40 protein-coding genes and 2 pseudogenes are annotated in these 42,281 nt (G+C 36.7%); 24 read left to right on the top strand and 18 right to left on the bottom strand.

Annotated features, from left to right (window positions below; all coding sequences use genetic code 11):
* The 4 genes from H1P_RS06600 to H1P_RS06585 all read right to left on the bottom strand — a co-directional run.
* On the bottom strand, positions 1-2,186 hold a 2,186-nt coding region (locus H1P_RS06600; protein WP_144865331.1), incomplete at its 3' end, for a methyl-accepting chemotaxis protein.
* An 81-nt stretch (positions 2,187-2,267) separates the two neighbouring features.
* A complete protein-coding gene (locus H1P_RS06595; protein WP_144865329.1) occupies positions 2,268-2,801 on the bottom strand; it encodes a chemotaxis protein CheW in 534 nt (177 codons plus the stop codon).
* Between the two features lie 142 nt (positions 2,802-2,943).
* Positions 2,944-3,306, bottom strand: a complete 363-nt coding sequence (locus H1P_RS06590; protein ID WP_144865327.1) for a response regulator — start codon at positions 3,304-3,306, stop codon at positions 2,944-2,946.
* Positions 3,307-3,406: 100 nt separating this feature from the next.
* On the bottom strand, positions 3,407-4,618 hold the full coding sequence (locus H1P_RS06585) for a response regulator (protein ID WP_144865325.1): 1,212 nt from the start codon (positions 4,616-4,618) through the stop codon (positions 3,407-3,409).
* A 971-nt stretch (positions 4,619-5,589) separates the two neighbouring features.
* Between H1P_RS06585 and H1P_RS06580 the strand changes: the two genes are divergently transcribed.
* From H1P_RS06580 to H1P_RS06560, 5 genes are all read left to right on the top strand, one after another.
* On the top strand, positions 5,590-5,754 hold the full coding sequence (locus H1P_RS06580) for a hypothetical protein (protein WP_186375865.1): 165 nt from the start codon (positions 5,590-5,592) through the stop codon (positions 5,752-5,754).
* A 267-nt stretch (positions 5,755-6,021) separates the two neighbouring features.
* A complete protein-coding gene (locus tag H1P_RS06575) occupies positions 6,022-6,669 on the top strand; it encodes an HNH endonuclease (protein WP_222426959.1) in 648 nt (215 codons plus the stop codon).
* Between the two features lie 331 nt (positions 6,670-7,000).
* On the top strand, positions 7,001-8,284 hold the full coding sequence (locus H1P_RS06570; protein WP_186375864.1) for an arylsulfotransferase family protein: 1,284 nt from the start codon (positions 7,001-7,003) through the stop codon (positions 8,282-8,284).
* 53 nt (positions 8,285-8,337) lie between these two features.
* The gene (locus tag H1P_RS06565) at positions 8,338-8,574 is read left to right on the top strand and encodes a hypothetical protein (protein ID WP_222426958.1); all 237 of its coding nucleotides are present in this window, start codon (positions 8,338-8,340) and stop codon (positions 8,572-8,574) included.
* Positions 8,571-10,040: a sulfotransferase gene (locus H1P_RS06560; RefSeq protein ID WP_144865321.1), complete on the top strand. Its 1,470-nt coding sequence runs from the start codon at positions 8,571-8,573 to the stop codon at positions 10,038-10,040. Before H1P_RS06565 ends, H1P_RS06560 begins: the two co-directional genes overlap by 4 nt.
* Positions 10,041-10,128: 88 nt before the next feature.
* Here the strand turns inward: H1P_RS06560 and H1P_RS06555 are convergent, their stop codons facing one another.
* A complete protein-coding gene (locus H1P_RS06555) occupies positions 10,129-11,013 on the bottom strand; it encodes a TetR/AcrR family transcriptional regulator (RefSeq protein ID WP_144865319.1) in 885 nt (294 codons plus the stop codon).
* Positions 11,014-11,216: 203 nt separating this feature from the next.
* Here H1P_RS06555 and H1P_RS06550 point away from each other — a divergent pair, with 203 nt between their 5' ends.
* Positions 11,217-12,203, top strand: a complete 987-nt coding sequence (locus H1P_RS06550; protein WP_144865317.1) for a Rieske 2Fe-2S domain-containing protein — start codon at positions 11,217-11,219, stop codon at positions 12,201-12,203.
* Positions 12,204-12,499: 296 nt separating this feature from the next.
* Here the strand turns inward: H1P_RS06550 and H1P_RS06545 are convergent, their stop codons facing one another.
* Positions 12,500-13,267 (bottom strand): SDR family NAD(P)-dependent oxidoreductase, encoded by a 768-nt coding sequence (locus tag H1P_RS06545; protein WP_144865315.1) that lies wholly within the window; start codon positions 13,265-13,267, stop codon positions 12,500-12,502.
* Between the two features lie 840 nt (positions 13,268-14,107).
* On the opposite strand from H1P_RS06545, the pseudogene H1P_RS06540 reads away from it, so the two are divergent.
* Positions 14,108-14,428: pseudogene (locus H1P_RS06540) on the top strand (transposase); the annotation flags it as partial.
* A 33-nt stretch (positions 14,429-14,461) separates the two neighbouring features.
* The gene (locus H1P_RS06535; protein ID WP_144865313.1) at positions 14,462-15,838 is read left to right on the top strand and encodes a cytochrome P450; all 1,377 of its coding nucleotides are present in this window, start codon (positions 14,462-14,464) and stop codon (positions 15,836-15,838) included.
* 233 nt (positions 15,839-16,071) lie between these two features.
* Here H1P_RS06535 and H1P_RS06530 read toward each other — a convergent pair whose 3' ends face one another.
* Positions 16,072-16,350 carry an HNH endonuclease gene (locus H1P_RS06530; RefSeq protein ID WP_144865311.1) on the bottom strand — a complete coding sequence of 93 codons (279 nt, stop codon included), beginning with the start codon at positions 16,348-16,350 and terminating at the stop codon, positions 16,072-16,074.
* Positions 16,351-16,438: 88 nt separating this feature from the next.
* On the opposite strand from H1P_RS06530, the gene H1P_RS06525 reads away from it, so the two are divergent.
* From H1P_RS06525 to H1P_RS06515, 3 genes are read left to right on the top strand one after another with little or no spacing between them, the layout of a single operon-like run.
* Positions 16,439-17,044, top strand: coding sequence for a sigma-70 family RNA polymerase sigma factor (locus H1P_RS06525; RefSeq protein WP_144865310.1), 606 nt, complete (start codon positions 16,439-16,441; stop codon positions 17,042-17,044).
* A gap of 43 nt (positions 17,045-17,087) precedes the next feature.
* Entirely contained in the window at positions 17,088-17,483 is a 396-nt protein-coding gene (locus H1P_RS06520; protein WP_144865308.1) for a hypothetical protein, read from the top strand.
* A gap of 32 nt (positions 17,484-17,515) precedes the next feature.
* Positions 17,516-17,986: a Spy/CpxP family protein refolding chaperone gene (locus tag H1P_RS06515; protein WP_144865306.1), complete on the top strand. Its 471-nt coding sequence runs from the start codon at positions 17,516-17,518 to the stop codon at positions 17,984-17,986.
* A 215-nt stretch (positions 17,987-18,201) separates the two neighbouring features.
* Here the strand turns inward: H1P_RS06515 and H1P_RS06510 are convergent, their stop codons facing one another.
* The 3 genes and pseudogenes from H1P_RS06510 to H1P_RS40105 form a co-directional block, all read right to left on the bottom strand.
* Positions 18,202-19,239: a glycosyltransferase family 2 protein gene (locus tag H1P_RS06510; RefSeq protein ID WP_281291102.1), complete on the bottom strand. Its 1,038-nt coding sequence runs from the start codon at positions 19,237-19,239 to the stop codon at positions 18,202-18,204.
* Positions 19,240-19,437: 198 nt separating this feature from the next.
* Complete coding sequence (locus tag H1P_RS06505; RefSeq protein WP_144865304.1) at positions 19,438-20,151, bottom strand: DUF6311 domain-containing protein; 714 nt, start codon at positions 20,149-20,151, stop codon at positions 19,438-19,440.
* Positions 20,142-21,054 (bottom strand): annotated as a pseudogene (locus tag H1P_RS40105) (DUF6311 domain-containing protein). Before H1P_RS40105 ends, H1P_RS06505 begins: the two are co-directional and overlap by 10 nt.
* 185 nt (positions 21,055-21,239) lie before the next feature.
* On the opposite strand from H1P_RS40105, the gene H1P_RS06490 reads away from it, so the two are divergent.
* Both H1P_RS06490 and H1P_RS06485 read left to right on the top strand, forming a co-directional pair.
* The gene (locus H1P_RS06490; RefSeq protein WP_144865298.1) at positions 21,240-21,590 is read left to right on the top strand and encodes a formylglycine-generating enzyme family protein; all 351 of its coding nucleotides are present in this window, start codon (positions 21,240-21,242) and stop codon (positions 21,588-21,590) included.
* Between the two features lie 109 nt (positions 21,591-21,699).
* Positions 21,700-23,199: a glucosyltransferase domain-containing protein gene (locus H1P_RS06485; protein ID WP_186375863.1), complete on the top strand. Its 1,500-nt coding sequence runs from the start codon at positions 21,700-21,702 to the stop codon at positions 23,197-23,199.
* 69 nt (positions 23,200-23,268) lie between these two features.
* Here the strand turns inward: H1P_RS06485 and H1P_RS06480 are convergent, their stop codons facing one another.
* Complete coding sequence (locus tag H1P_RS06480; protein WP_144865294.1) at positions 23,269-23,721, bottom strand: hypothetical protein; 453 nt, start codon at positions 23,719-23,721, stop codon at positions 23,269-23,271.
* 126 nt (positions 23,722-23,847) lie between these two features.
* Positions 23,848-24,435, bottom strand: coding sequence for a hypothetical protein (locus tag H1P_RS06475; protein ID WP_144865292.1), 588 nt, complete (start codon positions 24,433-24,435; stop codon positions 23,848-23,850).
* Positions 24,436-24,616: 181 nt separating this feature from the next.
* Between H1P_RS06475 and H1P_RS06470 the strand changes: the two genes are divergently transcribed.
* The 6 genes from H1P_RS06470 (at position 24,617) to H1P_RS06445 (ending at position 32,162) form a co-directional block, all read left to right on the top strand.
* Positions 24,617-25,738 (top strand): ferrochelatase, encoded by a 1,122-nt coding sequence (locus tag H1P_RS06470; RefSeq protein WP_246141494.1) that lies wholly within the window; start codon positions 24,617-24,619, stop codon positions 25,736-25,738.
* Positions 25,739-26,217: 479 nt separating this feature from the next.
* Positions 26,218-28,089 carry an N-acetylmuramoyl-L-alanine amidase gene (locus H1P_RS06465; RefSeq protein WP_144865290.1) on the top strand — a complete coding sequence of 624 codons (1,872 nt, stop codon included), beginning with the start codon at positions 26,218-26,220 and terminating at the stop codon, positions 28,087-28,089.
* Positions 28,090-28,181: 92 nt separating this feature from the next.
* On the top strand, positions 28,182-29,006 hold the full coding sequence (gene murI / locus H1P_RS06460; protein WP_144865288.1) for a glutamate racemase: 825 nt from the start codon (positions 28,182-28,184) through the stop codon (positions 29,004-29,006).
* A gap of 748 nt (positions 29,007-29,754) precedes the next feature.
* Positions 29,755-30,750: a solanesyl diphosphate synthase gene (gene sds, locus H1P_RS06455; protein ID WP_144865286.1), complete on the top strand. Its 996-nt coding sequence runs from the start codon at positions 29,755-29,757 to the stop codon at positions 30,748-30,750.
* A 55-nt stretch (positions 30,751-30,805) separates the two neighbouring features.
* Entirely contained in the window at positions 30,806-31,813 is a 1,008-nt protein-coding gene (galE, locus tag H1P_RS06450) for a UDP-glucose 4-epimerase GalE (RefSeq protein ID WP_144865284.1), read from the top strand.
* Between the two features lie 49 nt (positions 31,814-31,862).
* A complete protein-coding gene (locus H1P_RS06445; RefSeq protein WP_144865282.1) occupies positions 31,863-32,162 on the top strand; it encodes a hypothetical protein in 300 nt (99 codons plus the stop codon).
* 36 nt (positions 32,163-32,198) lie between these two features.
* Here H1P_RS06445 and H1P_RS06440 read toward each other — a convergent pair whose 3' ends face one another.
* Positions 32,199-32,618: a hypothetical protein gene (locus H1P_RS06440; protein WP_144865280.1), complete on the bottom strand. Its 420-nt coding sequence runs from the start codon at positions 32,616-32,618 to the stop codon at positions 32,199-32,201.
* 394 nt (positions 32,619-33,012) lie between these two features.
* Here H1P_RS06440 and H1P_RS06435 point away from each other — a divergent pair, with 394 nt between their 5' ends.
* A complete protein-coding gene (locus H1P_RS06435; protein WP_144865278.1) occupies positions 33,013-33,918 on the top strand; it encodes an N-acetylmuramoyl-L-alanine amidase-like domain-containing protein in 906 nt (301 codons plus the stop codon).
* A 112-nt stretch (positions 33,919-34,030) separates the two neighbouring features.
* Here H1P_RS06435 and H1P_RS06430 read toward each other — a convergent pair whose 3' ends face one another.
* Positions 34,031-34,549 (bottom strand): adenine phosphoribosyltransferase, encoded by a 519-nt coding sequence (locus tag H1P_RS06430; RefSeq protein ID WP_144865276.1) that lies wholly within the window; start codon positions 34,547-34,549, stop codon positions 34,031-34,033.
* A gap of 134 nt (positions 34,550-34,683) precedes the next feature.
* Between H1P_RS06430 and H1P_RS06425 the strand changes: the two genes are divergently transcribed.
* The 3 genes from H1P_RS06425 (at position 34,684) to H1P_RS06415 (ending at position 37,731) form a co-directional block, all read left to right on the top strand.
* A complete protein-coding gene (locus H1P_RS06425; protein ID WP_144865274.1) occupies positions 34,684-35,310 on the top strand; it encodes a DUF3038 domain-containing protein in 627 nt (208 codons plus the stop codon).
* A 190-nt stretch (positions 35,311-35,500) separates the two neighbouring features.
* Complete coding sequence (locus H1P_RS06420) at positions 35,501-36,208, top strand: DUF4335 domain-containing protein (RefSeq protein ID WP_144865272.1); 708 nt, start codon at positions 35,501-35,503, stop codon at positions 36,206-36,208.
* Between the two features lie 365 nt (positions 36,209-36,573).
* The gene (locus H1P_RS06415; RefSeq protein WP_186375862.1) at positions 36,574-37,731 is read left to right on the top strand and encodes a citrate synthase; all 1,158 of its coding nucleotides are present in this window, start codon (positions 36,574-36,576) and stop codon (positions 37,729-37,731) included.
* Between the two features lie 9 nt (positions 37,732-37,740).
* On the opposite strand, the gene H1P_RS06410 is transcribed toward H1P_RS06415, so the two are convergent.
* From H1P_RS06410 to H1P_RS06395, 4 genes are all read right to left on the bottom strand, one after another.
* The gene (locus H1P_RS06410) at positions 37,741-39,234 is read right to left on the bottom strand and encodes a hypothetical protein (protein WP_144865270.1); all 1,494 of its coding nucleotides are present in this window, start codon (positions 39,232-39,234) and stop codon (positions 37,741-37,743) included.
* Between the two features lie 128 nt (positions 39,235-39,362).
* On the bottom strand, positions 39,363-40,166 hold the full coding sequence (locus tag H1P_RS06405) for a TIGR03943 family putative permease subunit (RefSeq protein ID WP_144865268.1): 804 nt from the start codon (positions 40,164-40,166) through the stop codon (positions 39,363-39,365).
* An 8-nt stretch (positions 40,167-40,174) separates the two neighbouring features.
* Positions 40,175-41,206 carry a permease gene (locus H1P_RS06400; protein WP_144865266.1) on the bottom strand — a complete coding sequence of 344 codons (1,032 nt, stop codon included), beginning with the start codon at positions 41,204-41,206 and terminating at the stop codon, positions 40,175-40,177.
* 240 nt (positions 41,207-41,446) lie between these two features.
* A complete protein-coding gene (locus tag H1P_RS06395) occupies positions 41,447-41,737 on the bottom strand; it encodes a DUF2288 domain-containing protein (protein ID WP_144865264.1) in 291 nt (96 codons plus the stop codon).
* Positions 41,738-41,877: 140 nt separating this feature from the next.
* On the opposite strand from H1P_RS06395, the gene H1P_RS06390 reads away from it, so the two are divergent.
* Positions 41,878-42,281, top strand: a 404-nt coding sequence (locus H1P_RS06390; protein ID WP_144865263.1) for a methyltransferase domain-containing protein, incomplete at its 3' end; no start/stop codon positions are given.

The raw sequence follows: 42,281 nt of genomic DNA, 5'->3' as shown, positions 1-42,281 counted from the left end.
ACTTGGGCTGTACCTGATTCCATTGCTTGAGAGACTTCTAGGGTTGCTGATTGGATTGTGGAGACAATGTTGGCAATTTCTTTAGTTGCTGCTGCCGATTGTTCTGCCAATGCACCGACTTGTTCTGCAACAATGGTGAAACCTTCCCCGTATTCTCCTGCTCGCCCCGCTTCAACGGTAGCGTTAATGGCTAAGATATTAGTTTTTAGGGCTATTTCTTCAATAAAAGAAACTGCTTGGGAGATTTTCTGCGAAGATTCTGCTAAACGCTTCATTTTTTTAGCCGTTTCACCTACTGTAGCCCGCAGAGTTAAAATACTGTCTACAGTTAAATCCATATCACTGGTACTATACAAAACAGTATCATAAGTATCATCCGCAATCTTTTCTGCTTGACTGGCATTTTCTGCTACTACCTGAATTGATTGAGACATCTTTTCTACGCAAACGAGGGTTTTATGAGTTTCTCTGGACTCACCAGCAGCTTGGTCTGCCAAAAGACGAATAGCTGCTTCATTTTTCCTTAAAGAAGAACCTACTTGTCTAGCCGACTGTTTGGTTTCAACGGCAATGTCCCGTAAGCTACTGACAATCGCATTAAATAAGTCAGCAACCGTACTTAGTTCCAACGATTCCAAGCTAGCTCTCACTGTTAAATCCCCTTCTGTGGCATCGGAGATTTCATCAATGAGTATGTAAATTGCTGTTTCTAGCTCTTCTTTTTCTTTTCGTTTTTCATCAGCCAAAGCTTGTTGTTCATTGGCTAAGACTGTTTGCGTTTGCAAAGATTCTTTAACTTGTTTCACCAGATCGTTAAAGTTATCCGCCAAAATTCGAGTTTCTAACGTACCCTCTAGATCGACTTGAATGTCTAAATCACCTGATGTTACTTTTTGGGTTGTAACAGATAAATTGGTCAAAGGCTTAGTGATTTGACGTGCTAGAAGAATGATAATCAACAAGGAAAAAATACCTAAGACAATAGCTGTTGAGAGAAAAATTGCAGATACCTCGTTTCCCGCACTTTCGATTATCCCGTAATCTATTGAACCAATAGATACCAAATTAGTCTTGGGAACAGTGGATAAACTGTAAAGTCTGTCTTGATATCCGAATAGGGCAGTAATAACTGTTTCCGAAAAAATTTGATCTTGAATCACATTAAGACTTATTTCAGAAAAGCCTGATTGCTGAGCGAGCGACTGCTGTGCTTCTTCTAAGCTTAAAGAATTATCAACAACTTGTGTTAGGATATTGGCTGCCTGCTTTATGGGTTCACCACCAACAATTTCAATACCTTCTATAGTCATCAATTGACTTCCTGGACTGCCGTCCTCAGCATTTGCTGTGGGGTCAACGTTAGTGAGGAGAAAACCATCGCTGGAGTTAATAATTTGAAATTGAAAATTTTGTGCTATTTCTCCGTACAAGTTATTAAATTCAGCGTTAAAACTATTTACAGAAACACTAGATTTAATTACTCCTAGAAATTCCCCAGTACGAGGGTCTTTGACTGCTACAGATAACTCAATTACATTAGCTTGCACTAAATCATCATAAACCAATCCTGAGATCTCTCGTCGCCCTTCCAAACTGTTTTGCCACCAATCGTCGTCTCTCTGAACAAAATCAGCATTAGTACCACCACTATGGGCAATATTCAAGCCATTACGCTCGGTGAAGAAGATTTCTGCCACTGAAGTATATTGAACTATTTTTTTGAGATAATTATTGAGCTTTTCATCTGTGGTTAATAGTTTAGTCTCACTAAACTGTTTCTCTAATTCTTCAATCGGTTTTTGAGTAAGCTGTTGCTCCTCTGCTAATTCACTAGCTGCTTTCATGGCTGCCATTACTTCAGAATTAGCAGCTACTATATCAATAGTTTGAAAAGAATCTTGCAGAAAATTGGCAACGAATTTACTGGCTAAAAAGTTATCAATCTCAAGTGTCTCAATTATTTGAGCTTTAGCTTTGCGTTCGATAATGACATTCCCAATAAAACTAGCTATTGCCAAAGGAACCAATACGGTTGGTAGCAGACTAACCAGTAAGCGACGACGCAGAGTACTGACTCGTTTAAATTTCTTCGCTACAGGTTTGATGGGAGGATTGACTGGGATTTGATGAGGACTGGTGAGTGTTTGTGGCGTATTCGTAGGCTTTGATTTTTGTTGAGTAACCATAGTTGAGGAAAATTATACTTTTGATTTGTTTGATAGCGATTCAACAGGGCTAAATCTGGCGAAATTATCGGTAAGCAGCACTCAAACCGCATAATCGGCGATTGTGGTTAGTTTATCTAAGATGCGGTTAAAATCTAAGACAGGAATTATGCTTCCATCGTCTTGCACTGCACCACAGAGATAAGGAACAATGTCCGAAGGTAGAGCTGCTGATGACAAAATGTTTTCTGCGGTTAAACGCATAATGCCCTGGAGGCGACTAACAACAAACCCAATATAAAATGATTTTTCGTCAGTGGTTTGCAACACGATAATTTGATATTGCCGAGGGGAAACCAACTTAGAAGGTAAATTTAACAACTGAGTTAGATCGAACACACAAAACACGCGATCGCGCGAACTCATAATACCAATGAGGGATTCTGGCATACCAGGCAAAGGAGTTATTTTCTCGGCTTCAACTATCAATGACTCTTGCACCTGTTCCATTGACAGTAAAGCTGTCATCTTTGATGTCAGTTGAAATCGGATATAAGCATCACCAGGAGATAAATTTGCCTTAAATAACTCCTGTAAATTGGCTTGAATTTTGGAAGCTGCGCTAGATGTTGTCATTATTACTGATTACTGGTTGTTGTGGTTCGTCATTCAATAGTTCGTCGTTAGTCCCATCAAGCGGGATAATATGGCTAGTTGCCTCTCCAACCTTCTCATTTCCCATGTCTCAAAACATCACGACAGGCATGACTTTCTACGATTAAGCCATCGCCTCTCGTAGCGCACTAACCAAGTCTTTTTGGGTACAGGGCTTAGTGACGTACGCCTTGATTCCTTGTTTTTTTGCCCACATCCGATCGACATCTCTGTTTTTAACGGTACAAGCAACGACAGGAATTTCTGCTGTTTGAGGGTTTTTTTTCAGTTTACGACAAATGTCCAATCCCCCCATTTTGGGCATCATCCAATCAGTCACAATGGCATCAGGATGAACTTCTTGAATTTTAGCGATCGCTTCTTCGCCATTCGTTGCCATAATAATTTTATAACCAGCATTGGTCAAATATTTAGCCATTAAATCTAATTCAGATTGCAAATCATCAACAATTAAGATAGTTTTCATGTTTTTTCATTTATTGGTTGTTTTGAGGAATCTCTAACAATGTTATTGAACCAGATAAAGTTAATCAGTTGAGCTTAATAAAGATACTTTTAATCCTGTCTTACTTTAAATATTTTTCAACAATTTGCATCAAACCTTTTTTAGAAAAAGGTTTAGTTAAATAATCTGTTGCGCCAGCTATTTTGGCTCTAGCTTTGTCAATTAAACCAGTATTCCCTGTCACCATAATTATAGTGGTTTCATTACAATGCTCACTCCCTCTCAATAATGAACATAGCTTATAACCATTGATTCTAGGCATACTAATATCCATTAAGATCAAATCTGGTTTGACATGAAAAATAATAGGAACTGCCTTTACAGGATCGTTTATAGTTGTAACTTGAAATTTTTCTTGACCTAAAAAACGTTGAATTTCTTTTAAGATCGTCGGACTATCATCGATGCATACTATATTTCTTTTTCTCTTAGTCAATGATGTAACTTGAGAAGGTTTTTGAATTGTTTTTTCAGGTCGAGGAATGCTAGGCAACAAATCTAAAGGTGATTGAGCATCACGTAAATAAATTATTTTATTGTCAATATACGGAGATAAAATTTGTGCTACATGAAGCTCGTTTTTTTGTAACAATAGCGATAGTTGACGAATGCTAATTCTTCCCTGTACTATCTGTGCCAGCCTGTTGAGTGTTTTATTACTCAGTGAACCAGGGCTTGGAAGTGATTTTTGACTCCAACCAGAAGCAAAATAAGGGCGTTGATGAACAGAAAGCAGTTCAGTAGAGCATTTTTGCCATTGTTGAAGCCTTTTTTGCTCCAGATCCAAATGTTCCGATATGTTTAAGGATAAAGGATTTCCAAAGTGTTCTTGAATCCAAGGAGGAATTGGTTCTTGATTGTGCCAAGAAAAAGTACCTCTATTGAGCCAAAGGCAAGACTGTAAAGCATCTTTAGTCATCTGCTCAATCAGTTTAGAACCTTGGAATGAAGTGAGATATTGTTCTGCTAGTAGCCAAGAAATAACGCTACTGTAGAGACTTTGGTGAGAAGGCTGGTCTTGTATAAAGGATTGTATCTTCGTAAAATATGGTGATTTTAAGGCTTCTAGGGCTTGTTTCCACCCAAGATAATGTAAGTAGTACTTAAACTGGTCTAACAATTGTGCAGAACAGTAAACATACTTTAATTTGCCATGCTGTAAATAAATTTTCCAAGAAACCAATCCCTCATCTAATTCAAGACAACCATAACTTTTGGAACTGGCTATTCGTGATAATAACCCCGTGGGATTAATCTTTACGGTTGGTGTCATGATTATAAAAATCAAATTACAAAAAGAACGAGAAGATGAAAGCCAGTACAGTTCATCTGCGAGATAAATTTACTCGGTAGTTTTAGCTCTAATAAGCCTTACTCCTTGAACTTTATAGGCTTGATGCAAATTAGCTTTGTCGATCGATCTCAACTTGGGGATTTTCTACTCTTTGAGGTGCTCTCTCGGCTCTTCTGGTTCGCATTCTCTGGGATCAAAAAATCTTACCTCGTCACACTGCTTCATTATGGTGATTGTTGATTGGATTAGTTAATTGAATAAAACAGTTTTCTCAATAAAAATAATTTAAAATAGTATTTAGTGAATAACAGATAACGGCTTTTTAAGCTAGTATTTGAATCTCTATGTATGATTCACATTAGACGCTTTATAAACTAAGTTACTGTATATTACGAGACTTAAGTAATACACTTTACCACTAAGCAATTATTCTAGTCAAAAGAGAAGCTTCTTCTAAAAAAAGTAAAAACTTAGGCTACTGCCTCTATAATCTGACTAGCCAAATTGATTTTTGTTTAAATTGAGACTTAATTAAGTCGTTTAAACTTAGAATTTATCTATGTTTGGTAATTATTTTCTCATAACTGCCAACTCTGAAATACCAATTTTATATAAAGATTTTTTATCTAAAATGTATAGAGATAAATTTTTCTTTATGTATTTATCCTGAGTCGTAATTGAGAGTTGGTACTGGTTGTGTTGCTATTCTAATTGATTAATCTCAATTAAAAACATAGACTATGTTGGGGAGCTAATTTTTCCCAAAACTAGTAAGAGTATTAATTTACAAGTTAAAGTGATTCTTGTAAACATATTTTAATCTATATATTGGTCAGTAATCAGTCGTTCAGTTGTTAATAACCGCTTAATTAAGCTTAATTAAATCGATCGTTAATAATTATAAAATAAACTTTGTTTCCGATCCTAAAATTGCGGTCAAGATAGACAAAATGAAGCCTAGAGTACGCTGGAAAGAGCCAATACTCAAAAAAAAGAGCGCACAAACTAAACTTGTAATTGATGATGGTAATAACGATAATCCTGAATTCTCTTTTTTGGTAATTGGTGATAATGGTTGTGGTTCATATCTGAAACACCATCCTTTACAATTATAAGTTAGTGAGTTGGCTTATTGCGATCGCTTAACTCCTCGCGCCCCAATGATTCAATACCCTACGTCTATTTTTATCTCTTGGGAGCGGGAAGATAATCGATTAATTTCTGTAACCATCCGTTAATTATTCAGAATAGAGATTGGGCGTAGCCTGGCACTGCGAGAACAGCAGAGAGGGCTAAGAACACGATCTCACGAAGTGAGGCGTTGCACGATCGCTTTTATTGACAGCGATCTGCCTTCAAGCATTAACTTTTTTCTTGGCATTATGAATAAAATAACCAAACAAGAACAGATTCTCAGCCCACTGCGAGAATTATATCGAAAAGATATTAATCAGAGAAAAGCCATTGCCGAATATGCTAATAGTTTCAAACTCAATGGTGTTTTTCTTCGCCAACAAGCAGATTTTTTAGTGGGAAGATTATCTGTTTATAAAATTGAATGTCATTCGCTTCCCGTTAAACAACTCACCGTTGAATTAGTTCCCTCTAGCTGTTGGTTTTCTAATGTTCGCGACCATGTTTCTAAAAGTATCTGGGACAAGTTGAGGAGAGCAACCTACAAGCAGAGTAATTATAAATGTGAAATTTGTGGTGGTCGTGGTAGTAAGCATCCTGTAGAATGTCATGAAATCTGGCACTACGACGATCTTAAATATATTCAGACCTTGAAAGGGTTAACTGCTTTATGTCCCAGTTGCCATCAAGTCAAGCATATTGGGCTGGCTGGTTTACAAGGCTATGGTGAAAAAGCTTCCGCTCATCTGGCACTGATCAATGGCTGGTCACAATCACAAACCGATGCCTACCTCAAAAATGTTTGGGATATCTGGCATGAGAGAAGTTGTCATGATTGGAGTCTGAATTTTTCCTGGCTGAAATCTCATAACGTAACAGTTCATCCTAAAAGATAAAAAAATAGTAGCTGAACAAAAACAAAAAGCTATTCTGTAATCCTCTCGCTTTACAGAATCAGACTATAAGCCTGAAAAGTAAATCTTTCTGCTTTTCTTTGTCTGGTTAATTTTAATCAATGATTAGGACTTTACTGAAGTGCCGAATCAATATATACTCACCAAAACGCTGTATATATAATGTCTACAACTTGAAATATCATACTATAAAAAAACTACACTGCGAAACATCGACAAAGTAAAAGTCTAAGCAATAAACACCAAAAAACCTCACGGTTTAATTAAAATGACTTCGCAACGATTCAGTTTAATCTTTTTCCTTATTTCAAGCGTGTTTATCAGTTTTAATGTTGGTTATCTCGTCAGAGAATTTCAGTTTTTCCCCCATCAGTTTTACAATGAAGCAGCAAAAGGGTGGGAAAAAATTCGCGAGCGTAATTCTGAAAAACTTCCTTGGTATTATATCCGTTTGAATAAACTGCCTTTTGAGGTGGACAGTAATAGTGCTAAAACATCCGAAGGTTTGACCTTAGTGACAAAAATGGCAGCAGATCGCCAAATAGTTGTTGAAATCATTGATATAGAAGGTAATATAGTTCACAAATGGGATATCGACTGGTTCGAGATCTGGCCTGATGCGCAACATTTGCCTGAAAATGATATTCCGAAGGAAAAACCAGGTACTAATATTCACGGAGCGGTCGTTATGGAAAACGGCGACTTAGTGTTTAATTTTGAATATCTAGGCTTGGTTCGTATAGACCGCAAAGGAGAAGTTGTCTGGCGTTTACCTTATCAAACACACCATTCAATTCACAAGCATGATGATGGTAACTTGTGGGTATCTGGTAGTAGATATCACACCAGAAGAAATTCTCGTTTTCCTCATCTGATACCGCCATTCTACGAAGAAACAATTTTGGAAGTGTCACCAGAAGGTGAAATTTTAAGAGAGTGGTCTGTTGCGGATATCCTGCAAAAAAATGGCTATACGGGTCTTCTCTATCAAGGTACTCTTAACAATGAGTCTACACAAATAAAAGGTGATGGTCTAATACTTGGTAATAGTGACATACTGCACTTAAATGATGTCGAACCTTTCTCCAGCAAATTAGAGGAAGGATTCTTTAAGCAAGGCGATGTTCTAGTTTCACTTCGTAATATTAATACAGTTTTTGTCTTTAATATAGAGAGCGAGAAAATTAAGTTTATTTCCATAGGTCAAGTTGTACGGCAGCATGACCCTGACTTTATAGATGGAAATAGTTTTTCTGTTTTTGACAACAATAATATTAGTGCTGTTGAAGCAAATCTTCGCCAAAGTCGTATTTTAATCATGTCAGCAAAAGAAAATACAACCGATGTGTTTTTTGAAGGAACTGTAGAAAAACCTTTTTTCACTAACGTCATGGGGAAACACCAGTGGCAACCAAATGGTAATTTGCTGATTACAGAATCTAAGGCTGGGAGAGGTTTTGAAATCGATCGCCAGGGTGAAGTTGTCTGGCAATACATCAATTATGTTGACGAAGGAGTTGTCGGCATTGTGGGAGAGGTGCAACGTTTACCCTCTGAGTACACTTATCTATTTAATAATTTTAATAGTGAAAAATAGAACCATAACATAAGCAAAAATTTATCAATAATTAGTTTTGTGAGGCTCAAAAAATGAAGAAATCATCATTTGTCGGCATTTTTATGTTTGCTCTCTTTTTGGTCATCTTGGTACCCCAACCTGCTATGGCATATGTAGGGCCGGGTGCGGGAATAGCTGCTCTGGGGGCGTTGCTTGCTATTATCGCTGGTGTAATTGCTGCTATTTTTGGCTTTCTGTGGTATCCCATCAAAAGGCTTTTGCAGAAGCGTAAGCAGTCGAAAAAGGATCAACAAGGAGAAGAAGAATGAGCCAGTGGATCGGCGCAATAATTCTGGTTGCGGGCTTTGTTTTTCTCTTTCAGCTTTTGGGACTGGTTAACAAAAGCAGGGGCGTTGTACGTGTAGCTAATCAATCTTTAAATATTATTCGTTCTCCCCAACTGAGTGATGAAGAGAAAGAGGTGAAGCTTCAAAAGAATTCCCAGAAATTGTTTGGATCTTTCTTTACTCTAGCTTTGGGAGGAGCGTTCGCTGTTTTGATTCCCTTGGGAGTTTTGTGGTTTGGCGATCGCTTTGGCTGGCTTTCTCTGGCTTTTACTTTGGACACAACTTTTTCACCAGCATTTCTCATCTTCAGTAGTGTACTGGTTTTTGTGGTACTTGGTATCAAACCTCGTAAGCAACACCCCAATAGTGAGACTCAAGCAAGTAGTTACTCAAATCTGGATCGAACTTTGCATCAGTTGGCGTTTAATACTTACACTGCACAGATAGCAATTGCCGATGTGGAAGATACAATGTTTTCTAAGCAGCTTGCCAATTGTCAAACAGAACGACCTGTTTTCATTACTGCACTTCCTCGCGCTGGAACAACATTACTTCTCGAATGCTGTGCAGACTTACCTGAGTTTGCCTCTCACTGCTACCGCGATATGCCGTTTGTGCTAATTCCCTGTTTATGGAATCGTTTTGCTCAAAGTTTTCAGCAAACCGTCGAGTCAACGGAGCGCGCTCATGGTGATGGCATGAAAATCAGCCCAGACAGCTACGAAGCATTAGAAGAAGTGGTCTGGAAAACTTTCTGGAAACGTCACTACCAAAAAGATCGGATTATTCCTTGGGACAATGAAGAGAATTTAGAATTTAATGAGTTTTTCGATTCTCATCTGCGTAAGATTATTTTACTGCGTCGTGGAAATTCAGCACCTTCTGTACGTTATGTATCGAAGAACAACGCCAATATTGCACGCACCAGGATATTGAAAAGACTCTTCCCAGATTCAGTGATTATCATTCCATTTCGACATCCCCTACACCATGCAAGCTCTTTACTACAGCAGCACCTTAATTTCTTGCAGATTCACGAGGCGGATTCGTTTGCTTCAGATTACATGAAAGCAATAGGTCATTACGATTTCGGACAAAATTTACGCCCAATAGATTTCGATGGTTGGTTTGACCGACGTGAGTCCAGAGATGCTCGATCTCTAGCTTTCTGGTTGGAGTATTGGGTTGCTAGTTACAAGTATCTTCTGCAAGAAAACGCTGATTTTCTTAACTTTTTGGACTACGAGGCGTTGTGTGAAAATCCCATAGGCGGACTCAGAAGCTTGGCAGAGGTAGTGGAAAGTTGCGATCCTGACGCATTGGTTTCATCGGCATCTGGGATACGTCAACCTAGACCACGAGAAATTGGTACAAATGCTTTATCTGCTTCTCTTTTGAAGGATGCAAACCTCATTTACGATCGATTAAGAGAGATATCACTGAACTAATATGTTCTAAATTGCCAGAAAGGTAATCTAGTTTATGTGGCTATAAGATTATGATATTATTCTCAAGATTCATTTTTGTCGTAAGTTGTCATAAGTTTAATAACTCTTGATTGATACTATAACAACGCCGATCTGTATTACCTTGAGGAAGCAGTAATTTTTGCTCGATCATAGTTTTCAAATCTCTTTGTATAGTGCGCCGAGATATATCGGGAAACATCGCTTCGCAGTTTTTGATCGTTATTTCTGAATTGTTGCTGGCGTATTTTAAAATTAAGCTTTGACGAGAGTTAAGTTTGTATTGCTTTGCTATTTTTTCTAATGGCGGAAAAGAATTATTATTAATCACTTCATCCCCAATATTATCTTTTAGATAAGCTTTGAGTAAAATTTCTATTTCTATAAAAATTTCTTGACTGTGTGCTTGATCGCTGCGTAATGCTAGCAATATTAGAGTGTTAATGCCATGAACGCAAATTTCTGCTAGGAGCAAACTGCGCTTATCTTCTAAAGCTGGATTGCGACTTTGTAATAGTTTGGCTGTAAATTGAATTGCTTCTTGGGTAAAGCTATGGTCAATGTTTTTGAATATGGTTGGTGAGGTAAAAAACTGTACAAAGATAATGCGTGAAGTGGGTTGCTCAAACAGTTTTTGAAACTGCGTTGTCATAGTGTGAATAAACTCAGCAAATGGTAGCTGTATGACTTCAGGGCGTAATAGTTTGTCCCAGACAACATAAACGCGCTCGACGTGACGTAACTCCAAAGCATTAAAAATCGCTAATTTATCAGGAAAGAATTGATAGAGTGAGCCTACTGCGGTATTGGCACGAGCAGCGATCGCATGAGTGGTCGCAGCTTCAAAACCCACCTCATCAAATACTATGGCTGCTGCATCTAAAATGTTCTCGACACGCTCTTGAGAGCGTTTTTGTTGGGGTTGACGACGGAGTAAATTATTTTGGGGCTTCATCTTGACAAAAGTGAACAATATGTCATATATTCATGTTAGAAAAAAGTTTTTTCTAACCGATCTTTGGTGACTTAAATGGAGAAACAGGAAGTTTCTCCGATCTTATTTGATATCGGTACTAAATAATATGACTGGCGACATTTTATCTTCTATTTGTCGCCATAGAGCTATTTGTCCAAAATTTACCACTGAGGGAATTAGTGATGTCTATGTTAGAAGGTGCGCCTTGGCTATTAGCGCATAAATCGATGCTCACAACAAATAAACCACACAAAATTGCTCTTTATGGCAAAGACTATGTAATGTGGAAAGATTGCACAGAAAAAGTTCAAGCTTTACCAAATACTTGTCCTCACATGGGTGCAATGCTATCAGAAGGATGGTGCGAAACTCAACCAGATGGCAAGAGTAAAGTTGTTTGTCCGTTTCATGCTTTGGAATTTGATAGCGATGGTTGCACTATTTTACCAGGAACAGAGAAAAAAATCTTATCTCAAATGCAGCCTTTAGAATTGATAATTAAAGATGATTTTATTTGGTCTTATGGCGGTTATGAACCTAAAATACCTATTCCCGATATTTTAGAGAAGATTAATCGAGACTATGAATTTATTGGCTATACCGCAAATACCAGTGTCAAGACAGACTTGCGATCGATGCTATTAATCATGCACGATTATAATCATCAAAATGGTACGCATCGAGACTTATTTGAAATTACCGAAGTCAGATTTGAAAAATTTATCGATAATGGCTATCATTCCGAGGCTTTTTTTAATACTCCTACCAAACCTAAAACCTTTTGGGAAAAGCTCAAACAACCTAATCAATTTTTACTTCCCGATGTTATTCAAGCTCATTTAGAAAACTATTTTCCTTCTTTGGTTATTTTTCACGGTAATAGCCCTTTTGGCAAAATTGCTCAATGCCATCTTTTTGTTCCCGAAACTTTAACTAAAACCAGAACCTATATCTTGTTATTTGCTGAAGCTAGCAATCCCTTGGCAAAATTATTACAAAATCAATTTCTCGCTCTTAGTAAAGTTGTTGTCGAACAAGATACAGATATTTTAAATAAAATTTATGCTAATGCACCACAAAAAATTAAGTTAAATAATGAGGTAGGTATGGATTGGGTGCAGCATAATTTTACTAATTGGCAAAAATCAGCAGCGACTATAGCTGAATAATCTGAAAAATTCAGAAGAGCGATCGCGCAGTGCTGCTGATAATTATCTTTGAGTCAATCTATGGAAACTATACGATCTTTTCCTTTTTTCAGTTCTGACATTATTACCTCCTATATTGAAGGTGAGAGAGGGTGAGGTTGCCTCGCCCTCTCTCACTTTGTTGAATACATGGAACGTTTTTTTCGCTTCCTGGAGCAAAGGAGAATATTAACTACCATCTCACAGTCGGCGTAATGAAGCCAAAGTACTCTGACTTCATGACGCGACGTATTTTGTGGGACTAGAGCTAGAGAAGATTATGTTGGTGCAGACAACAACATAATCTTCTGGAATAACCGAGGAAAGATACGTTGACACCACACTGCCAAATAACTCTGCCATCCTACTAAAATTTCACTCCTGTTTTTGTATAATCCTGAAACCAAAGTTTGAGCAACTTTTTCAGCAGTCATCGGCATTACCCAACGAAATAATTTAAGATTACGTGCCATCTCAGTATCAGTTAGGGTCGGCAGTAGAGCAATGACTTCAATATTATGTTCTGCTAACTCGCTCCGCAAAGCTTGAGTGAAACCGATGATTGCGAATTTAGTTGCCGAATAAGTAGACATAGTAGGAGCAGCTACCTTACCCATCAGGCTAGAAACATTGACAATTGTTCCTTCTTTTTGATTTGCCATCCGTTTCGCCATGGCGCGAGTGATGTTCATCATTCCTAATAAATTGAGGGAAATTTCTTCTTCAAATTTGTGAGCTTGGCTATCTAAGAATGTTGATTGATGAGCAACTCCTGCACAGTTAATTAGTAAATGAATTGGTTTATGAACAGTCCACATTTGAGCGATCGCAATATTCATGGAAGATAATTGTCTCAGATCTAAAGACAAAGTAGTAACCTTAACTCCTATTATTTCGATTTTCGTGGCGACCTCGGCTAGTTTCTGACGATCTCTAGCGAGTAATATTAAATGTTTAATTCCTGCTCTTGCTAATTCAATTGAGATTGCTTTACCAATCCCACGAGAAGCACCTGTAACTAAAGCTGTTTTTCCTTTTATATCCATGGGTTTAACCCTCACTAAAAACTTTCTATAACTTCAATCAATATCTGAAATATTTTGCAGTTAATAGAATTACAAATTGATTTGGTGCATACAATCAGAAAATAGTGAAGTAACTTCTCCGATCGCTATTCTTTTTCATTGGCAAAATAAGCTACTGTACCTATACTTATTGCTGCTAGATAACCTGTTGTTATAACAGCAATTAAAACAATCACACTTGGAGATAAAGTCATAATTCAACCTCTTTTTTGATTTCTCTTACAACCTAACAGAAGTGTCAAGACAAATTAGCAAAAATTAACGATCCCTGGACATTGTTATAAAACATAACAATAAACTCAGATTTGATTAGTATTGAACGAGCATAGTTGTTGATAGTTTAAATGCTTGCTCTAAATACTTTTGCGTCTGTATAGTAGTCTATTAATCTCATGAGCAATTATGAGAAAATTAGCTCTTTTTAAATCAATTGTGAGAAGAAAGTTAAGAACTCGATCTGTCAAATATGAATTAATTTTGTTCAGATTAAACGTATTGAGCTTTGATTAGTATTAACGGTACTTAAACAATTTTGACCAACGGTCACGTGCCGTCTCCGTCGTGTCTTGACGAGCATTCCCTTGCGCGACGCGGGGTCTCGTCGCTTTTAAGGCGGAGTAACGGTGACTATCAAAATAAGATAGAATGTTTTTACTGATTGACTTGAGCATTATCATTAATAGCGATCTTCATCATGAAAGAAACCACTCCCGCAGCCATGCCTCCCTGCAAAGAATAGATGGTGTAAAAAGTTTGATAACGCGGTCTGCTGACAGCAGCACTACGCGATCGCTATTGACTAAAAAATTGTATAGTGGAAAACAAAGAAGACATACCTTAAAAACTCAAGTATTATTTGGACAAAAAACTCATAAAATAATATGTTTAGCGTATTCTAAAGGTAAAAGCGCACCGCCGATGCTGGGGAAACCCCAGCTTTATCGACGGAGCAAGCATGATTTCAAATTATTTAAAAATAGTCAGACAAAATTTCATAAATTCCTGAAAGTAATAGCTGACAAAGGATATCAAGGAATTGCTAAACTTCATGATTTGAGTCAAACCCCAATTAAGAAACCTAGGGGGAAAAAGTTAACCAAAACTCAGAAGAAATATAATCGTGTTCAATTCTTTTTTACAACATAATTCTCCCTCATGACTACAGTAACTTCACCTTCTGAAAAAGCCAAACTACCCCCAACGGTAAAAACTCCTGCGATCGCTACAATGATTCAAGCATTATTAGATCAATTTGGCACGTTGGAAAGATACCAGAAAAAGTATGGGGAGATTTTTTATTCTCCTAAATCTTCTCTGTACCCTCCCAATGTAATTTTTAGCAATCCCAAAGCCATAGAACAAGTATTTACCGCCGATCCGAGTTTATTTGAAATAGATCAACAATCCACTGCACCTGTAAGAGTCTTATTGGGCGATCGCTCTCTAGTACTACTCGATGGCATCGAACACAAGAGACAGCGTAAGTTGCTAATGCCTCCTTTTCATGGAGAAAGGATGAAAAGCTACGGTCAAACTATGGTAAAGGTAACTAAAGAAGTTATTGCTCAATGGCAAGTCGGTCAGACTATCTGTATTCGCGATTATACTCAAGAAATTTCTCTACAAGTTATTCTCAAAACTATATTTGGCTTGGATGAGGGACAAAGATACGATCGCCTTAAAGCAATTTTGGTTGATTGGTTGGAGATATTTAACTCTCCATTAACTTCATTTTTTCTGTTTTTTCCCGCGCTACAAAAAGACTTGGGTGTTTTAACTCCTTGGGGTAAGTTTTTGAGACAAAAACGCCAGATTAGAGAAATTTTACAGTCAGAAGGCGATCGTCGTCGCTCAAATCCCGATACTTTGGGAGAAGATATTCTTAGTTTACTTATTGAGGCACGATATGAAGACGGTCAACCAATGAGTGATGGGGAAATACGGGATGAATTGATGACCATGTTATTTGCAGGACATGAAACCACAGCAAGTTCTTTAGCTTGGTCTTTTTATTGGCTACATCGGCTTCCTGAAGTTGGTCAAAAATGTCAAGCAGAATTAAATTCCCTTGCCGAAAATGCCGAATTTACCGATCTTGTGAAACTTCCCTATCTCAGTGCAGTAGTATCGGAAACTCTAAGATTAAATCCCGTAGTGGTTTTTGTTGGTCGTCAGTTAAAAGAACCTTTTGAGCTTATGGGATACCAGTTTAAACCTGGAACATCATTATTTCCTTCTATTTATCTTACACATCAACGGGAAGATATCTATCCCGAACCGAAAAAATTTAAACCAGAAAGATTTTTAGAAAAACAATTTACTCCCTATGAATTTTTGCCTTTTGGTGGAGGAAATCGTCGCTGTTTGGGTTATGCTTTTGCCCTGTTTGAAATGAAATTAGTTTTGGCTACTATTTTATCTCATGTAGAACTAGAACTATTGGATAACCGTCCTTTAAAATCTACTCGTCGTGGTATTACTTTTACTCCTGCTGGGGGCGTAAAAATGAGAGTTAAAGCCCTTAAAAATTAGAATTGAAACTTAGTTTAACCAACTTGCGAAATTTTACTTTTATTTGTCGTAATGTAGATGAACCGTTGGAATTTTACAAGTCAAAAGAAATATTTGATTTAGTGAATACTAAGCATATTGGGTAGCGTTAACAAAAATAGAAGTTGTCAGATAGCGATCGCTATTTTTATTAATGTAAACAACTAAATAATTCTTGGAAGATAAGAAGAAGTTAAAAAAGTATCTCCTTCACTTCATCGACGACGATTAACCTTAATTTTTTTATCAGGGTTTTGTTTGCTAATCCAGCTTAGAAATTTACGCATTTTGGGTTCGCTTTGTAGCTTGTCGATAGTGTTTAATTCGCGAGCCAATTGTAAATTGCTATAAAAAGAATGAACCTGACGATGACAAGCAGAACAAATATCTATAGTCGAGCCTGCATCAGCCTTTTTTCTTTTTACTGTTTGACGAGGAATCAGATGATGAACTGTTAGCTGCGCCATCTCTCGTTCGCATAGTTGACATTGCATCGGGGAGAAATTTGAAATTAAATTGAACCGTTAGTAACTACCCTTAGTCTAAATAAAAAAAGCCAATACTTCGTAGGAAACAATTAACGTGTTAGCCAGTGACAGGATTGCTGTTACAGAAAATAAATATACTTTATTGACAGAATCAGAATTAGTTGCTCTTTCCTGTAATGGAGACAGCGAGAGTTTTCGCTTGCTCTATCAAAATTATCAGGCAAAAGTACGCTCTACTCTCTACCAATTATGTGGTAGTGCAATGCTTGATGATTTACTACAGGAAGTATTTTTGCGAGCTTGGAAAGGATTACCTAAACTAAAACAAGCGGAATATTTTTCCACCTGGATTTATCGTATCTGTTGGAATGTCGCCACAGACTATCGACGAAAACTAGCGAAAAATAATCACAAAGTAGGTGCTGTTCCTGACTTAGAATCTATGATGTGGGAAAATAGTAGCTATAATTCCCAAGAAACTGATTTAATGCAGTTACACTATCAAGATTTGGTGAAAAGAGGTTTAGAGCATCTTAATTTATCGCACCGTGTAGTAATTGTACTGCACGATTTGGAGGATATTCCCCAAAAGAAAATTGCTCAAATTCTTGATATACCTGTAGGTACAGTAAAATCTCGTTTATATCACGCCCGCAATACTTTAAAAAAGTTTTTACAACAGCAAGGAATAACTTTTTAAAGTTGATTCTGACTTTTGTTCCCTTGAATTTAATGAGCCACCAATGAAGAATTTTCTACCAGACGACGATCGCGATCTAGTTAATTTTTTGCAGCAACATCACCCTACGCCACCACCAGCCAATCCCCATGTAGAAGCTCAGCTAATGGAACTAATTGAGCGACAACCACGAAAATCTACTAAAAACGCTTCGGGTTTGTTTTGGTTTCTTCCTGGGGCGATCGCAATGGGCATGGTGTTTACCTGGAATAATCAACGCTTTTTACAACAAACACCCCAATTTGCTCAAGATAGAATCAACCTAGAATTGTTTGTGGTTGATAGCTGGGAAGAAACTATAGAAGATTCTTATTTTTCTGCAACCCCCGAAGCAGAAATTTATCAGTTGTTATCAACGGCTGAATCGCCTCAAGTTATGACTTCAACTACTTTTAAATAAATTAGTTTTGATTTCTCAAAAAAAAGATTAATATGCAACGGTGTTATTCTCAGCTATTGTTAAGTTTTACCGTAGTTATCTGCCAGCCTTATCAAGCGATCGCCAATACTCCAAGGCATTATTATTTAGTCAAAAAACATAGCTATTCTCAAATAATTATTGCGGATAATTTTCAACAAACAACTGAAAAAAAAACCCCCAGCAGTTTATTTGAACAATTAAATCTTACTCCTCAGCAAAGATCTCAAATTAGACAGATTCGCCGTCGCTATCAAGCACAAATTACACGACTTAAAGAAGAGTTACGAATTTCTCAACAACAATTATCAATTATGATGGCAGGAACGGATTCTGCAACAAATATTCGAGTCAAGCATGAGGAAATAGTGCAATTTCGTCAACAATTGGGAAAATTACATTTTGAAAGTATGCTAGCAACTAGAGAAATTTTAACGCCTCAACAAAGACAAAAATTTGCTGAAATTATTGAAGCGAAACAATAGACATCTCCAAAAATTGATTGAATATTTAAATACTAACGTGGGTCGAGAAATATGCAGGGGTTGACAACAGGATATAAAGAATAGGAACTAAAATACCCATTTGCTCCAGCCAAATCTGTAGCCGATCTCTGTCGATTCCCCAAGAAATAACATTCCTAATCCTGTAGCGACGATGCAGATAATGGTGAGTATAAAAATACTATTTTAAATTTTTATCATTCAGCCGATCTTGTGCTGATAGATTGGTTCGATTTTACTCTTAATTGTTCTGAGTTTAAATCAAAACCATAGCTTTCTCTGACAAAATATAAAGGTCTGCCTTTAACTTCTTCATAAACGCGACCTAAATATTCTCCTAAAATCCCCAGGGTAATTAATTGAATCCCGCCCAAGAACAAGATCGCCACCATCAACGAAGCATACCCCGGAACGTCAACACCAAAAATCAAGGTACGAATGACCAAAAAAGAAGCATACAGTATAGATACAAAGGAGATAGACGCACCAACATAACTCCAGACTTTTAAAGGTAAAAAACTAAAAGAGATAATGCCATCCAGGGCAAAGTTCCACAGTTTCCAATAACTCCAAGTTGTATTACCTCGATGTCGTGGTTTGCGATCAAACATTACCGATGTTTGCTTGTAGCCTACCCAAGCAAATAAGCCTTTCATAAAACGAGTTCGTTCGGGCATTTTCCTAATCGCCTCAACTACTCTGCGATCTAATAAGCGAAAATCACCCGTGTGAGAGGGAATTGGTACCTGGCTCATTTTTCCAATGGTACTATAAAAAACATTAGCAGTGAATTTTTTCAGCCAGGTTTCTCCTTGTCGCGATCTCCTGGTAGCATATACTACATCATAACCTTCACGCCACTTGGCAACTAATTGTTCAATTAATTCAGGAGGGTCTTGCAAATCAGCATCAATGGGAATAACTGCTGCCCCAATCGCGTGGTCTATCCCCGCAGTCAAGGCAATTTCTTTGCCAAAGTTACGTGAAAGGTTGAGAACTTTAATAGCTGGATTGCGGTCATGAAAATCAATTAAATGCTTGGGAGTATTATCGGTACTCCCGTCATTAATACAGACAATTTCATAAGTGGTATTCAAACAATCTAATGCACCAATCAATCTGGTAAATAAACAATCGAGATTATCTTCCTCGTTGTATAAAGGAATTACCACAGATAATTCCACACTTTTGGCTCGATCAACTGGCATAATCACATATCTTTCTCGATCGATCATATCTACATATTTTCTCCACTGTCATTTTAAATTTCAAAAGCCACTATGATTGGGTAGTTTTGTAAAGATGCTGGAGTAAGCTGGTCAGAGAGACCCCGCCTTGAAAAGACGAGGCTTCCTCTGACTTCGTCAACATCAAAAAGGTTAAATATTTGCATTCTATTCTCTGCATTTTATACTTGCTTACACCAAATTAACCTAATGTCTGCTACCTGTCTTATCTTCAACAAGTTTAAATTTTTTAAACCACAAACCGAGTAAACGTTTATCTTCTCCTAAACCTACACTGTGAGGTGAAACAAGATTGGAAAAACGAAAGGTAATTTGTAGAGGAGAAATAGAATTAATCAGTTTTGCAAGAAGAGGGATTTTATATTGATTGAGCAAGGGCTGACCTAGTTTAAAGATTAATTGAGTAACTAATTCTTCATTCACGAGAACATCAACTATTTGTTGGGGATGATTTTCATGAATAAAGGGTACAGCCTCCATACTAAGTATCAAATCGTGTTTAACTGGTTCTTGAAGCATCATGAAAAGATGAGCCTCTTTACCATCTGTCCACGTTCCTTCCCTCTCTGACAATGACCAATCACCCCATTGATAATCTAATGAATTATTAGAATTAGCTTGAAAATCCAAAAGTGTATTGATTGAGTAAGGTTTGACTTTAATATCTATCTCTTTAATCTCTGAAGAAGAAGAACGTTTTCTACAAACAGTAAAACTATCAATCTCGCTACAATAATGAGAATTAGTATCATCAAAATTTATCTGAGTAGCTAAATTAAAGTATTTTTTCTTATCTAATACATAAGCAGCATCTTCTTCGAGTTTACTGTAAGCAATTGATTGAGGTAATTTATAACAATTAAAATCATAAGCTTCACTATCGTACCTGGCTAAGTACATAGTAGTAATATTCCTATTCCGAGATAATTATAACCTTCAGACTGCTCGATTGGATAGGGTAAACTTTTGATGAATAGTGAGGCAGACATGGGATTAATCAGGCTATTGAGATTAAGAGAATATTCACCAAAACCTTGATTACCTACAGAATTATCGTTAGTCAGATAACCAAACAAATACCAACCAATAATCAATAAAAATAAAGCGATTATAAAAGCTAAGAATCCTGGTTGTCATTTGATTTTTTTGTCAAAATAAAGCTGTATATAACTGGTAATAATAATAAAAAATACCATGACAGCTAAATAGGGATGAATTCCAGAGGTAATAAAAATCAAAAAATATTGTAGTATTAATATTTTTTTTATTTTATGGGCAGCTATTAGACTAAAATAACTCCAGATTGATGCCAATATTAACCAATGACTGGTAAGAGCCACATGAACTATTCTATTGGTTAAAAGAGGAGCGATCATAAACAAAATACCTGATGCGATCGCAGTAAAATAATTATTTTCTAAAAATAGAACTGCTAATTTAGCTCCCCAAAAAAATTGCAAGCTAAAACTTAATAAAAGAAATATTCCAGTGTATTGAAAATTAGTTGGAAGAAAATTAGAAATTAATTTAAAAAAATTGCTAACAAAGGTATAGAGTCTGTATAGCCTATTGAAGCTTTAAAAGGATATATAATATTATCAGTAAAGTTAAGGGCCAATGCCAATAATCAAACCTGAAAAATAGCCAACCTAAATAAGATTGTGTAAGCTCTCTATTAAGAGTAAATAACCATTCACTATTGAAGGGTAAGATTTGATCGCCTAATAAATAAGTTGTATATAAAAACCCTAAACACAAACCTACTAAAAGAACAATAAAATTATTAATATTTTTTTTATTCATTAATGACAAATATTGGAAGAGCTACTTGGCATTTGCCACTAAATTATACTTTATTTAAGTTAATGAGATTCGACAATAACCAAGTCCGAAGTTGGTATCAAGCTTTTCCCAAAGCGCGAGAAAAGAAAATTAATCTATTGAATAGATACTAAATACTCTAACAATATACAATTAATTCTATCCAATTGAGTAAGAAAACTAAAAGAGAATATCGCTTACCCACAGAAGCAGAAGAAGAATATGGTTGTAGAGGAGTCGATCCGTTTATATACTTACAAAGGTGGGTAATGGGCAAAAAATCACCTGCAACTAAAGTCAGAATCAAGCGTGATGATTTCTTAATTAGCGAAACTCCTGTTAATTTATCTCGTCCTGATGTAACCAAAGCTTATCATCTTCCTAGGGATGAAAATAAAGGGTTTAAACTCGATTTTAATGTGATGGGAGTTCCACCCCAGACTATCTTAAGTTTGGAGATGGGTTTACAAGATTACTCTCAAGTTACAATGGCTATCATTAAAGTTATTCCTCAGTGAAAAAATAGAACTAAATAAAATATACATGAAAAACATTTTTCCTTATTTTTTATTGTCCAAAGTAGAGAAAAAAGCATTTATAAATATATTTTTAATTTCTTTATTTGCAATGAGTTCTCTCTTATTAGCAAATATTTTGTATTCAGACGATCTAACAAGAGTAACCACGGGAGAAACTTTTTGGAATGATAATGGAAGACCTCTTTCCAGTTTAATTAGTCTTGTACTTCAATTAGGTAAACCACTCACAGATATTTCTCCACTACCTCAAGTCTTAGCTTTTGCTATTTATTCGCTTAGTGCAGTATATCTAGGAAAATTATTTAAAGTACATGATTTACTGTTGTTGACTTTAAGTGGAGTTATTTTTGTTATTAATCCTTTTAATCTACAAAATTTTGCTTTTGTTTTTGATTCTTTTACAATGGCAGTTGCTATTTTAACATCAACTTTAGCAGCTTTGAGTATTAGTGTTAGTGTTAACGACCAATTCAATAGGAAAGAGAAAATCATTAATTTTAGCTTAAGCCTGCTATTACTAGTTTGTTCTCTTTGTTTGTATCAAGCTTCAACATCTGTTTATTTAGTAACTTGCTTTTTTGATGCTTTAGTTAAGCTACTCAGAAGACAAAATAAAAAATCTTTTAATGTTTTTATTACTTCCATAATTATTTTATTATTTTCTTTTATTGCTTATAGTCCTATTAAAAACTTTTATATTACTAATGAATATAACTTGCATCATTCCCAGCTTATTTCTTTTTCAGACTTTCCTCAAAAAGTTATCAAAAATGTACTATCTTCTTGGGATAATATTCAGCAATCATTAGGTAATGGCACTCTAATTAATTTATTTTATATCTTATTTGTTACTACAATTTTGACTATAATTATCAACACAGTTATCTCACAAAAAAACAAGAACTCTAATTCAAAATCTTTATTACAATACTTACTATTTTTAACTTTTCCAGTATTTTATATACTACTTTTAATTATTGGTGTTTCGGGTGTAATGCTTGTCTTAGAAAATCCAATTTTTGCACCTCGTACTATGATGGGTTTTAGTACTTTAGTTGCTATTTGTTGCCTGTTTCTATCTAATAAAGTTTTACAAAGAACCCAAAAATATCTCAAATATTGTTTAATTTCTTTTCTTTTTATATTATCTCTTGCTTTTTCTAATGTTAGTTTTACTTTAGGAAATGTACTTTATTCTCAAAATGTTCAAGATGAAATAATTGTGACTATACTTATTTCTGATTTAGGGGAAATCGTTCCCAAATTACCTATTTCACAGCAACACCCCACCTTAGCCATTGTTAATGCCTTAAATTATACCTACGGCAATATTCAAGCTTACAAGAAATACCCAATCTTGAATCGTATTACCTGGTATTATCTGAACAGTAATCAAATTCAGTTTTATACAAAACTAGAAACTTTGGGTTTTAAATTTGCTTCTCCCGACTACCAAAAAGATATTTTTACGGGAGTAGATAATCAATTTATTCCTAAAACTGAAGCAGTCTTAATCCGTCCTTTATATAGAATATATTTCGAGAATAACAATCTTTTAGTCGTCGTGCTTCAGAATCCCAATTCCTAGGCATTTTTGTGTTTAGTAAAAAAAATGTATGGGCAAGGCATTGCTTTGTCTATATCCAACAACAATCAACTATTTTGCAACACAATAATTATTAATTTTTGTGACTAAAGCTTGATTTAGTTTTCCCGCTTCTTGAGCATGATCGTGAGCTATTTTTAAAGCTGATAAGTTTTTCTTTTCTCTTGCTTTGACAGCATCATAAGTTGCTTGAGAATAAATACGAAAGATACCAGCTAAATTTCCCTGATAATTGATTAGTTTGGGATCTTTAATGGGTAAAGATTCAATTTCCTTGGCTGCTATAGTCATTACGTCTGCTGCTTGTAGCCATGTTTTCATCTCTGCTAGTTTTTCTTGTGAACTATCGGTAATTTTTTGTGCTTGATTGTTTGCGCTATTGGCGATCGCAATTATTTCTTGACATTGAGTATATTTTTGATTTTCACAACCTACTATCAACCAAGCGAAAAAACTAACAATAATTACATATTTTTTTTTCTGATTCCTAACTAAAATATTCATTAAAATCAAGTCAGCCCCTCACCTAATTAGCTAATATCCCAAATTTTATAGTAAATATTAAGCATTACGCGTCTTTAGTATTAAACTTATAATACATAGCGATCGCAAATTGAGCAGATTCCCCACTCAAGTATTCCCTGGAGAATCTGTAATACCAATAATTTCCTGTAGATAATCTTTAGCAGAGCTTTTTATTTTAGAAATTTTTTGGTGATTATTTCCTGAGTTCACTATCCATCCTTGACAAGTTTCAGGGGTTTCCCACAAGGTTAAATGAGGGACAGGAGGATCGCTATAAAAATTTGATTCTCCTGTTCCTAAAATAGCAGAACTCCAGTGGGTGAAATAATCATGACTAAAGCGGTAAAGGGGAAAATTGGTGAATAACGGCACACCCCAGCCATCTATGGCGATAAAGGCTTTAATTTTTACTCTTTTTAATTGTAATGCGATCGCTGCACCAATCCCACCAACAACCCCTGCGCTAAAACAGATAAACAATAATTCATCGGTTAAAATTTCTGGTTTATTCAACCACTGATAAACATGAAGAGGAGAATATGCAGGATATTTGTCTGTGGCAAAAACTAAAAATTTCTCATTTACGGAATTTACAGAGTTCATGACTTTCTCTGACTCAATTCTCAATAAACTCTGAAGAAAGCGATCGGTTAATTGAGTCTCATGAATACCAGGGCAAATTATTACTTTCATTAAACAATAGTTAATTAATGATCGAGAATGTAAATTATTTCTTTACAAAAAGTTTTTTTTAAAAGAGTCACGTTAGCTTAACCTTAGTCGTTAATCAGTTACAACAACACTTTAGTCTTGTTATTTAAAACGAGAAAATACGCCTCACTAAAAATTCACTGTTTATTATAAAGGAAGCAACGTGGTCACTACGCAAAAACATCACCATGAACATACTCATCATTCTGCAACGGAAAAAGTTGCCGTTTTGCTAATGGGCTATGGAGAAGTAGAAAGTTATGAAGATTTTGCCAATTATAATGAGCAAGCTTTAAACTTATTAACAGCAAAATTTGCTCCTGTTCCTCACTGGATATATCCTCCTTTAGCCAAATTATTAGCCATGTTCGATCTTCATGAATGGGGTCATCAACATGGTAATTTTATTTCACCCCATAATCAAATTTTTGAGCAACAAAGAGCAGGTATTGAAAAAGAATTACAGCAAACTTGGGGCGATCGCGTTAAAGTTTTTAAAGCTTTTAATTTCTGTAAACCATTTCTTCCAGAACAAGTTTTAAGTCAAGTTAAAGCTGAAGGTTTTACCAAATTATTAATTTATCCTCTACTAGTAGTTGACTCTATCTTTACCAGTGGTATTGCTGTAGAACAAGTCAATAAAGCCTTAGCTCAACTAGGAGAAGATAACAATCATTGGTTGAAAAATACTCGTTATATTCCTTCTTTTTATAATCAGCCAGCTTACATTAAACTGCTAGCAAACATGGTCGAACAAAAAATTACAGCCGACCTAGCTCAAGCTCATTTACCCTCTAGAACTGGTATCATTTTGATGAATCACGGCTGTCCTCATAAAGCCAAAGGATTTACTTCTGGTATTGATGAAAGCCAAGCTCTTTATGAATTAGTCAGAGAAGAATTAATTACTAAATACCCTTTAATTTCTGTTGGCTGGCTCAATCATGACACCCCATTGATTGAATGGACACAACCTAATGTAAAGTTAGCTGCGAAAAATCTGATTGACTTAGGTGCTGATGCTATTGTCATGATGCCTATTGGCTTTGCTACAGAAAATCATGAAACAATTCTGGATGTAGATCACATTATTCATCATCTACAACATCGTTATTCTGATGTTAACTTTATCAGAATGCCCTGTGTCAACGATCGCCCAGAATTTTTACAAATGACAGCAGCTTGGGCAAATCAACATATCGAAGCTTTACTCTCAGAAGAAAGTATTACTGTTAATCCTCAATTAGCTGCTATCCAAGCAGCCCATCACCATCACCATCATTAGATAGAGTTATCACGGGGTATACAAGCACCGCCCTTCTTCGGGCGGTGTCAGCCCCTCACAAAATATTCCTAGTTCAATGAAATAGCCACTTAAAGCGCAGAAAGCTAAAGAAGTAAACAATCTCTCTTTGGCTTTTTGTCTTAATATCTCAGTTTTTTCGCAATAATCGAAATCTTCTCTAAAAAAAAAAATAAAAACGTTAGTATAGATGGCGTTGAAAGCAAAAAAACTAGAGTGGACAAAACTTCAGCAGTGAGAACATAATTTAAGCAAACTTAGAGAATATCAAAATCATTAAGTTGTGTAACTGTAATCTTTCTGCTTAAAGAAAACTTATCTGAGGTGAAACTTCATGAAGACAGTATACGTCCTTATTAGTTAAGTATATTAAGACCAACATGATTTATCTTTAAGTATATTGAGACTACATATCTCTCGAAGTTATTTTCCAAGTAAGTATCTGTGAGGAGCTATCAATTGTGAAACTACGCTGGCTATTATTAAGTATTTTCGGGGTTCTTATCTTGGGCTCTCCTGCTGATGCAGGTCAGCTGTTATCTTGGGAATTTGAAGAAAATAAAAATCGCTTGGTTTTTATTACCGATGAAGGAGTACAACCCAGAGCAAAACTAATCAGGAATCCAAATCGCTTAGTTATTGAGCTACCAGGGACTACTTTGGGTCGTACCACAGTCAAAGAAACCTATTCTGGAGCAATCAGAGGTTTTCGTATTGGTCAGTCCACTGACAATGTTGTCAGCTTAGTAATTGAACTAGCTCCTGGCTATACCATTGACCCCGATCGAGTTGAGTTTCGTGGTGCATCCCCTACTGAATGGGCTGTAGAACTTCCTAGTCCTCGCGTCGCCGATTTCCCTTCAGCAGAACGAGAAAGATCGACTCAGCGCACGCGCGATCTTGTTCCTCCGAGAAATGATCCCAATCCTCCTAGTCGTGATGTCGAGTCAGCAGTTACTAACAGTAATCTCCCTGGTTTTAATCTTGAGCCAGCAGCTACTGACAATAATCCCCCCAGCCGTAATATCGAGCCAGCAGCTACCGATAATAATTCCCCACAACTCAGCAAATCACCCTATGTTAAGATTACTAGTCATGGTTTTTTCTTAGACATTAAGGGCGATCGCACTAATCAAGTAACTTCAACTCGCAACGGTGATATTATCGATTTCGATCTTCAAGGTGTCACCCTCCCATCGGACTTAGTATCTCAATCTGTAGCCGTTAATCAATACGGGGTTGAAGAAATCAATTTTAGTCAACAAGATCCTTCCACTGCCAGAATCAGCCTCAAAGTTGCAGCAGATAGTTCGGAGTGGCGAGCGATTTTTAGTCGCATCAAAGGGTTAATTTTGGTTCCTGGTGGCACAAGAACCGTAGTCCAAAACAACTCTCCACAACTTACAGAAAAACAACCCAGTCCAAAACCAATTGAATCAATAACTATTAACGCGATCGACCTGACAGATAACAATTCTCGATTGTCTGTTCGCAGTAATGGTAATCTGAGTGCTAATAGTAGATTGGTGGGAAATGGTACTTATGAGGTTACTATTGAAAATGCCAAACTTGGAAAACCTTTTGCAGGACCTAAATTGGGAGCGGGAAGCCCCATCACTCAACTCAAAGTACGGGAAGAAGCTTCTTCTGTAATTTTAACTGTTACCACTAAGTTAGGCATTCGTTTGGGTAATGTTCAAAGTGGCACAAATCTCGTTGCTTTACCAGTAATTATTCCTGCCAGAGCCATTAATGTACCCAGCCCCGAACCTCCTGTAGCTGCTCGTAGTAAGCCTTTAGTTGTCATCGATCCTGGACACGGAGGACAAGATCCAGGAACTATTGGTATTGGTGGTGTACAAGAAAAGAATGTGATTTTGCCGATTTCTTTAGATGTCGCGGAAGAATTAAGAAAACAGGGAATTGAAGTTCGTATCACTAGAGATCGAGATTACTTTATTAGTTTAGAAGGCAGAACCGATCTTGCTAATGATATTGATGCGGATTTGTTTGTGAGCATTCACGCCAATGCGATTAACCTTTCTCGTCCTGATGTTAACGGTTTGGAAACTTATTATTACAAGAGTGGTCGTCGTTTAGCAGAAGTCATTCACTGGAATATTCTCAATACGGTTAATATTCGAGATCGCAATATTCGTCGAGCCAGATTTTTCGTCCTCAGACATTCTGAAATGCCAGCAGTATTATTAGAAGTGGGTTTCTTAACTGGAGCAGAGGATTCTTCTCGTCTCAAAGATCCCAGTCACCGTCGTCAAATGGCACAAGCGATCGCTAGAGGGATAGTACAATACATTAAGGAAAACAGGATATAAGTACATATACGGAGATTTTGCTTTTAACCTACCCTTTAACGATTATTTTTGAGTAAGATAGCTAAGATAAAAGATCTTTCATTATGACATCAATGACAAAAAACTCAAATTTACGCATTGGTCTTTTTGATAGTGGTGTGGGTGGCTTAACTGTTTTACGACAAATTTATCGGCAAATGCCACAAGAGTCGATTCTCTACTTTGGTGATACTGCTAGACTTCCCTACGGTACAAAATCACCAGAAGAAATTTTACAATATGTCCGTGAAATTATTGACTGGATGATCGCCCAAGGTGTCAAAATGGTGATTATGGCTTGTAATACCAGCTCTGCCTTGGCTTTAGAAACAGTACAAGATGAATATGACATCCCCATTTTAGGTTTGATTCTTCCTGGAGCGAGGGCTGCGGTACAACAAGGCAAAAGAATTGGCGTGATTGCAACTCCTGCTACGGCTTCTAGTAATGCCTATGGTCGAGCCATTGAAGAAGTCAATCCTACCGTTAAAGTTTGGCAAGTAGGCTGTCCTGAATTTGTGATGTTAATTGAACAAAATCAAATTGATTCTGCCTCCACAAAAGAAGTAGCTGATAAATATCTTCAGCCATTGATCGAGCAAAAGATTGATACTTTAATTTATGGTTGCACTCATTACCGCCACTTGGAAAAAGTTTTTCAATCTATATTACCGCCATCGATTAGTATTATCGATCCAGCAGAATATATAGTAGTAGCAGCAGAGAAAGAACTGGAGTTGATGGGGCTAAAAAGTAATCAAGCTCCTGCACCAACTCGTTTTTGCGTTAGTGGCTTGACCCAACAATTTGCCTTTCTTTCCGAGCAATGGCTGGGTTTTCTGCCTTCAGTAGAACAAGTTCAAATCGATGAGCAATTAATCGCCATCAATGAACTATAACCACCGAATTAAACTGTTAGTTACTTATGTTTCCTATATCACTAGAGGATGTGGCCCTCTTTTTTTGCAGGTTTTCTGCTATTTTTAACACTGCGTATATTGTCATTAAATAAACAGCAGCTGACAGGGGAATGAGTAAGGTAATCGATCCGTATTCCATAGCTTGAATAGTAAGGTTAGGTGAGCTTTTTGAGTTGAAGTAAGGGTTGTTGTGGATGCTCTCTCAGGCTTTGATGAATGAGACCAAAAAAGTTCTCCAATGCTTCAAAAGCCATCAACAGCCCACTATAAAATAGGGGGATGAGATAATCATCAAAAAATGTATCTATCCTCACACCAAAAATTAGCAAAGAAACTGTTCGGTTTGTAACCCAAAACAAGGTAAATTAAACGCTTTAATCTACACTATTTCTAGCTACACCAAAAAGTTCTTGAGATGCTGCTATACCATTCAATCGTCTGCAAAATCCAGAAACTACTTTGCTATATTAAACACACTGCTAATAGCTATCTAATGCTCCCGTATTTAGGAAGTAGTACTCTTGGATTGAGTATTCAATTTTTGGAAATATCTATGAATATCATAGCAGAAAAACTCCGTCATGTCTATAGTAGAAGAGAGTTTCAGCACCTCTTAAAAAATCTTTTTTTTTAAGTAAAATTTTGTGCTTGGGTTAGGTTAGCTTAAAATAAGTACAATAATATGTAAACTTTCTTAACTAATATAAGTGCCAAATTTGGCTTAACAATGATAACTACTAGCTCTTTATTAGCTCCTGTCGATGGCGATTTGCATATTCTGACAGAAAACCTCAAACAACTGGTAGGGGCGCGTCACCCCATTCTCAGAGCAGCAGCAGAACATTTATTTGATGCTGGAGGCAAACGAATCCGACCTGCTATTGTATTATTAGTTGCCAGAGCAATTATCAGCAACGACAAAAATACCAGTTCCGCTCAACAAGATATCTCTCCCCGCCATCGTAAATTAGCAGAAATTACGGAAATGATTCATACTGCGAGTCTGGTACATGATGATGTAGTGGATGAATCTAATGTTCGTCGCAATGTCCCCACAGTTCATAGTCTGTTTGATAATAGAGTTGCTGTGTTAGCGGGTGATTTTCTATTTGCTCAATCTTCTTGGTATTTAGCCGATCTTGATAATTTAGAAGTTGTCAAGTTGCTGTCTGAGGTCATTCGAGACTTCGCAGAAGGAGAAATCTTACAGAGTCTTAGTAGCTTTGATACTAATATTTCTGTTGATGATTATCTGGACAAAAACTATTACAAAACTGCTTCTTTAATTGCCAATAGTGCCAAAGCTTCAGGAATTTTAAGTGATGTCAGCCCAGAAATTGCCAATAACTTGTATCAATATGGTCGTAATTTGGGTTTAGCATTTCAAATTGTCGATGATATTCTTGATTTTACTGGCTCAACAGAAGTATTGGGTAAACCCGCAGGTTCAGACTTAGCCAGTGGAATTTTAACGATACCCGTTATCTATGCTATGGAGGAGAAGCCCTATTTACAAGTTCTCATCGAGAGAGAATTTAGTGAAGAAGGAGATTTAGAAGAAGCAGTTGCCATTGTCAAAAAAGGAGAAGCTATAAATCGCGCCAGAAAACTTGCTGCTACATATACAGAAAAAGCCAAAGATAATCTAACTTGTCTTGCTGCTTCTGATTCTGCTAAAGCTCTCAAAGAACTTACGGATTATAATCTCAGCCGACTATACTAAACTAAACTGAGACTATATAATTGATTCTCGGTAAAAATTCAATTAAGGAGTATCGGTGTTGTCCTCAAAACCCACTATTTTGGTTACTGGCGGTGCTGGCTATATTGGCTCTCATGCAGCATTAGCACTAAAAAAAGCAGGTTACGGAGTAGTTGTTCTCGATAACTTAGCTTATGGACACCGAGAGATTATTGAAGATGTAGTTAAAGTAGAGTTAGTAATTGGTGACACTAGCGATCGCGAATTGTTAGAGCAATTATTTGTTACCCATGACATAGCTGCGGTAATGCATTTTGCAGCCTACATCGCGGTGGGAGAATCGGTTAATGAACCAGGAAAGTACTACAGAAATAATGTTTCTAGCACCCTCAATTTACTAGAGGTAATGTTAGCAGCAGGAATTAACAAATTCGTCTTTTCTTCTACCTGTGCGGTATATGGAATGCCGAAAGAAATTCCGATGAAAGAAAATCATCCCCACAATCCTCTTAGCCCTTATGCTGCTAGTAAGGATATGGTAGAGCGCATACTCGCCGACTTTGATACTGCTTTTGATTTAAAATCTGTTGCTTTCCGTTACTTTAATGCGTCTGGAGCAGAACCTAATGGTAACTTAGGAGAAGATCACGCTCCTGAAACTCACCTCATTCCTTTAGCTTTGCTCACTGCTTTAGGTAAGCGCAAACAGCTTTATATCTTTGGTACGGATTACGATACTCCTGACGGGACAGCAGTTAGAGACTATATTCATGTCAATGATTTAGCTTCTGCTCATGTTTTAGGCTTAGAATATCTGTTAGACGGAGGAGATTCTGAAGTCTTTAATCTGGGCAATGGTAACGGTTTTTCTGTCAAAGAAGTGATTGAAACGGCTAGAAAAGTCACGGGAGTGGAAATCCCTGCTCTAGAAAGCGATCGCCGTGCGGGAGACGCACCCATTCTGGTTGGTAGTAGTGAAAAAGCCCGTAAAATTTTGGGTTGGAATCCTCAATATGCTGACTTACACAAAATAATTAGTGATGCTTGGAAATGGCATCAACAAAGACATGGATCGAACAGTTAATTCGTAACCAATAGCCGTATAGTTAGCCTTTAAAAGATGATGAAAAATTATGATTCCGCAGCGCACCGATTCATCTTTAGAGTTGAGAGTTGAACGGCTGGAAATCATTTGCGAACATATAGGGGAAGCTGTAATTTCGGCTTCTGAAACAGTAGAGCATTTATCATCTAAAATTAATGCTTTAGTAGAACAGATGGAGCAAGAACAAGAAAAAACTTCTCAGCAAGGATATCAAATTCTCGCTTTGAGTGAATCTCTGCAAACTTTAGTCGAAATTAATACAGAATCCACAATTAGAGTTCAAAAACTAACCTCAGCGATTGAAAATTTACTCACAATGTCAACTTGATACTCCATCGCAAGCATGGAGTTCAATTGTTTAAATCTACTTAGAAAATAGTTCAAAAACTTGACGAGAAAAAATCTTCAACTTATCCTCTACTTGGGTTGCTGGTTGATGCTCTCCTAAGAGCTGCCAGTTTTCCACAGTAGAAAATCGCCATGCTTGTCCTACATGACTAAAACCCGCCGTTTCTAAACCAATAAATTTTTCGGTTTCTTCTAAAGGATCTTTATAAAAACGAATTTGCACCAAGATACTGTTACATTGAAGGCGAGGACTCCAACCAGGAAAATGAAAACCAATATCGATTGAGTCTGGGTCTACTAATTCACGGGTATCAGGATCGTTTTTCCAAGGTTTTAAGTCTGCTTTGACATCAGGAAATTGAGCTTTAAAAAGGTTGACTACTGAAGCTATTTTGGTGGTAATATTTAATCCCTTAGCTCTTTCTGATGCGTTCAAGCTGATTAACCTCCTGATATAAGTTGAGTTTTTAGCTTTGATTATAAAACATCCCGATCGACATCTACAAGCGATCGCTTTTTTTGTTAGTACTGAATCCGATTCTCAAAGTATACTTTATGTCCTTTTTGTGGTTAGTCTCTGAATCTGGAGCAAAATAATCACTACAAAAAGTATTATTATTTACTTCATAAAACAAAGTTAGTAACATCTTATTTTTATTTTAATTACTCAGGTAAAATTATTTACACATTTTTTCCCTATTACCTACCTTCTCCACCAAATAATTTAATTTACATACCTACTTACAACTACTTATATGAGTCATCAATTTGCCACTTATTTAAAATTAAGTCTGGAAATTCTTATTTTTTCTGTATTTTTAAATACAAAAATGCCTGTTAATTCTTATCCTAATGAGCTTGAAAATCGCAGAATTATTAATAGAGAAATTGCTTCTTTGATAGAGAAAGAAAAACAGCAACAAGAGCGAGAAATTAGCCAAGAAATTATCTATTTACCCGATACTAAAGACGAAAAAATATTTCAATCTTTAATCAATAAAGCAATTGAAACTAATTTAAAACAAACTGGATTTGGAGAAATTATTCAAACAGTTGCCACCGATTTCTTGGGTTCACAATATCAAGCAGGATTATTAGATCGATCCCCTCAAGAAACTTTAGTTATTTCTTTACAAAAATTTGATTGTGTATTATTCGTGGAATCCGTAATAGCGATCGCACGTAGTATTGCTAGTCAAGATTATAACTATGACAACTTTACCAAGAATGTCGTAGAGCAAAGATATAGCCAAGGAAAAATGATTGATTACTGTAGTCGCCTACATTATTTTTCTCATTGGATTGCTGATAACCAAAAGCGCAATTTAGTTACTAATATTACGGCAGATTTAGGTGGAACTACAATTCAGAAAAAGCTGGATTTCATGACTACTAATCGTAATAGCTATGCTCAGTTGAAAAACGAACATAACTATCAATGTATTACTAATGTAGAAAAAAGTCTCGAGCAATTAAATTTTAACTACATTCCAACTCAGAATGTTAGAAGTATTTATGAGCGATTACAACCAGGAGACATTATAGGCATTGCCACAAACATCAAAGGCTTAGATTTTACTCATACAGGATTAGTTTATCAAGATGAGAGAGGAAATATAGGCTTAATTCATGCCTCTCCTGCTGGTCAAGTAGTTATTGCCTCCGACTTACAAGATTACGTACAAAATGTCAGAAATGCGATTGGGATTGTTGTAGCCAGACCGCACTTAAATTAGTAGCAAGTAAAGAGGTAATAGCTAGCAACCAGCAACCAAGCACTTTATGGACGTGACCTGGAACGTTTCTACCCATATTATCCCGCTTGACGGGACTAACCACGAATAAAATTTAATACTCCATTAAGCTAATAATCGGTACATCAGGTAAAACTTTTCTACCAGCTAAACCTGTTAATTCGATCACAAAAGCAAAACCCAATAACTGGGAACCAATTTTAGCTAATAAATCCGCCGTTGCTTTAGCCGTACCCCCAGTAGCAATCAGATCGTCAACTATTAAAACCTTTGCTCCAGTTTCTAAAGCATCTTGATGAATTTCCAATGTATCAGTACCGTACTCTAACTCGTACTCTACTGCATGTACTGCACCAGGCAACTTACCAGGCTTCCTTACAGGAACAAAACCCACATTTAGCTTGTACGCCAACGGAGTACCAAAAATAAAACCACGAGATTCCATGCCTACAATGTAATCAGGAACCAAATCCTGTTTTTGGCATTGTTCGGCTAAAGTATCAATGGTGTGACGCAATCCTTGAGGATTATTTAATAAGGTAGTGATATCACGAAAAACAATTCCAGGTTGAGGAAAATCAGGGATATCACGGACTAAAGACTTAAGTTTCATACAAAAAAACCGATTTATTGATTGGGGTTGCTATTAAACTAAATACCTGTGGCATCATGGCAGCAGAGAGAGTACGTTATTATTGTCTCTCTATAGAAAACTAAAAATAATTAAAATCTAGACTTAATTTTAGAATGAGTCAATCCATAAGCATAGTGTCAGATTCTTCTCCATCCACTCAAAATAACCCTATAATTTTAGACCGTCTGCCAAATATAGATCTTTCTGGAAAGGGATGTTCCCCTCATATTCAACAACAAATAGATTTACTTTTATTAGCAGTAGAAGCTTTGGAATTGGGTGCATCAGAAAGAATGCTAGCGACAGTCAAGCAGCTAGAATTAACCAATATTATCCCTAGCAGAGTTGCTTTATGGCGTTTACGCTGTAGTAATCCTTGGAGACGTTCTTATACAAGAAATATCTTAAGCTTGAAAGAAGCCAAAACCTTAGTGATTCTTGCTGCTTTTCGTGCTAAAGATTTAGAACCTTTAACAAGACATTTGATAGATGCAGAACAGCAAATGCGAGAGAAGCAGCTACCAATGGAAAATCATTTTCGCCTTTCTGAGTATTTGGAACGTTTCCGCGCTCACTTCCGCAGTCGAATGAATTCTCGCAGAACTAAAGTGGCTTCGTATTTACAATCCCAGTCTGAACTGAACGAATTAGCTTTGTCTTTACTACGCAAACTACTTTTCTGTACGGGAACTAAAGGCTTAGAAAGAATTTGGTTTAGTCTTTTTGATGGAGAAATCTAAAGTTAAAGAACGAGGAACTCCGAATGAGGAAGCGTAATGTTAGCAAGGGAAGACAAGGGAGATGGGAAAGTAAAAGGTAATAAGTAATAAGTAAGTAACAAGTAAGTAATTAAGTAACAACGAGCAACCACCAACCACCAACTAAACACTAACCACCAACCACCGACTGTATTGAAATACGTGAAGAGAGATGAATACTAGAAAACAATATACCAAACCCCACTGCACTTTAGTTTTAGATGGCTTTGATGAAAATTCAGAGTTCGTAGAAGATAGTTCTCAAGCTCAGGAATCTTCTATTTCCATTTTGACCAGTGCAGAATGTTATTTTGCTACTTCCAATCAGCGTCTGAGTGGAGGACGGGCTTTTCTCGAAAACCTAGCTAGTGCGGTTAGTAGTTATGCTCAAGAATTTTTAAGCGGTTTGTCTCATTCTCAAGATAATCCAAAAAAGTACCCCAAGATACAAGTTTTGCCCACAGATAAGCCAGGAGTACATAATCTTACTTTAGAGCCTGACCCCAAAGAAGGACAATCTAAGCAGGAAATAGTGCTTAAAACTTTGGAATTGTTTGATTTAGTAGAAGTTATCGACCAATTTTACGCAGATACTAAAGCTTTACCCGATGTCTCTTCAGAATTAAAGTTAGTTACTAAGCATTTTCGTCAGCCAGATGAGCCAATGGCTCAAAGAGTAATTCCTCTAATAACAGGTACAATTAGTTTAGCGATCGCAGCAGGACTTTTCTTTGTTTTACCCATTCCAGAAGTACGCGAGCCAGAACCCGCTTTAGAATCTGTTCCTACAGCACCCGTTCCTACCACACCTATACCTTCTGAAGATACAAATAGTTCTGAACCAATAGAGGAAGCAGAGGAAGCAGGAGATGAAAATTAGCAACTAGCAACAAACAAAAAACAACTCATAATGCAGTTTATTCTACGTATTAATACTGAAAAAGTAGAATAAGCCACAATAATTGTATTCTTAAGAACATAAAATAAACCTTGTCCAGTTAGAAAAATCGAATTTTGACGGAGGTCATAGGCAATAAGCACCTATACTCTTAAAACCTCGAACGGTTTTGGTCAGCCTTCCTTGGCGGATGGAGCATCCACAGGTTCTCACCACTATTTAGAAAAACTATGGGTTTCAAGCTGGATGCGGTTTATTTATGATACTGATAGTACTACTTAGGTTACATTGGTGGTTTATGACTATCTTCCTAAAACAATACTTTATAGGAAAAATTAAAGATTAATATGACATCTACTACAACTATATCTACATTTTGTGAATATCAACCAGGTTTAGAAAATATTCCAGCCACTCAATCTAGTATTTCTTGTGTAGACGGAATTAACGGTGTTTTAGAATATCGCGGAATCAGAATTGAGGAATTAGCAGCTCAAAGTAGTTTTGTGGAAACGGCATATTTGTTGATTTGGGGAAAACTGCCTAATAAAGCAGAACTCAAACAATTTCAGACAGATATCTTGTATCACCGTCGTATTAAGTATCGCATTCGAGATATGATGAAGTGTTTTCCTGAAACTGGTCATCCAATGGATGCACTGCAAACTTCCGCAGCAGCTTTAGGACTGTTCTATTCTCGTCGCGCTCTAGATAATCCAGAATATATCAGAAAAGCAGTAGTGCGTTTGTTAGCCAAAATTCCGACCATGGTAGCAGCTTTTCACCAGATGCGGAGAGGAAATGATGCTATTCAGCCCAATGATGATTTGGACTATGCTACCAACTTTCTCTATATGCTAACCGAGCGCAAGCCTCACCCCATAGCTGCAAAAGTTTTTGATGTTTGTTTAACTCTTCATGCAGAACACACCATCAATGCTTCGACATTTTCCGCGATGGTAACAGCTTCAACCCTAACCGATCCCTATGGCGTAATTGCTTCTGCTGTCGGTACTTTAGCAGGGCCTCTTCATGGAGGAGCCAACGAAGAAGTACTCTTAATGCTAGAGGAAATTGGCTCAGTGGAGAATGTTTTACCCTATGTGGAAGCAAAAATTGCTAATAAGCAAAAAATTATGGGTTTTGGACACAGAGTCTATAAAGTAAAAGATCCTAGAGCTAGTATTTTGCAAAGTTTAGCAGAGCAACTATTTGAAGAGACAGGATACGATACTTATTACGAAATTGCTTTAGAGCTAGAAAAGGTAATCGAAGGAAAATTAGGAGCGAAAGGAATTTATCCTAATGTGGATTTTTACTCTGGATTAGTTTACAACAAATTAGGTATTCCCAGTGATTTATTTACCCCGATTTTTGCGATCGCCCGTGTTGCGGGATGGCTCGCTCACTGGAAGGAACAATTAGCTGTTAATCGTATTTTCCGTCCTACTCAAATCTATACAGGAAAGCACAAAGTACCCTACATTCCGATGAAAGAAAGGTAACTTTGTTCCTCACGGTAACCACTGGGGATGAAAGCCGATCAGGGGTAGTTGTTCTACTTGATGAACTTCTGATTCATTAGTGGGGGGAAGAAGTAGCCACAAACGACTTTTAATGATGGTTGAAGAACTATCAGAGGGATTTGCTTCTGTAACAGGGGTATTTGTAGTCAGTACTTGATCGAATAGGACTCCTAAGCCGTCGGGAGCAACACTAAGCTCACTGTCATGATATTCAGGTAGAGCTAGTAAAGGAATAGTTTTACCTGTTTTGAGGTTTATTTCTGCAAGGTAAGGCTGTTCTCGGTATTCTGCGTCAGCTTGTCCTAAGGTAAGATTATTGGAAAATTTTAATTCTGTTAGTAAACAGTAAAGATGGGTAGCGGTGGGATTAAATTGACAGTCGATAATCGAACCCTCTAAGTTAAGTAACTCTTTTTGAACTCCTTGGTTGTTAACATAATAGAGAGATTTGGTATAGCGTAAGTCGGCATTCTCTGTGTTGTAATTAACCATCGCAGCAGCCATTCCGTCAGTCGAGAAGGTCACAACACGACCAAACTGGGGTAAAAAGTCTAGTGGTACAGCATCAGGATTTAGGGGTAACAAAGCAATCCCTTCTCCTTGTGCTACTGCTAAGGTTTGACTGTCTGGAGTGAGTAAAAAGTCGCCTACTGCTTCTGTCTCTAAGGGTTGGGGTACTAGATCTTCGGTAATTTTCCACAAGCCAAAATCATTAGCATTATTCTGATTAATGCGTTGCACAACAATAGTTTTGCCATCTTGGGACAAATCAAATTTATTGTTTTGATACTTTTTGCTGTCTAAAACTAATTGAATTTCGGGGTTAAATGCTGGCGAAGAATTATCATTAACTCCAGTAGTCACACTGTAAAGCTTTAGTTGACTAATGTCTTGCTGCTGTTTTTTTGCCACCGCAGAAAATAAAATACGATCGCCTTGGGGATAGGGTTCAAAATCAAAAACTACGAGATTGTCAGGGGTTAAAACTGTTTTTTCTTGCTTTGTCCAGTTATAAAGAATTAATCTACCTTGGTTGTTTCCTTCGCTTCCAATGTAGGCAAAAGCGCGATCGCGAGTCTTAAATTGTCCGAAAAATGGTTTAATCGCCTCTCCTGCTGCTTCTCCTCCTGCAAATTGCTGGTTTCCCGCTTCTAAAAAAAGACGATATTTTTCTCCATAAGGTGCGGGAGCATCCAACGTGTAGGCTAACTTATTCCCAGACCAGCTTATTTTGCCTTCTAAAGGGGGTTCTATAACTAAATTATTTTCTATGCTATCGCGATCGATAGGGCGGTTGAAATAAAGTAAAAAAGCCCGATCCTCTCGACCAATGGCTTTGTTTTGCCAGCTAAAATTAGTTACTTGGGGTTTGACATGAAATAAACATTCTGTACCACAAGCATTTGTCCCCCAAACCAAGATACTAATGGTAAAGCTTAAAACAATAATAGTTATAACGGCAATTTTATCTATTGTCTGCATTATTTGAAGGATGAGGAAGTTTTTTAAGGAATGAGGAATCAGGAATCAGGAAGTTTTTAAGTAGATAAGTAGCGAGTGAGGAATGAGAACAGAATACAAATATTGATTGTCCAATAACTGATGACTGTTCACTGATAACTGTAAGGATTAGAAGGAGTAGGAATTTGTTTGATGTTGTTGGCTTTTAATACCAGTCGGCGTTTTTCTTTAGGAGTATCGGAACGATCGCGTATTTTGAGAGTATGGGTTGTCATTGCACCTTCAATTTCTAACCAAGTATCGGGGGGGTATTGTTGACGATTTGTGGATAGTTCGACAGGGATAAACACAGGATAAGCATCTACGGCACAGCAGGTGAGGATAAAACGGGATAATAATAGGTAATTTTCTGGAAGTTCGGGTACATGAATCACAAAACCTGTAATTTTTGCTGGTTGCCCTTTATAAGCATCGGGTTCGGGATAGGCGTTGAGGGTACGTATCCATTCAATAAGCGATCGCTCTTCTGGTCGGGTTTGGGTAACAAAGGCTTGGGGTTGATAGCTGGTTAAAGGAAGAGTTTCGGTAACTCCCCTTTGTAGTGCGGTTTGAGAAGCTAAAACAGTGGGAGGAATAATTAAACCAGCGATCGCGGATAACAAAAGTAAGCTACTCCCAATACCAGGAGGAAAGATTGTTAAATGTTGTTCATCATCTACAACACTAATCGATGTCTTTAATAACTTTCGTGTTTTCATAATCCCAATAATTAATAACAAAATGCTGGTAAAAAGCATCAAGTAAAAATAGTTGGGGTGAATCAACAGTTGATATTGTCCAGTGATAGCATATTTTAATAAAAGAATTCCCCAAGCTAAAACAGCTAAAACACTTAGTAACTGAGTCAAACGATAATTACCGCTTTTCTTAACAGAAGAAGAAAGGTTACTCATAGAATAATCTAAAAGAAATAACTATAAACAAAGGTCATTAAAAAGACCAGTTGAGCAATAATGGCAAATAGATAAATAATTATTTTCGGCTTGAATATAGAAAGCATTAAACCCAAAGCTTTAATATCAATAGTAGGGCCAAAAACCAAAAAGGCTAAAATCGAACCGCTCGTAAAAGTAGAAACAAAAGATAACGCAAAAAAAGAATCAACCGTCGAACAAATAGAAACAATTGCAGCCAGTAACATCATCGCCAAAATCGAAGTAATGTTATCTTGTCCTAAACTAAAAACTACTTCTCTGGGAACAAAAACTTGAATCGTAGCTGCGATCGCACTACCAAGTACTAACATTCCTCCCAATTCTTGTAGCTCTTGCAGCACATTATCAATAAACTGTTGCCACTTTTGTTTTGATACTTTTCTTGACTGTAACTGAGGCTTTTCAACTAACAAAGCTTCATTCATTACTAAAGGCTGTGCCGACTCTCCCAATAAAAAACTCCCCGATTGTAATAGAGCAGGAACTTCTACTTTTTCTTGAGGAGATGATTGTAAATTTTGTTGTTGATTTTCTAAAAAATTAAGTCTTTTAATCAACCTTGGTTGTAATAAACCCTTGACATCTTTTTGTACGCTAAATAAACAACCAATAGCAATCGCAATAATTAAAGAAAAAACTATTCTTAAAAACACAATTTGAGGTTGTCCACCAAAAGCAACCCAAGTAGACCAAATTACCACAGGATTGATCGTCGGTGCTGCCAATAAAAAAGCTACGGCAACAGCAGGCGAAACCCCTTTTAACAACAATCTACGAGCTACAGGGACGTTACCACATTCACACACAGGAAACAAAAAGCCAATACAACTACCCGCGATCGCACCTAATAAAGGATTTTTTGGTAACTTAGTAATTAACTTTCTTTCATCAACCAACAGTAATAGAGAGCTAGAAAGCAATACTCCCAATAGTAAAAAGGGAATAGCCTCTACCAGTAAACTGATGAATAAAGTGAAGGCATTGTGTAATTGACTCATATTCAGTAGCTTAAGGCGATCTCTATTGTGAGATTTTAACCACAGATAGTTAAAGCTTGAGGTAAGTTAATTTTTTAAAGGCAAATAGTAATTAGTTGTTACACTCAATAGAGCGTTTGGCATCTATCCATAGCTGGATTAAGATACTTAATTAGATTGCTAAGACAATGAGCTTAATATACCTTATCAATTTGTGTTGATGAAGTTTTCTATCTTTTCTTTATCAAAGTTTTAAAAGTTTTAATTAATAGGTTGAATAATAACAAATGGTTGCACAATCGCTGCGGTGAATTCTGCTTGAGGATTACTATTCCACTCTGTCAGTTGTGCATTAGAAGGTTTAGCAATTAATTTTTCAGCGATCCAGTTACTGACAAGAGAAGTCTCGTCTAAAGCGATCGCTTCTGCAACTTCCAATAAATCCAATTGCTCATTAATTACTACTACCGCATCTCTTTTAGCGTGGGGTAAAATCTCTTGCCAACTAATACTAGCAATATCTTCCTGTAATTTTTTTTTGATATCAGACATTATGTTAAAAATTTTAAAGATGCTGCCAATCTTAAAATGAAACGAACTTCTTAGCAATGGAGTCAAATAGTTTGATTAAAATTTGGGTAGATGGAGGATACCAAAACAGTATCCCTTGACTAAAGAATAGCTATATCAAAATGAAATCTAACTTGATTAAAGCGTGGTTACAAGATGGGTTAACGATCGCTTCGAGATATCAAAAAAAAATCGCAGAAGACGGACTAAATTCTGCTAAGAGTCTCGGTGAGCGAACCCCGAAAAAAGACTTGAGGTTTCACTCTCTTCTGTTTGAAGATGTTTCTCTAAACGGAGCAGTTTCAATTTTAGATGTTGGATGTGGCAAAGCAGAGCTATTATCTTTTCTCAAAAATAGCTATTTTGAAACCAAAATGGAACGCTATCTGGGACTCGATTTAGTTGGGGAGTTTCTGGATTTAGCACGACTCAATTATCCAGATCATGAGTTTCAACAGATCAATTTTATTTCTGACCAATTCTGTCTTGAGCAATCCTTCACTATAGTTGTGGCTCTTGGGGTTCT

Origin of the sequence: Hyella patelloides LEGE 07179 (genome assembly GCF_900659865.1) — a bacterium.
GTDB classification, from domain to species: domain Bacteria; phylum Cyanobacteriota; class Cyanobacteriia; order Cyanobacteriales; family Xenococcaceae; genus Hyella; species Hyella patelloides.
The sequence above is the reverse complement of the archived record's forward strand: the minus strand, read 5'-3'. Positions and strand labels throughout refer to the sequence as shown.

What these genes read in the sequence shown, in the direction of transcription:
- H1P_RS06520 (WP_144865308.1), top strand. Translation starts at nt 17,088, where the DNA reads ATGAAGAATTTTCTACCAGACGACGATCGCGATCTAGTTAATTTTTTG.
- H1P_RS06595 (WP_144865329.1), bottom strand. Translation starts at nt 2,801, where the DNA reads ATGACAACATCTAGCGCAGCTTCCAAAATTCAAGCCAATTTACAGGAG.
- H1P_RS06420 (WP_144865272.1), top strand. Translation starts at nt 35,501, where the DNA reads ATGAATACTAGAAAACAATATACCAAACCCCACTGCACTTTAGTTTTA.
- H1P_RS06510 (WP_281291102.1), bottom strand. Translation starts at nt 19,239, where the DNA reads ATGATCGATCGAGAAAGATATGTGATTATGCCAGTTGATCGAGCCAAA.
- H1P_RS06590 (WP_144865327.1), bottom strand. Translation starts at nt 3,306, where the DNA reads ATGAAAACTATCTTAATTGTTGATGATTTGCAATCTGAATTAGATTTA.
- H1P_RS06425 (WP_144865274.1), top strand. Translation starts at nt 34,684, where the DNA reads ATGAGTCAATCCATAAGCATAGTGTCAGATTCTTCTCCATCCACTCAA.
- H1P_RS06565 (WP_222426958.1), top strand. Translation starts at nt 8,338, where the DNA reads ATGAAGAAATCATCATTTGTCGGCATTTTTATGTTTGCTCTCTTTTTG.
- H1P_RS06430 (WP_144865276.1), bottom strand. Translation starts at nt 34,549, where the DNA reads ATGAAACTTAAGTCTTTAGTCCGTGATATCCCTGATTTTCCTCAACCT.
- H1P_RS06560 (WP_144865321.1), top strand. Translation starts at nt 8,571, where the DNA reads ATGAGCCAGTGGATCGGCGCAATAATTCTGGTTGCGGGCTTTGTTTTT.
- H1P_RS06545 (WP_144865315.1), bottom strand. Translation starts at nt 13,267, where the DNA reads ATGGATATAAAAGGAAAAACAGCTTTAGTTACAGGTGCTTCTCGTGGG.
- H1P_RS06585 (WP_144865325.1), bottom strand. Translation starts at nt 4,618, where the DNA reads ATGACACCAACCGTAAAGATTAATCCCACGGGGTTATTATCACGAATA.
- H1P_RS06415 (WP_186375862.1), top strand. Translation starts at nt 36,574, where the DNA reads ATGACATCTACTACAACTATATCTACATTTTGTGAATATCAACCAGGT.
- H1P_RS06475 (WP_144865292.1), bottom strand. Translation starts at nt 24,435, where the DNA reads ATGAAAGTAATAATTTGCCCTGGTATTCATGAGACTCAATTAACCGAT.
- H1P_RS06445 (WP_144865282.1), top strand. Translation starts at nt 31,863, where the DNA reads ATGATTCCGCAGCGCACCGATTCATCTTTAGAGTTGAGAGTTGAACGG.
- H1P_RS06575 (WP_222426959.1), top strand. Translation starts at nt 6,022, where the DNA reads ATGAATAAAATAACCAAACAAGAACAGATTCTCAGCCCACTGCGAGAA.
- H1P_RS06515 (WP_144865306.1), top strand. Translation starts at nt 17,516, where the DNA reads ATGCAACGGTGTTATTCTCAGCTATTGTTAAGTTTTACCGTAGTTATC.
- H1P_RS06550 (WP_144865317.1), top strand. Translation starts at nt 11,217, where the DNA reads ATGTCTATGTTAGAAGGTGCGCCTTGGCTATTAGCGCATAAATCGATG.
- H1P_RS06505 (WP_144865304.1), bottom strand. Translation starts at nt 20,151, where the DNA reads ATGTACTTAGCCAGGTACGATAGTGAAGCTTATGATTTTAATTGTTAT.
- H1P_RS06480 (WP_144865294.1), bottom strand. Translation starts at nt 23,721, where the DNA reads ATGAATATTTTAGTTAGGAATCAGAAAAAAAAATATGTAATTATTGTT.
- H1P_RS06435 (WP_144865278.1), top strand. Translation starts at nt 33,013, where the DNA reads ATGCCTGTTAATTCTTATCCTAATGAGCTTGAAAATCGCAGAATTATT.
- murI (WP_144865288.1), top strand. Translation starts at nt 28,182, where the DNA reads ATGACAAAAAACTCAAATTTACGCATTGGTCTTTTTGATAGTGGTGTG.
- H1P_RS06395 (WP_144865264.1), bottom strand. Translation starts at nt 41,737, where the DNA reads ATGTCTGATATCAAAAAAAAATTACAGGAAGATATTGCTAGTATTAGT.
- H1P_RS06580 (WP_186375865.1), top strand. Translation starts at nt 5,590, where the DNA reads ATGAAGCCTAGAGTACGCTGGAAAGAGCCAATACTCAAAAAAAAGAGC.
- H1P_RS06535 (WP_144865313.1), top strand. Translation starts at nt 14,462, where the DNA reads ATGACTACAGTAACTTCACCTTCTGAAAAAGCCAAACTACCCCCAACG.
- H1P_RS06405 (WP_144865268.1), bottom strand. Translation starts at nt 40,166, where the DNA reads ATGAGTAACCTTTCTTCTTCTGTTAAGAAAAGCGGTAATTATCGTTTG.
- H1P_RS06555 (WP_144865319.1), bottom strand. Translation starts at nt 11,013, where the DNA reads ATGAAGCCCCAAAATAATTTACTCCGTCGTCAACCCCAACAAAAACGC.
- H1P_RS06530 (WP_144865311.1), bottom strand. Translation starts at nt 16,350, where the DNA reads ATGCAATGTCAACTATGCGAACGAGAGATGGCGCAGCTAACAGTTCAT.
- H1P_RS06400 (WP_144865266.1), bottom strand. Translation starts at nt 41,206, where the DNA reads ATGAGTCAATTACACAATGCCTTCACTTTATTCATCAGTTTACTGGTA.
- H1P_RS06410 (WP_144865270.1), bottom strand. Translation starts at nt 39,234, where the DNA reads ATGCAGACAATAGATAAAATTGCCGTTATAACTATTATTGTTTTAAGC.
- sds (WP_144865286.1), top strand. Translation starts at nt 29,755, where the DNA reads ATGATAACTACTAGCTCTTTATTAGCTCCTGTCGATGGCGATTTGCAT.
- H1P_RS06485 (WP_186375863.1), top strand. Translation starts at nt 21,700, where the DNA reads ATGAGTTCTCTCTTATTAGCAAATATTTTGTATTCAGACGATCTAACA.